General features: G+C 70.8%; 55 protein-coding genes (1 of these 55 cut by a window edge). 13 read left to right on the top strand and 42 right to left on the bottom strand.

All coding sequences use genetic code 11. The features are described from left to right. Positions 1 to 585: the 5' end (the start) of a sensor histidine kinase gene (locus ACIBZJ_RS34080; protein ID WP_395937511.1), read on the bottom strand. It extends 648 nt beyond the left edge of the window; 585 of the gene's 1,233 nt are visible here — the first part of the coding sequence; its start codon is at positions 583 to 585; its stop codon lies beyond the left edge, outside the window. Positions 586 to 753: 168 nt separating this feature from the next. Between ACIBZJ_RS34080 and ACIBZJ_RS34075 the strand changes: the two genes are divergently transcribed. Next, positions 754 to 948, top strand: coding sequence for a hypothetical protein (locus ACIBZJ_RS34075; protein ID WP_395937095.1), 195 nt, complete (start codon positions 754 to 756; stop codon positions 946 to 948). Here ACIBZJ_RS34075 and ACIBZJ_RS34070 read toward each other — a convergent pair. Beyond that, positions 905 to 1,762, bottom strand: a complete 858-nt coding sequence (locus ACIBZJ_RS34070; protein ID WP_395937093.1) for a nucleotidyltransferase domain-containing protein — start codon at positions 1,760 to 1,762, stop codon at positions 905 to 907. The genes ACIBZJ_RS34075 and ACIBZJ_RS34070 overlap by 44 nt on opposite strands. Positions 1,763 to 1,771: 9 nt before the next feature. Next, complete coding sequence (locus ACIBZJ_RS34065) at positions 1,772 to 3,310, bottom strand: C40 family peptidase (RefSeq protein ID WP_395937091.1); 1,539 nt, start codon at positions 3,308 to 3,310, stop codon at positions 1,772 to 1,774. Positions 3,311 to 3,488: 178 nt separating this feature from the next. On the opposite strand from ACIBZJ_RS34065, the gene ACIBZJ_RS34060 reads away from it, so the two are divergent. The 3 genes from ACIBZJ_RS34060 (at position 3,489) to ACIBZJ_RS34050 (ending at position 6,288) form a co-directional block, all read left to right on the top strand. After that, positions 3,489 to 3,953, top strand: coding sequence for a MarR family winged helix-turn-helix transcriptional regulator (locus ACIBZJ_RS34060; RefSeq protein ID WP_395937089.1), 465 nt, complete (start codon positions 3,489 to 3,491; stop codon positions 3,951 to 3,953). Beyond that, positions 3,950 to 4,690, top strand: coding sequence for a CPBP family intramembrane glutamic endopeptidase (locus ACIBZJ_RS34055; RefSeq protein WP_395937087.1), 741 nt, complete (start codon positions 3,950 to 3,952; stop codon positions 4,688 to 4,690). Before ACIBZJ_RS34060 ends, ACIBZJ_RS34055 begins: the two co-directional genes overlap by 4 nt. Positions 4,691 to 4,848: 158 nt before the next feature. Further along, complete coding sequence (locus tag ACIBZJ_RS34050) at positions 4,849 to 6,288, top strand: DedA family protein (RefSeq protein ID WP_395937085.1); 1,440 nt, start codon at positions 4,849 to 4,851, stop codon at positions 6,286 to 6,288. Positions 6,289 to 6,351: 63 nt separating this feature from the next. On the opposite strand, the gene ACIBZJ_RS34045 is transcribed toward ACIBZJ_RS34050, so the two are convergent. The 7 genes from ACIBZJ_RS34045 to ACIBZJ_RS34015 form a co-directional block, all read right to left on the bottom strand. Further along, positions 6,352 to 7,035, bottom strand: coding sequence for a response regulator (locus ACIBZJ_RS34045; protein WP_395937083.1), 684 nt, complete (start codon positions 7,033 to 7,035; stop codon positions 6,352 to 6,354). A gap of 5 nt (positions 7,036 to 7,040) precedes the next feature. Beyond that, positions 7,041 to 10,031: a M12 family metallopeptidase gene (locus ACIBZJ_RS34040; RefSeq protein WP_395937081.1), complete on the bottom strand. Its 2,991-nt coding sequence runs from the start codon at positions 10,029 to 10,031 to the stop codon at positions 7,041 to 7,043. Between the two features lie 62 nt (positions 10,032 to 10,093). Further along, the gene (locus tag ACIBZJ_RS34035; RefSeq protein ID WP_395937079.1) at positions 10,094 to 10,588 is read right to left on the bottom strand and encodes a hypothetical protein; all 495 of its coding nucleotides are present in this window, start codon (positions 10,586 to 10,588) and stop codon (positions 10,094 to 10,096) included. A 186-nt stretch (positions 10,589 to 10,774) separates the two neighbouring features. Beyond that, positions 10,775 to 11,779: a serine protease gene (locus tag ACIBZJ_RS34030; RefSeq protein WP_395937077.1), complete on the bottom strand. Its 1,005-nt coding sequence runs from the start codon at positions 11,777 to 11,779 to the stop codon at positions 10,775 to 10,777. A 156-nt stretch (positions 11,780 to 11,935) separates the two neighbouring features. Further along, positions 11,936 to 12,793: an SMP-30/gluconolactonase/LRE family protein gene (locus ACIBZJ_RS34025; RefSeq protein WP_395937075.1), complete on the bottom strand. Its 858-nt coding sequence runs from the start codon at positions 12,791 to 12,793 to the stop codon at positions 11,936 to 11,938. 65 nt (positions 12,794 to 12,858) lie between these two features. Then, positions 12,859 to 14,091 (bottom strand): MFS transporter, encoded by a 1,233-nt coding sequence (locus ACIBZJ_RS34020; protein WP_395937073.1) that lies wholly within the window; start codon positions 14,089 to 14,091, stop codon positions 12,859 to 12,861. Then, positions 14,088 to 15,299, bottom strand: coding sequence for an MFS transporter (locus tag ACIBZJ_RS34015; protein WP_395937071.1), 1,212 nt, complete (start codon positions 15,297 to 15,299; stop codon positions 14,088 to 14,090). Before ACIBZJ_RS34015 ends, ACIBZJ_RS34020 begins: the two co-directional genes overlap by 4 nt. Positions 15,300 to 15,402: 103 nt before the next feature. Between ACIBZJ_RS34015 and ACIBZJ_RS34010 the strand changes: the two genes are divergently transcribed. Next, positions 15,403 to 15,987: a CGNR zinc finger domain-containing protein gene (locus tag ACIBZJ_RS34010; RefSeq protein ID WP_395937069.1), complete on the top strand. Its 585-nt coding sequence runs from the start codon at positions 15,403 to 15,405 to the stop codon at positions 15,985 to 15,987. Here the strand turns inward: ACIBZJ_RS34010 and ACIBZJ_RS34005 are convergent. Continuing rightward, positions 15,972 to 16,616: a LuxR C-terminal-related transcriptional regulator gene (locus tag ACIBZJ_RS34005; protein WP_395937067.1), complete on the bottom strand. Its 645-nt coding sequence runs from the start codon at positions 16,614 to 16,616 to the stop codon at positions 15,972 to 15,974. The genes ACIBZJ_RS34010 and ACIBZJ_RS34005 overlap by 16 nt on opposite strands. Further along, complete coding sequence (locus ACIBZJ_RS34000) at positions 16,601 to 17,851, bottom strand: sensor histidine kinase (RefSeq protein ID WP_395937065.1); 1,251 nt, start codon at positions 17,849 to 17,851, stop codon at positions 16,601 to 16,603. The genes ACIBZJ_RS34005 and ACIBZJ_RS34000 overlap by 16 nt, the downstream gene beginning before the upstream one ends. 143 nt (positions 17,852 to 17,994) lie before the next feature. Between ACIBZJ_RS34000 and ACIBZJ_RS33995 the strand changes: the two genes are divergently transcribed. Continuing rightward, complete coding sequence (locus ACIBZJ_RS33995) at positions 17,995 to 19,197, top strand: serine hydrolase domain-containing protein (RefSeq protein WP_395937063.1); 1,203 nt, start codon at positions 17,995 to 17,997, stop codon at positions 19,195 to 19,197. A 129-nt stretch (positions 19,198 to 19,326) separates the two neighbouring features. Here ACIBZJ_RS33995 and htpX read toward each other — a convergent pair whose 3' ends face one another. From htpX to ACIBZJ_RS33915, 16 genes are all read right to left on the bottom strand, one after another. Beyond that, positions 19,327 to 20,211 (bottom strand): zinc metalloprotease HtpX, encoded by an 885-nt coding sequence (gene htpX / locus ACIBZJ_RS33990; RefSeq protein ID WP_395937061.1) that lies wholly within the window; start codon positions 20,209 to 20,211, stop codon positions 19,327 to 19,329. A gap of 99 nt (positions 20,212 to 20,310) precedes the next feature. Further along, entirely contained in the window at positions 20,311 to 21,825 is a 1,515-nt protein-coding gene (locus tag ACIBZJ_RS33985) for an NADH-quinone oxidoreductase subunit N (RefSeq protein ID WP_395937059.1), read from the bottom strand. Continuing rightward, on the bottom strand, positions 21,822 to 23,282 hold the full coding sequence (locus ACIBZJ_RS33980) for a NuoM family protein (protein WP_395937509.1): 1,461 nt from the start codon (positions 23,280 to 23,282) through the stop codon (positions 21,822 to 21,824). The genes ACIBZJ_RS33985 and ACIBZJ_RS33980 overlap by 4 nt, the downstream gene beginning before the upstream one ends. An 8-nt stretch (positions 23,283 to 23,290) precedes the next feature. Continuing rightward, entirely contained in the window at positions 23,291 to 25,186 is a 1,896-nt protein-coding gene (locus ACIBZJ_RS33975; protein WP_395937057.1) for an NADH-quinone oxidoreductase subunit L, read from the bottom strand. Continuing rightward, a complete protein-coding gene (gene nuoK / locus ACIBZJ_RS33970) occupies positions 25,183 to 25,494 on the bottom strand; it encodes an NADH-quinone oxidoreductase subunit NuoK (protein WP_395937055.1) in 312 nt (103 codons plus the stop codon). Before nuoK ends, ACIBZJ_RS33975 begins: the two co-directional genes overlap by 4 nt. Then, positions 25,494 to 25,997 (bottom strand): NADH-quinone oxidoreductase subunit J, encoded by a 504-nt coding sequence (locus ACIBZJ_RS33965; protein ID WP_395937053.1) that lies wholly within the window; start codon positions 25,995 to 25,997, stop codon positions 25,494 to 25,496. The genes nuoK and ACIBZJ_RS33965 overlap by 1 nt, the downstream gene beginning before the upstream one ends. Further along, positions 25,984 to 26,544, bottom strand: coding sequence for a NuoI/complex I 23 kDa subunit family protein (locus ACIBZJ_RS33960; RefSeq protein WP_395937051.1), 561 nt, complete (start codon positions 26,542 to 26,544; stop codon positions 25,984 to 25,986). The genes ACIBZJ_RS33965 and ACIBZJ_RS33960 overlap by 14 nt, the downstream gene beginning before the upstream one ends. A gap of 40 nt (positions 26,545 to 26,584) precedes the next feature. Continuing rightward, positions 26,585 to 27,538: an NADH-quinone oxidoreductase subunit H gene (locus tag ACIBZJ_RS33955; protein WP_395937049.1), complete on the bottom strand. Its 954-nt coding sequence runs from the start codon at positions 27,536 to 27,538 to the stop codon at positions 26,585 to 26,587. Next, positions 27,538 to 28,134 (bottom strand): NADH-quinone oxidoreductase subunit C, encoded by a 597-nt coding sequence (locus ACIBZJ_RS33950; RefSeq protein WP_395937047.1) that lies wholly within the window; start codon positions 28,132 to 28,134, stop codon positions 27,538 to 27,540. Before ACIBZJ_RS33950 ends, ACIBZJ_RS33955 begins: the two co-directional genes overlap by 1 nt. A 17-nt stretch (positions 28,135 to 28,151) precedes the next feature. Continuing rightward, positions 28,152 to 29,090 (bottom strand): SCO2521 family protein, encoded by a 939-nt coding sequence (locus tag ACIBZJ_RS33945; protein WP_395937045.1) that lies wholly within the window; start codon positions 29,088 to 29,090, stop codon positions 28,152 to 28,154. Beyond that, positions 29,087 to 30,073 (bottom strand): SCO2522 family protein, encoded by a 987-nt coding sequence (locus ACIBZJ_RS33940; protein ID WP_395937043.1) that lies wholly within the window; start codon positions 30,071 to 30,073, stop codon positions 29,087 to 29,089. Before ACIBZJ_RS33940 ends, ACIBZJ_RS33945 begins: the two co-directional genes overlap by 4 nt. Then, positions 30,070 to 30,984 carry an SCO2523 family variant P-loop protein gene (locus ACIBZJ_RS33935; RefSeq protein WP_395937041.1) on the bottom strand — a complete coding sequence of 305 codons (915 nt, stop codon included), beginning with the start codon at positions 30,982 to 30,984 and terminating at the stop codon, positions 30,070 to 30,072. The genes ACIBZJ_RS33940 and ACIBZJ_RS33935 overlap by 4 nt, the downstream gene beginning before the upstream one ends. Further along, positions 30,981 to 32,816, bottom strand: coding sequence for an SCO2524 family protein (locus ACIBZJ_RS33930; RefSeq protein WP_395937039.1), 1,836 nt, complete (start codon positions 32,814 to 32,816; stop codon positions 30,981 to 30,983). The genes ACIBZJ_RS33935 and ACIBZJ_RS33930 overlap by 4 nt, the downstream gene beginning before the upstream one ends. Before the next feature lie 180 nt (positions 32,817 to 32,996). Next, the gene (locus ACIBZJ_RS33925; RefSeq protein WP_395937037.1) at positions 32,997 to 33,962 is read right to left on the bottom strand and encodes an FAD-dependent oxidoreductase; all 966 of its coding nucleotides are present in this window, start codon (positions 33,960 to 33,962) and stop codon (positions 32,997 to 32,999) included. 49 nt (positions 33,963 to 34,011) lie between these two features. Continuing rightward, on the bottom strand, positions 34,012 to 34,605 hold the full coding sequence (locus tag ACIBZJ_RS33920) for an NADH-quinone oxidoreductase subunit B (RefSeq protein ID WP_395937507.1): 594 nt from the start codon (positions 34,603 to 34,605) through the stop codon (positions 34,012 to 34,014). Positions 34,606 to 34,703: 98 nt separating this feature from the next. After that, entirely contained in the window at positions 34,704 to 35,693 is a 990-nt protein-coding gene (locus tag ACIBZJ_RS33915; RefSeq protein ID WP_395937035.1) for an aldo/keto reductase, read from the bottom strand. An 88-nt stretch (positions 35,694 to 35,781) separates the two neighbouring features. Between ACIBZJ_RS33915 and ACIBZJ_RS33910 the strand changes: the two genes are divergently transcribed. From ACIBZJ_RS33910 to ACIBZJ_RS33900, 3 genes are all read left to right on the top strand, one after another. Continuing rightward, complete coding sequence (locus tag ACIBZJ_RS33910) at positions 35,782 to 36,558, top strand: ABC transporter permease (protein ID WP_395937033.1); 777 nt, start codon at positions 35,782 to 35,784, stop codon at positions 36,556 to 36,558. A 67-nt stretch (positions 36,559 to 36,625) separates the two neighbouring features. Beyond that, the gene (locus ACIBZJ_RS33905; protein WP_395937031.1) at positions 36,626 to 37,648 is read left to right on the top strand and encodes an ABC transporter substrate-binding protein; all 1,023 of its coding nucleotides are present in this window, start codon (positions 36,626 to 36,628) and stop codon (positions 37,646 to 37,648) included. Beyond that, entirely contained in the window at positions 37,645 to 38,355 is a 711-nt protein-coding gene (locus ACIBZJ_RS33900) for an ABC transporter ATP-binding protein (protein ID WP_395937029.1), read from the top strand. The genes ACIBZJ_RS33905 and ACIBZJ_RS33900 overlap by 4 nt, the downstream gene beginning before the upstream one ends. On the opposite strand, the gene ACIBZJ_RS33895 is transcribed toward ACIBZJ_RS33900, so the two are convergent. From ACIBZJ_RS33895 to ACIBZJ_RS33880, 4 genes are read right to left on the bottom strand one after another with little or no spacing between them, the layout of a single operon-like run. Then, a complete protein-coding gene (locus ACIBZJ_RS33895) occupies positions 38,342 to 38,713 on the bottom strand; it encodes an NADH-quinone oxidoreductase subunit A (RefSeq protein WP_395937027.1) in 372 nt (123 codons plus the stop codon). The two genes, ACIBZJ_RS33900 and ACIBZJ_RS33895, sit on opposite strands and share 14 nt — an antisense overlap. A gap of 4 nt (positions 38,714 to 38,717) precedes the next feature. Continuing rightward, positions 38,718 to 39,179: a DUF350 domain-containing protein gene (locus tag ACIBZJ_RS33890; protein WP_395937025.1), complete on the bottom strand. Its 462-nt coding sequence runs from the start codon at positions 39,177 to 39,179 to the stop codon at positions 38,718 to 38,720. Between the two features lie 8 nt (positions 39,180 to 39,187). Beyond that, the gene (locus tag ACIBZJ_RS33885) at positions 39,188 to 40,348 is read right to left on the bottom strand and encodes a glutathionylspermidine synthase family protein (RefSeq protein WP_395937023.1); all 1,161 of its coding nucleotides are present in this window, start codon (positions 40,346 to 40,348) and stop codon (positions 39,188 to 39,190) included. A 4-nt stretch (positions 40,349 to 40,352) separates the two neighbouring features. Continuing rightward, positions 40,353 to 40,688 carry a hypothetical protein gene (locus ACIBZJ_RS33880; RefSeq protein WP_395937021.1) on the bottom strand — a complete coding sequence of 112 codons (336 nt, stop codon included), beginning with the start codon at positions 40,686 to 40,688 and terminating at the stop codon, positions 40,353 to 40,355. Positions 40,689 to 40,884: 196 nt separating this feature from the next. Here ACIBZJ_RS33880 and ACIBZJ_RS33875 point away from each other — a divergent pair, with 196 nt between their 5' ends. From ACIBZJ_RS33875 to ACIBZJ_RS33860, 4 genes are all read left to right on the top strand, one after another. Next, positions 40,885 to 43,224 (top strand): TIR domain-containing protein, encoded by a 2,340-nt coding sequence (locus ACIBZJ_RS33875; protein ID WP_395937019.1) that lies wholly within the window; start codon positions 40,885 to 40,887, stop codon positions 43,222 to 43,224. A gap of 111 nt (positions 43,225 to 43,335) precedes the next feature. Next, entirely contained in the window at positions 43,336 to 44,205 is an 870-nt protein-coding gene (locus ACIBZJ_RS33870) for an ABC transporter substrate-binding protein (protein ID WP_395937017.1), read from the top strand. Continuing rightward, positions 44,202 to 45,053 (top strand): amino acid ABC transporter permease, encoded by an 852-nt coding sequence (locus ACIBZJ_RS33865; RefSeq protein ID WP_395937015.1) that lies wholly within the window; start codon positions 44,202 to 44,204, stop codon positions 45,051 to 45,053. Before ACIBZJ_RS33870 ends, ACIBZJ_RS33865 begins: the two co-directional genes overlap by 4 nt. Continuing rightward, positions 45,050 to 45,796 (top strand): amino acid ABC transporter ATP-binding protein, encoded by a 747-nt coding sequence (locus tag ACIBZJ_RS33860; protein ID WP_395937013.1) that lies wholly within the window; start codon positions 45,050 to 45,052, stop codon positions 45,794 to 45,796. Before ACIBZJ_RS33865 ends, ACIBZJ_RS33860 begins: the two co-directional genes overlap by 4 nt. On the opposite strand, the gene ACIBZJ_RS33855 is transcribed toward ACIBZJ_RS33860, so the two are convergent. The 10 genes from ACIBZJ_RS33855 to ACIBZJ_RS33810 form a co-directional block, all read right to left on the bottom strand. Further along, entirely contained in the window at positions 45,793 to 47,061 is a 1,269-nt protein-coding gene (locus ACIBZJ_RS33855) for an MFS transporter (RefSeq protein ID WP_395937011.1), read from the bottom strand. The genes ACIBZJ_RS33860 and ACIBZJ_RS33855 overlap by 4 nt on opposite strands. A gap of 74 nt (positions 47,062 to 47,135) precedes the next feature. Next, entirely contained in the window at positions 47,136 to 47,975 is an 840-nt protein-coding gene (locus ACIBZJ_RS33850) for a hypothetical protein (protein ID WP_395937009.1), read from the bottom strand. 60 nt (positions 47,976 to 48,035) lie between these two features. Beyond that, positions 48,036 to 49,511 (bottom strand): FGGY-family carbohydrate kinase, encoded by a 1,476-nt coding sequence (locus ACIBZJ_RS33845; protein WP_395937007.1) that lies wholly within the window; start codon positions 49,509 to 49,511, stop codon positions 48,036 to 48,038. Continuing rightward, positions 49,508 to 50,497, bottom strand: coding sequence for a zinc-dependent alcohol dehydrogenase family protein (locus ACIBZJ_RS33840; RefSeq protein WP_395937005.1), 990 nt, complete (start codon positions 50,495 to 50,497; stop codon positions 49,508 to 49,510). The genes ACIBZJ_RS33845 and ACIBZJ_RS33840 overlap by 4 nt, the downstream gene beginning before the upstream one ends. 10 nt (positions 50,498 to 50,507) lie before the next feature. Then, entirely contained in the window at positions 50,508 to 51,374 is an 867-nt protein-coding gene (locus ACIBZJ_RS33835) for a carbohydrate ABC transporter permease (RefSeq protein WP_395937003.1), read from the bottom strand. Further along, entirely contained in the window at positions 51,371 to 52,324 is a 954-nt protein-coding gene (locus tag ACIBZJ_RS33830) for a carbohydrate ABC transporter permease (protein WP_395937001.1), read from the bottom strand. Before ACIBZJ_RS33830 ends, ACIBZJ_RS33835 begins: the two co-directional genes overlap by 4 nt. A gap of 76 nt (positions 52,325 to 52,400) precedes the next feature. Then, positions 52,401 to 53,699, bottom strand: coding sequence for an ABC transporter substrate-binding protein (locus tag ACIBZJ_RS33825; RefSeq protein ID WP_395936999.1), 1,299 nt, complete (start codon positions 53,697 to 53,699; stop codon positions 52,401 to 52,403). Positions 53,700 to 53,827: 128 nt separating this feature from the next. After that, on the bottom strand, positions 53,828 to 54,772 hold the full coding sequence (locus tag ACIBZJ_RS33820) for a 1-phosphofructokinase family hexose kinase (RefSeq protein WP_395936997.1): 945 nt from the start codon (positions 54,770 to 54,772) through the stop codon (positions 53,828 to 53,830). Further along, a complete protein-coding gene (locus ACIBZJ_RS33815; protein WP_395936995.1) occupies positions 54,769 to 55,530 on the bottom strand; it encodes a DeoR/GlpR family DNA-binding transcription regulator in 762 nt (253 codons plus the stop codon). Before ACIBZJ_RS33815 ends, ACIBZJ_RS33820 begins: the two co-directional genes overlap by 4 nt. A gap of 338 nt (positions 55,531 to 55,868) precedes the next feature. Beyond that, on the bottom strand, positions 55,869 to 56,021 hold the full coding sequence (locus ACIBZJ_RS33810; RefSeq protein ID WP_395936993.1) for a hypothetical protein: 153 nt from the start codon (positions 56,019 to 56,021) through the stop codon (positions 55,869 to 55,871). Positions 56,022 to 56,389: the final 368 nt, after the last annotated feature.

Here is a 56,389-nt window from a genome sequence, read left to right as displayed (position 1 = left end):
CGGATCCGGAACGAGCAGTCGGCGCCCGGGCCAGGACTGGACGCGCGCCAGCGTCGGCACCACCCCGCCCAGAATCGCGATCCACCCCACCAGCCCGAAGGCCGAGATCGCCGAAGCCTGCCACCAGGTGTGCGCGGTCCCGACTCCGAACGACGTCGCGCTCGGATCGGACGGCGGCAGCTTCCACCAGGCGACGAACGTCAGGTCGCGCACGATGATGAGCGGCAGCAGCACGCCGAACAATCCGAGAACGAACCCGAGCGTGGCGTGGCACGCCAGCCACCCGACCTCACGTGGCAGCGACCGGTCGGTGAGAACTCCGCGCAGCGTACGCGGCATCGGGCCCGGCGACGGCAGGTCGGAACCCAGCCGGGCCAGCCGGGAACGCTCCCGGTCGGCGACCGCACGGACCGCCCGCGCCATCGGCGCCACCGCGAGCAGGCCCACCCCGGCCAGGCACGCGACCACGGTCGGCACGACCGCGACCAGCGTCAGCAGGGCGAGCAGAGCGGTGCCGAGCCCCCGGATCAGTTGCTTCAGCCCGTCGAGACCCCGCCCGACGGCGAGGACGATCGCGGGCCACAGGCCTCTCTGCTGCTCGGACACGGCCCGACCCTAGGCCGTCGGCGGCGCCGGGCGCCCGTCCATCCACCAGAAGTACAGCCTGCTGTACCTCAGCTGGGCAGTTGCCGGGCTCGGCCCGTCCGCGCCGGATTCCTAACGTCGAGGGCAACACCGACGAAGGAGCCCGAGATGACCAACACCACCCCCGACCGTTCCGGCCCGCAGATCCTCCGCCCGCTGCTCTGGATCCTGCTGACGATCGGCATGCTCGGCAACGCGGCCGCCAGCTCGTTCGGCGACGACCTCCCGGCGCACCTCGCCTTCGGTGCGCTCACGCTGTTCAGCGGAGCCGCGCTGGTCGTCGACCACCTCCGCCGCCGCTGACCGCCAGTGCCGTGGTCTCGATCAGGAGGTCCGCGGTGTGCAGGGCCGCGCGCAGGTCGATGCTCGCGCGGCCCAGCCCCGCCAGCACACCGTGGGCCACCTCGGCGAAGTCCAGGGGCGCGCCCGGCAGCGCGGCCGCGGCGTCCACAGCGCCTTTCTCGTTGATCAGCCACGCACCCGCGTACGCGTGCAACGCGTGCGTGCACAGCCCCACCGCGCGGAAGAGGCAGCCGGCAACGTACGCGGTGTCGCCGCGGCCGGCGGCTTTGCCCGCGGTCACGACCGAGAAGTCCGCTTCCCAGAGTGCCCGGGACAACACCCGCAGCCGCAGCGCCTCCGGATAGGTCTGCGCTGCGTCCCGCAGCGCGGTCAGCTCGCCGGTCGGATCCGCGAGCACCCGGCCGAGGGCCACCTCCCCCACGTACGAGAAGTCGGGGACGCCCAGCGGGTGGCCGACCTGGAAATGGAACTGGTATCGCCCGGCCCGGGCATCGGTCCAGGCGGTCCGGACACGATCGAGGTCGCGGTAGAGCCAGTCGACCGGGACGTCGTCGATCCGGAGCCAGCCGCCGCCGTTCACCCACGGGCCCCAGTCGCCCGGCTGGGTGACCTGCGCGTCCGGCCCGGCCAGCTCACGGGCGAGCGCGCCCAGCGCCTCGACGTCGAGCGGCGATCGGTAGTAGAGACCGAGGTCGACGTCGGACTCGTCGGTATGGGTGCCCCGTGCGCGGCTCCCGCCGAGCATGACCCCGGCGACGCCGGGCACCCCGACCAGCCGGTCGGCGATCTCCCGCAGCTTCGGTTCGGTCAGCACCCCTGCATTTCAGCAGGGGTCGGGGGTGGGGCTTCCCGACGGGGTCGGGCTCGGCGTCGGGGTCGGGGTCGGTGAAGCCGACGGCGATGTGGACGCACCGGGAGCCGGCGATTTCGGCCCGCACGAGCCGCCCGGGCTCTTCGGGGGGCCGGCGGCCGGCGATCGGGAGCCGGACGGGCCGGCCGTGGGCGACGGCGACCGACCCGGCGACGCCGAGCCGCTCGGGGTGGCCCCGGGCGAACCACCGGGACTCGAGCTCCCGCCGGGGCTCGAACTCACCGAACCGCTCGGACTCGGCGAAGGCGAAGGCGAAGGCGATGCCGACGGTGAAGGCGAAGAGGAAGGCGACGGCGACGGCGACGGCGGGGCGGACGGGCTGGGCACGGCGGACGGGCTGGGCTCCGGGCCCGGCAGAGGCAGCGGCGCCGGCATCTTCCCGTTCCCGCCCGGCACCACCCGGGTCGCCGCGTAGAACTCGGCCCACCACACCGGCGCCACCCGGACCACGTCCCCCTCGGTCGGAGCGTGCAGCATCTTCCCGTGCCCGAGGTAGATCGCGACGTGGTGGATCGTGTCCCAATTCGACTTGTCGGTCGCGAAGAACAGCAGGTCACCCGGTAACAGCGCGGTCGTGTCCACGATCGTCGTCGCCCGGAACTGCGGCCGGGCCGTCCGCGGCAGCGAGATCCCGGCCGCGGCGTACGCGGTCTGCACGAGCCCGGAGCAGTCGTACCGGCCCGGACCTTCCGCACCCCACTCGTACGGCTTCCCCCGCTGCGCCAGCGCGAACTCGATCGCGGTCAGCGCGGCCTTCCCGGCGACGCCCTGTGCGTCCCGGATGTACTCCGACGCCCGGGCCGCGTCGACCGCCTCCTGGTCGGCCTCGGCCGCCGCGAGCACGTGCTCCTTGCCCGCGCGCAGCGACTTGATCTCGGCCGCCCGCCGGGTCAGATCGGCGCCGAGCGTCGTGACCTGGGCCTGTGCGGTGTCGGCCAGCGCGGCCGCGGCCACCTCGTTGCTGGTCGCCTCCCGCTCCTCGGCTTCGGCGGCGTCGAGTTCGGCCTGTGCGGCGCTCGCGTCGGCGTCGGCGTGACCGAACATCCGCTGACGCGGATCCGCGGGTAACCGCTCCGAGCCTTCGGCGGACGCGATGTAGGAGTCGCGGGCCCACGCGGCGACCGCCTCACGAGCCGCGAGCACGCGCGAAGTCGCCGTGGCCAGGCGCTCGGCCGCGGCGGCGCCGGTCGCTTGCGCCGAGGTGAGCCGGCCTTTCGCCTCTTCCAGTCGTTCCGCCACCGACTCGGCGGCGATCTGCCGCTGCTTCACGAGTTCCGCGAGGCTGCGCGCGGGCTGGGCGGGCGCGGACGTCCTGGTCGTGGGCGGTTCGGGGTTGCGCGGCGCCGCCGAAGCCCCGCTCGTGGGGCCGAGCAGCAGTCCGGCCGTGAGCAGTCCGGCGGCCGCGGCCGCACCGCAGCGTCCGATCCGAGGCTCACTGACGATCCGGGACAGCGACCTCCCGGCTAACGGCGAAACCCCAGATCGCGACAAACGCACGTCCTTCCCGAAGGGCCCGTACGCGACCTACCGTTTCATCGTTGCCCCAATTGACGGCGAACGCACCTTTAATTGGCGGAATTCTGTGCACTCCCGCGTCGCCGCAGTCGGTTCAAAAGGTTGGCATTGCCAGTAAATGGCATCACCAACCGGAGCGGGATAGGGTCGTCCCGTGGAGAAGCTGCTGCCCCGGGCACTGCGGACGCGTCCGTCGTTCGCCGTGATCCGGCTGGCCGCGCTCGTGCGGAGCGACCGCGCCGAGAAGCTGGCCGCCGTAGGTCTCAGCCAGCACCAGCACGGGGTCCTCTGCTGCCTCGACGAGTTCGGCCCGGCGGCCCAGAAGCACGTGGCCGCGCGGCTCGGCCTCGACAGCGGCGACCTCGTCGCTTTCCTCGACGGCCTGCAAGCCGCCGGGCTGATCCACCGCGCGCGGGACGAACACGACCGCCGCCGTCAGATCCTCCACATCACCCCCGCGGGGCGCCAGGCCCTCGAACGGGCCGAAGCGCTGCTCAGCGACGTCGCCGACGGCCCGCTCGGCGCACTCGACGCCGCCGAACTCGCCCACCTGCAGGAGCTCGCGACGCGGGTGCTGACCCACCGGGCCCCGCACGCCTGGGCACCCGCCGCCGAATGAACACCGATTGGCTCGATCCGGCGTTCAACCCGGCCGCGACCGCGATCGCCGGCCTTCTCGCGCTCTACCTCCTGCTCGGCGAACCGTTCCTCGGCCGCGGGATGTACCGGCGCCTGGCCGAGCGCCGCGACACCGATCCGCGGGCGCTGGTCGGGTTCTACCGGCTCACGCTCGGCGTCCAGCTGGTCTCGGCGGCGCTCGCACTGATCGCGGTCGCGCCCGGGCTCACCGGCGCGCACGTCGGCCTGGCCCGGCCCCGCGGTCAGTACCTCGGCTGGGCCGTCGGGTTCACCGTCTACCTGGTCGTGGTGATCGTCGGCACCGGTGTATTGCTGCGGAAACGCGCGCTGAGCGGCAAACCGGTCTCCGGGCAGGCCGCGGTCGCCGCGATGCTGCCGCGCACCCGGCGGGAACGCGCCTACGCCACGGCGATCTCGGTGGGCGCCGGGGTGAGCGAAGAACTGGTCTACCGCGGGCTGCTCATCGCGGCCGGCGTCGGCCTCTTCGGACTCACCCCGCTCCGGGCGGCGACCGTGGCCGTGGTGGTGTTCGCGTTCGCGCACCTCTACCAGGGCCCGCTCGCGATGCTCGGCGTCGGGCTGCTCGGCGCGCTGTTCGCGGGGCTGTACCTCACGACCGGCAGCATCCTGCTCGCGGTTCTCGCCCACACCGTCTTCGATGTGCGCGGCCTCGTTTTCGTTCCGGGCCCCCAGCAGGAAAAATCTCTCCCGCAGTGAGAACCGTTCCCCTCCGGTAGCCGTGTGGATACCAGCAGTGACCACTACGGAAACCGGAAGGCGGGCCTCCGACATGATGAACGGCTGAGTGGACCTCAGGGTCAACGCCAGGGGCCTCCCGGATGTGACACGTACCCGGCCGACGCCAGCCTGGCGTGGTGCAATCCCTTCTGGACGCGATACTCGGCCTGCCCGCACCGCTCGTCGTGGTGCTGGCTGCGCTGATACTGGCCGGTGAGCCCGCCCTCCTGGCCGGAATCGTCCTCCCCAGCGTCTCGACCGCACTCGGCCTCGGCTTTCTCGCCTCGGCCGGCACGCTGAACCTTCCGGTGTCGATCGCCACCGCCACCGTCGCGGTGATCCTCGGCGACGCCTCCGCGTACTTTCTCGGCCGCCGCCGCGCGGCCTCTCCGTCAACCCCTCTCGGGGGACGCCGATCCGCGCGCCTCCAGCGGGCCACCGACCGTGCCGCCGCGCTTCTCGGGCGGCACGGCGGGCGGGCCGTGTTCGCGGCCCGGTGGGTCGTCGGCGCACGCACGCTCGTGCCGCGTCTCGCCGGTTCCGGCGGTCTCGCGCCGACCGGTTTCCTGCGCTACAGCGTCCCGAGCGGCGTGCTCTGGGCGGGGTTCTTCGTCAGCGCCGGTTACCTGGCCGGCAGCTCGTACCTGCAGGTGTCGGCGGTCGCCGGGCAGGCGTCGATGGGGGTGCTGCTGCTGGGTGCGGCGCTGGGCGCCGGGGTGTTCGCGGGCCGCCGGCTGGGCCGGCAACCCGACCTGCCCGCGCGAGTGGTCACCCGGCTGATCGGCGAGCGGCCGAACCGGTGGCTCCCGGCCGTCGCGCTCACGGTCACGCTGACGTTCGTCGGCGCGCTGCTCACGGTGCTGGTCGCGTCCGGGGTGCACGCCGCCGGGCTACCCCGGCTCGACGAACCGGTGGCCGCCCTGCTGGACGCGCACTGGGTGAGCTGGCCGGCGCCGGTCGTCGGCGCGATCCTGACCGCGACGCCGTCGTACGCGGTGGTCGTGGCCGCCGCCGCGCTGGTGCTGATCCGGCCGGTGCGGTCCAACCGGCACCAGGGCCCGCTCGGCCTCCTGGCCGCCGGGGGCGCGGTGGTGCCGCTGGTGATCCTGGCCTCGGTGATCAACGTCGCGGAGCACGTCGTCCGCAGCGACAACCTGTTCGCCACGCAGCACGCGGTGTCGACGACCGCGATCGGACTCGCGACCTGGGCGGTGGCCCGCAAGCGGATGCCGGCCCCGGCGCGGGCCACGGTCGTGGTGATCGGCGCCGCCCTCGTGACGATGCTCGCGGCGGGCCGGATCTACCTCGGCTGGGGAACGATCAGCAGCACGGCCGCCGCGCTGCTGATCGGGCTGATCTGGGCCGGAGTGTTCGTGGCGGCCTGGACGACCACCTCAAGCGGCCAGGTCGCGCGGACGACCGAACCGCCGTCGCCGCAGGACGGCAACCGGATTGCCCCGGTGAACGAGGTTGTTGTGGATCTCCGTCAACGCCTCGACCTCGGCACGGTTGGTGCTGGACGCACCCGGTTGGGCGCATTCCCCGCAATGCAGCTCGAACATGTCGTAACCTCCTGACCTTTCGTGCTGCGCCGGTGGACACCGGCTGTTCAGGGGTCCCCGAAGGTTGAGCGCGGAAACCTAACGCAGAATTCCGGCATCCCGGGCCAGCAATGCGGCCTGGACCCGATCGCTGACGTTCAGCTTGTTGAACACCGCCGACATCTGGTTGCGAATCGTCTTCTCGCTCACGTTGAGATGACGGGCGATCTGCGCGTTCGTGTCTCCCAGCGCCAGCCGGTTGACGATCTCCAGCTCACGCGTCGTGAGCTGGTCGAACGGCGGGGGCAGCACGGCCGGGGCACGGCGTAACGCGGTCAGCACGGTCGGGCCTACCCGGGGCCCGAGCACGACACCGCCGCTGGCCACCGTGCGCAGCGCGTCGATCACCATGTCGGGATCGGTGTCCTTGAGCAGGAACCCGCGGGCGCCCGCGTTGAGCGCCTTCGCCACGATGTCGTCGTCGTCGGCCATCGTGAGCATCAGCACAGCGGCCTCCGGGCAGGCTTCCAGGATCCGCCGGGTCGCGTCGACGCCGTTGCCGTCGGGCAGGACGACGTCCATCGCGATCACGTCGGGCTGGCAGGTGATCGCCTCCCGGACGGCCTCTTCGACGCTGGCCGCCTCCGAGACCTCGCTGACCCACGGCTCGTCCTCGAGCATCACCTTCAGGCCGCGCCGCACGACGGGGTGGTCGTCGACGATCAGAACCCGCTTCGGCTCGTCCACCGGTGTGCCTCCGCCCTGGAACGCCCATGCGCTCATCGGAATCACACCACGCTCGTCATCGGGACGGCGACATCGGCCGCCGGGGCTCCGTTGGTCAGTACCGCGCAGGCACGGGCGGTGAGGAGGTCGCCGCTCGCCACGGCGCCGTCCCCGGTGACGTCCACATGGGCCTCGAGCGTGTAGACGGCGGCGGGGTCGACGCCCTCGACCGGTACCCGGAACGGGACCTCCCCACAGGCGGCGAGCGGAACGTCGGTGAGCACGGTCTCGCCGACCTGCCGCAACGTGTTGACGGTCGTCGTCGTGTCGCGGACCGTGATCCGGATCGCCGCCGCGGTCGCGGCGGGGACCCGCAGTGGCAGCCGCAGTACACCCGACACGGCGTCGGCCTCCGCGAGCGGCGGCACCGTGGCAGGCACGCCGGCCGCAGCACCGGCGGTCGCGGTCACGCCGGTCGCGGTGGCGTACATGCGCTCGATCACCCGGCAGTCGCCGTCGCTGAGCCGCCGCCGCTGGCCGACCGGCAGGCCCGGCGGGGACGGGGGTACCGGCTGGAGGGTCTCCAGCGTCCGGTCACCGTTGGTCGAGAACGCGACCCGCGGGTAATGCATGATCGACTCGAAGTCGTACGGCCCCTCCTCCGGCCCGGTGGCCTGGATCAGGAAGTTCGGCCGGGACTCCGGCGAGATGTGCTGCCACTGGATCGAGACGTACTGGTCTCGGTCGGTGCGGCAGTGCTCGTGCCAGCGTCCGAGCGTGTGCACCATCTCGTGCAGTACCCGCCCCATCTCCCCCTCGGCCTGGACCTCGATGCGCTGCTCCCCACCGACCCGGCCGACCTGCGACGCGTACTCCTCGCCCACGACGAACCGTACGTAGTCGGCGTGCTCACCGGTGCGGGGCACGAACCGGATCGAGGTGTTGGTCTCCAGGTGGGCGATCGCCTCGCTGATCCGGCCGTTCGGCCCGACGTCGGGAGCGACCACGTACGGCACCACTCCCCCCGGCCACAGCCGCACGGGGGCACCGCGCACGACCACCGGCGCCGGCCCGGCGTCGACGACCGACGCCAGAGCCGGGGCGTCGGCCGCGGTGGGCGGAAGCGGGATCGCCGACTCCACCAGGACGAGCGACGCCGCCGGGAAGTGGGCGCGGATCGTGGTGCCCCTCGGCTGAGCGGCCCGGATCTCCCACTCGCCGCCGAGCTCACCGGCCCGGTCGCGCATCGACGCGAGCCCGACCCCGGGCCGGACCGGCCCGGTGATGCCCTTGCCGTCGTCGGTGATCTCGATCGTCAAATCGCGCCCGCGCCGCACGCTCACCACGCAGTTGCGGGCGTCGGCGTGCCGGGCCACGTTGTTCAGCGCCTCGGCGACGACCCGGTACGCGGCCACCTCGACGGCGGCCGGCAGCCGATCGAGCTCGTCGTGCAGGTCGAGCTGCACGGACAGCACGTTGCTGTCGAACCGGCGGCACTCGTCCCGCAGCGCGACGGCCAGACCGCGGTCGAGCGCGGGCGGACGCAGTTCGTCGACCAGCTGCCGCACCTCCGCGGTACAGGCGGCCAGGTCACCGGCGAGCGCATCGAGGATGTCACGCACCCGGCCCGGCCCCGACACCTTGCGGGCGGCCCGGACCTGCATCGACATCCCGGTGAGGCTCGGCCCCAGCCCGTCGTGCAGATCCCGCCGCAGCCGGCGCCGCTCCTCCTCCTGGGCCCGCACCAGCCGCTCGCGCGACTCCTGCAGGTCTCGGGTGAGGCGGCCGGCCTCGACCGCCACCCCGGCGTGCAGCGCGATGTCGGTCAGCAGTTGCGTTTCGCGCGGGGTGAAGTGACCGCCGACGGTGCGCGGGGAGACCAGCAGCCGTCCGATGTGCTCGCCCCGGGAGATCATGTCGAACGCCTGCACGTTCGGCCCGACCTTGCCGTACCAGGCCAGCAGCCGGGCGCCGTGCGCCTCCTCGACCTCGACCGCGACGTACGGGACCTGCAGCGAGTTCGCGATCGTGCCGGTCAGCAGCGGAAGCACCGCGTTCGGCTCAGCGGTCTGCCCCAGTACGTCGCCGAGCTCGGTGATGACCTTGTACGGATCGTGCCGGTCGCCGTAGAGCAGCTGGTTGACGCCCTGCTGGACCCGCCGGTGCAGCGGCGCGTAAGTGATCGCGATGACGCCGGTGGTGACCAGCGAGATCGAGTCGGCCGAGGTGTTGCGCATGATCACCTCGCGGAGCACGGTGACGATCGAGACGAACCCGACCACGACCAGCGCGGTCATCACCAGCCACACCAGCGTCCGGTTCAGGACGCGGTCGAGGTCGTAGAGCCCGTAGCGCATGATCGCGACGGTCATCCCGAGCGGCACCGCGACCGCGGCCAGGATGTAGCCACCGTCGAGATTGAAGAACGAGAGACCCCAGCCGAGCAGCAGCAGGACGACGGCCGGGAGCAGGCAGGCGAGTTGCTGGCGGGTATCGGTGTCGGCCCGGCGCCAGCGCGCCCAGAGCGTGCCCAGGACGCCGAACCCGGCCACCACGGTCAGGAACACCGCCGCGGCGAAGATCCGCACCAAGAGCTTCGTGTGCGGATCGAGCTCGACGCCGGCGTCGCTCAGCAGCGTCCGGGGCGCGTCCAGGGCGGCCACGGCCAGCACGATCGAGCTCAGTGCGGTCAGCGCGACCAGCGCGACCGCGAGTGCGCGCGAGCCGCGACCCGGTAAGCGGCCGTCCGGGAAGAACAGCAGCGCCAGGAACAGCAGCCCGTAGGCCGGCCACCACGTCCACTGGCTCAGCCAGGCGACCGGCTCCCACCGCGTCCAGCTGACCGCGACGGTGCCGACGGCGGCGCTGGCGCCGGCTGCCAGGAGCAGCCGGCCGACCAGGTGCCGCGGCACGGCGACGAGGACGAGCACCCCCAGCGCCGTGCACGAGATGGCGACCGCGATGCTGATCCCCACCGGGCCGGCGCTCTGGTCGGTACCACCGTCGAACTGCCCGAGCAGCACGGCGGCGACGACCAGTACGACTAGGAGCAACCCCGCCACACTGCGGGGAGAAAGCCGGGAAAGGGCAGGAATGCGCATCCGGTTACCGTTCGTTAGCTGATCTTGTGCATCAGGTTGTGGAACCAGTTACCCGGGTCCTTCTGCTCGGTGTCGGCCACCGCCGGGTAGTGCGTGACGCCACCGAGAACCGCGATGCTGTCGGACAGGGACTTGCCGGCGAGCTGCGGTAATTCGCAGAGCGCCTCGTCGACGCTCAGGCCGTAGTCGTCGGCGATCTCGGTCGGGTGACCCGACGTGTACTCGGCCAGGAACGCGAACACCGACGCGAGTCGGCTCTGGATCGCCTCCGGGTCGGGCTTCTCGTTCGTCTTGGCCAGGCCGATCAGCTGCCAGCTCTCGTCGAACACCGGCGCCAGACGACGACCGTCCTGATCGAAGAAGTCGAGGCCGCGCGGCGGCTCGACGTGGCCCTTCTCGTGGGTACCGAGCAGGTCGGGCACGCTGGTGAACAGGTGCGCGAACCGGTCGTTGACATCGATGACGAACACGGTTTCCGTGGTCGTCGGCGTCGAAGTCTCAGTGGTCACTGTCATTCCTCTGCACTGTGGAGGGAAACGGATGCTGTCGCGCTGGTTGTACCGCAGCAGTGAAAGGGTTCCAAGGGCACGGAAGGGAGCCGAGATCCCCCTCGGATCCCGGCTCGCTCCCGGAGGACAACAGCCGTACCGGCGTCCTCACCAGCCCCCCAGCTCCTCTCGGCCCGCCCCGGTCGCCTAGCCCTCGGTGACGCGGACCCCCAGCAGCGATTGCACGGCAACGATGTTGTTCAGAACGCTGACCCGCACCGAACCGGCGAACAGCAGGCCGACCGCACCCTCGTCGGGGTCGGTCACCAGGCTGCCCGAGTCGCCACCGGCGGACATGTTCGTGGTGACGATCTGCTGGCCGAAGCGGGCGATGCGGCCCCCGTCGTAATGCACGTCGACGGTGGCGTTCACGGCCAGGACGTGGCCGGTCGTGAAGTTGGTGGTGCGCCCCCACTTCTGCACGGCATCGTTGATGTTCGGCGCCGCGTTGAGAGCGCTGACCTCGCCCGCCCAGTAGACCCGGCGGTCGGCGTCTTGCAGGCCCTCGGCGATCGCCGCGTCGACGAAGTTGAGCGGCTTGGACGCCCCGTCGTGGAACTGGATGGGCACGTAGCGGACGAGCTTGCCGATCACGTCGGCCGGGTAGCGTCCGCCGTCGACCAGGGCGGGCTGCAGGATCGGGTCGCCCGCGACGCCGCCGTTGCAGTCGGCCAGCACGTAATTCGTGCTCAGGATGTAGTAGCGGCTCGGTTCACCCGGCTTCGGGAACGCGTCGAAGCACCCGGCGCCGAACGTGCCGGCGTTGCCGCGGTAGTGCCCGATGCTGACTCCCGCGAACGCCGGGCGGACCCGCTGGCCCAGCTGGAACGGCCCGACACCCATGGCGGCGGCGGCACCCCGGTCGGCCCAGGGCTGGGGGCCGCCGCCGGCCCGGATCATCCCGACCTCTTGCACGTCGGTCGGGACGCCGTCGAGCTCCTGCGGAATGATCGCCTTCGGAGCGAGATAGCGGGCATCAACCTTGCGGTGCACGAGCACCGTGATCGCCCGCTCGCCGGTGTTGATACCCCGGCTGTACTTGTGGCCGAGACCGACCCCGACGACGTTGGGCCGGCTCAGCAGCGAGTCCTGGAACGCGAGCTGGGTCTCCACCAGCGGTAAGAACTCACTGCGAACGACCTGCGGGAGCATCTGCGGGATCCCTTCGGGGGAGAACCGAGCCCCGGCGACTTGGTTGTCTCCACCCTGGTGGGCCCACTGACCCGCGCGACAGAGCCGATTGCCCCGCCGTTCCGGGCACACTGCCCGAACGGCCGGGACACCAGCGGTAATCAGTACCCGAAGACGTTAACCCGCAAACGCCAGCGGGGGAACACCCCGGACTCCGGGGCGCAAATGGAACAGCGCACCGGCGGCCGGTTCGGCGCCTTCGGGCAGATTCTCACGCGTGGTAGTGATGTACAGGTCGCGGTCGACGAACGCACAGGACGTCGGCTGGCTCACCGGGACCTCGACGACCAGGTCGAGCGTCCCGTTCCGGTCGTACCGGTGCACGGCGCCGGCCCCGTAGAGCGCGACCCAGACGCCGCCGTCCGCGTCGACCGTGAGCCCGTCCGGCAGCCCGTCGTCGATCGTCACGAACGGGCGCCGGTCTTGCAGGTCGCCGGTCTTCGGATCGAACGCGCAGACGTCGACCCGCCGGGTCGGCGAGTCGACGAAGTACGCGCTGGCGCCGTCCGGCGTCCAGCACAGGCCGTTGGAGATCGTGAGGCCGGTGATGACCTCGTGCACGCCGTGGTCGGCGTCGAGCCGGTAGAGCGTGCCGAGCCCGGATTCCTGGGAGTACGCCATCGAGCCGCAGTAGAAGCGGCCTTGCGGGTCACACCCACCGTCGTTCATCCGGATGGCCCGGTCGGTGAAGGCCTCGATCCAGACCGGTGTGGCGTCGTCCGGCGCCTCCAGGTCTCCGGGATCGAGCAGGGCGAAGCCCCGCTCGGTCGCCAGCACCCAGCCACCTGACCGGCGCGGACGCAGCGCGGCGGCAACGTCGGCCACCGCGCTCCTCCGCACGCCGCCGGTCACCGGATCGAACGTGAGAACCGCGCCGGCCAGCATGTCGACGAAGCGCAGCACACCACCCGCGGTGTCCCAGACCGGGCCTTCGCCATGCTCCGTGCACGCGTCCGTGACCTGCTCGGCTCGCACATCCACCTCCATCGACGACAGTCCGCGGTCAGGCAGTAACCCGATGATCCTTCATCAAGTCCTGCTTACACCGTTCGGGTAATGACCCGGCGCAACGCGCTGCGCGGAACCGCCGCGGCGATCGCACCGGCCGCCGTAGTCAGTGCCGCCAGCGTGAACGCCAGCGCCACCCCCGATTCCTGCTCGACCAGCACTCCGGCCACTGCCGCGCCGGCCGCCGACGCCGCGAACACGACGGTCGCGACCCAGGTGTAAGCCTCGTTGACCATGCCGGCCGGGGCGATCCGGGAGACCAGCGCGTTCTCCACGGTCAGCGCCGGGGCCAGGCACAGACCGCCGACCAGCAGCGCCACCGCCATCAGCCCGGCCGAGGGCACCAGCGCCAGCGTCGCCAGCCCGGCCGCGACGGCGCCGAGGGCGAGCGCCCACTGCGTCGGCAGCGAGCGCCGGAACTGCCGGGTGCCGTACCAGAGTCCACCGGTCACACTGCCCACACCCCACAGGCCCAGCAGCAGGCCGGCCAGCCCGTCGGCGTCCCCACCGGTGCGATCGGCGGCGAACGCCGGAATCGCGACCCCGACGATGCCGAACGCGAACGCGAGGCCGGAAGAGACGGCGAGCAGCAGCGGCATACCCAGCGCCACCGCGGGACCGAGCCCCCGGGCCGCCGTGCGCCCGGGCGCCGGGCGCCAGCTCCGGGTAGCCCGCCCGGACGCCACCGCGAGCGTTCCGCCGAACGCGAGGACCGCGGACACGACCATCGACACCACCGGAGCAGTGAACACCGCCAGCGCACCGACGACCATCGGCCCGAGCACGAACACCAGCTCGAACGCGGTCGTCTCCAGCGCCAGCGCCGGTTCGCGCAGCCGGCTGGTGGCCGCATCCGACGTCAGCTCGGCCCAGACGCTACGAACCGTCGCGGTCAGCGGCGGCAGACAGGCGCCGAGCAGCGCCGAGACCGCCCACAGCACCGGCGCCGCGGCCCCGGCAGCCACCGCCACCAGCACCGCGGCCGCGGCGAGCGGCCAGGCGATCGCGGTACCGACCAGGACGGGCGCCGGCCGGAAGCGGTCGGCGATCCGGCCGAGCACCGGCCCGACGATCGCGTTCGCGACCGCGTAGGCGGCGCTGGCGATGCCCGCCGACGCGTAGGACCCGGTCGCGCCCTCGACCAGCAGGACGAGCAGCAACGGCGCCATCCCGACCGGCAGGCGGCCCAGAATGCTGCCGACCAGCAACGACTTGGCTCCGGGCAGCCGCCACACCTCGGCGTAACGGCTCAGACCCGCACTCACGACGAAACCTCTTTCGCATACAGACCGGTACCGGGCCACGCGGCGGTCGCCCAGGCGAGAACCGCGGCGAGCGCGGCGAGAAGAAGAGCGGCGAACACACCACCGGGCCGGTCGACGAGCACGCCGCCGATCGCGGTGCCCGCGGCGACCGCCGCATAGGTGACGGTGGACAGCCAGGTGAACGACTCGGTGACGGTTCCGCTCGGCGCCAGCACCGCGACCAGCGAGTTCTGCAGCGTGATGGCCGGGGCGAACGCGGTGCCGCCGAGGAACAGCACGAGCCCGATCAGCCACGCGTTGCCGAGGAAGGCCAGCGGCGCGAACCCGGCCGCACAGAGCGCCAGCGTCCAGCGGTACTGCCGGACGATCGGCGCGGCGAACCGCTGCGCACCGAACCACAGACCGCCGAGCGCACTACCGACGCTCCAGATCGCCAGCAGCACGCCGGCCAGCGCCGGGCGTCCCTCGCTGTCGGTCAGACCGGCCACCGCGGCCTCGATCGCACCGGTGGCGAACAGCAGCGCGAACGCCGCGACCAGCGCCGGAATCATGCCGGCCGCCCGCAGCGGGCTACGGCGGACGGCGTCGGCCGACGCCGGACGCGGACGCCAGCGGCGACTGGCCCGCGACGAGGCCACCGCCAGCGCACCGACCATCCCGGCGACGCCGGCGCCGAGCAGTGCGAACACCGGTCCCCAGGCCGGCGAACCGAACGCGACAGCGGTCGCGACCAGCACCGGCCCGATCATCCAGACGACCTCGAGCGCGATCGCGTCGAGCGCGAACGCGGTCTGCCGGACGGGTGCGGCACCGGGCAGGTCGGTCCAGATCGCGCGGAGCGCCGCCGAGAGCTGCGGGAAGATCGCGCCGGCGAGCCCGGCGGCCAGATAGATCAGTACCGGCGGAGCGTCCGCCAGTGCGGTGAAGACCAGGACCCCGATCGCGGCCGGAAAGCCGAGACCGGTTCCCACCAGGACCGCGGTGAACCCGCGGCGATCGGCGAATCGCCCCAGCACGGGGGCGACGGCCGCCGTGGCCAGCCCATAGATGCCGACCGCGACCCCACCTACTCCGTACGAGCCGGTGCGGTCGGCCAGGAACAGCAGCAACGCCAACGGGGCGATGCCTGCTGGTAACCGGCCGACGATGCCGGCGACGATCAGCAGCGGGGCCGACGGAAGGCGCCAGAGTTCTGCATAGCGGCGCACGAGCGTCGAACCTGCTTTCTCAACGAGAAGTTGTTATGGGCATTAAGCCTTTAGCCCCCTACACTTGTTCCCGACAGTACCTCGGGCCGACGTAGGTGGCCAAATGGATTACGACACTTACAACACCGAAGCCGTGCAGCTCGCGGTCGACCTCGCCAATCTCGTCTCGGCAGACGGCGTGGCGGTGGCCGAACTCACTCCGGACAGCGACGCGCTGCGGGCTGCCTGCGAAACGTTCGTCGCGGCCCATCGGGAGTGGTTCGGGGAACTCACCGACGTTCCCCTCAGCGGCGTCGACGTCGTCCAGGTCGCCGAACTCTCGCACTGCCTGCGGGACGTCGCCTCGGCGCAGACCGACCAGCAGTCGGTCGACCGGCTCAACGCGCTGCTGCACCAGTGCCGGCCGACGCCGCGGGCGACGAACCACGACGGGCACCTGCACCTGCACTACACCGACGACGACGCGCCGCTCACCGAGCAGCTCGGCGCGACCGTGTCGATGGCGTTCGCGAACGTCATCGTGCGACAGGGGCGGAACCGGATCGGCCTCTGCGCGGCCGCCGACTGCGCCGACGTGTTCGTCGACACGTCCCGCAACCGCTCCCGCCGCTACTGCAGCGAAACCTGCGCCAGCCGCACGACGGTCAGCGCGTACCGCGCCCGCAAGAAGGCTCAGCCTTCCAAGTAGGCGAGTACCGCCAGGATCCGGCGGTTGTCGTCCTCGGAGGGCTCGAGCCGGAGTTTGGCGAAGATGTTGGCGCTGTGTTTGCTCACCGTCTTCTCGCTCACGAACATCCGGCCGGCGATCGCGGCGTTGGAGCGGCCCTCGGCCATCAGCGAGAGCACCTCGTGCTCCCGCGGGGTCAGCGCCAGCAGCAGGGGGTCGGCCGAGCGATGCGTGAGAAGCGCGTCGACCACCTCGGGATCCATCACCGTGCTCCCGGCCGCCACCTGCCGGACGTTCGTGACGAACTGGCCGACGTCCAGCACCCGGTCCTTCAGCAGGTACCCCATCGCTCCGGCGCGGTCCGACAACAGCTCCCTCGCGTAGAGCTGTTCGACGTACTGCGAGAGCACCATCACGGGGAGACCGGGGATCTGCTTGCGGGCCTCGATCACCGCGCGCAGGCCTTCGTCGGTGAAGGTCGGCGGCAGCCGCACGTCGACGACCGCGACGTCGGGCCGGTGGGTCGTCAGTGCCCTGATCAGCGACGGGCCGTTATCGACGGCCTCGACGACAGTGCAGCCGTTGGCGCGGAAGATCCCGATCAGGCCCTCCCGGAGCAGCGCGAGGTCTTCGGCTAGGACGATGCGCATCGCAGCGACATCCTCATCTCGGTCGGGCCGCCGGGCGGGCTGTCGGCGACCACGGTGCCGTCGAACGCGGCGAGGCGGCGCGCCACGCCACGCAGGCCGGTGCCGCCGTCGAGACGGGCACCGCCACGCCCGTCGTCCCGTACCCGCAGCGTCAGCGATCCGGCCGCGAACTCGACGGTGATCCGGATGTGCCGGGCCCCGGAGTGCTTGATCGCGTTCGTCAGTGCCTCCGCGACCGCGAAGTAGGCCGCCGACTCGACCGGGGCGGGCAAGCGCCCGGGCAGGTCCGTGACGACCGTCGTCGGTATCGGGTTGGCCAGGGCCAGCGCACGCAGGGCGCCGTCGAGGCCGCGGTCCGCGAGCACCGGCGGATGGATGCCCCGGACGAGGTCGCGCAGTTCGGCCAGGGCACCGGCGGTCGACGCGCGGGCCTCGGCCAGCAACTGCCGGGCCGCCAGGGGGTCGTCGAGCACGAGTTGCTCGGCCAGGCCCAGCCGCATGCCCAGTGACACCAGCCGGGCCTGGGCGCCGTCGTGCAGATCCCGCTCGATCCGGCGGAGCTCGTCGGCCTGGGTGTCGAGGGCGTCGGCCCGAGAGGCGGCCAGGTGGGCGATCCGCGCCCGCAACGCGGTGGGCCCGAGCAGCAGGCGGATCACCAGCGCGTCGAGCTTCGCCAGCTGTACCGCGGTGGCGTACCAGACCAGCAGGAACACCGGCCCGAGCGGCACCAGCACGAACGACTCCTGGACGCTGTGCAGGCGGAACGCGGGGCCCAGCGGCGTGCGGAACACCACACCCGGGGTGAGCGCGAACAGCAGCGGATAGCTCGAATAGAAGATCCCGAGCAGGAAGAACAGCAACGACAGCCCCGAGGTGAAGAACCCGGTGAACGAGTTGGTCACCAGCCAGGCCCAGTCACGCCAGGTCGCCGGGTCACGCAGGACCGCCCACAGCCGCACCCCCCAGCCGCCTTCGGGCGTCGGCGCGTAGGGACGGGCCACCGGCTCACCGAGCCGATCGGCGGCCCACTGGCGATGCAGGTCCGCGAACCAACGCACCAGGGCGGCCGAGAGCAGGGTCAGCGGAATTCCTACCCCGACCGCGATGACCGCCACCGCGGTGAGCCAGAGCCAGAGCAGCCCAAAACTCAGCGCCGCGCCGAGCAGCAACACCACCGACCAGCCCAGCAGGTTCACCCGCAGGGCGGGACCGGAGGGCGGGCGGGTGTGGGGCACCGGGCCATCATCGTGCACTACCGGCCGGGCCCGACAGTGGAGTTTCCTCCACCCCGGCGGGGGCCCAGCACCCGTGCCCTTCGCCCTCGGGGCCGCGAGGTTGGAGTGGTCGGCTCCACGCCACCACACCCCGGAGGAACTTCATGTCACGCAGGTACCAGGCGCTCGCGCTGGTCGCAGCGCTCACGGTGTCGCTCACCGGCTGCGGGGCGTCCGCCGCCGCCCGGACCCCCACCCCCGGGACCCGGCTGGCGGCGCTCGCTCAGCAGACCGTGGACGCCGGCGCTCCCGGCGTCGTCGTCCGGGTCGACCAGGGTGACGGGCAGGTGATCGAGATCGCCAGGCAGGCACCCTGGAGCAGGGCCGACCACGTGCTCGCGGCCGGCGACGAGTTCCGGATGGGGTCCAACACCAAGACGATGGTCGCCACCGTCGTGCTCCAACTGGTCGCCGAACGCCGGCTCCGGCTGACCGACCCGGTCGGAAACTGGCTACCCGAGATCCCGAACTCGTCGGCGATCACCGTGCGGATGTTGCTCAACCACACCAGCGGCCTGTTCAACTACGCCTTCGACCCCGACGTCCTGAAGTCCTTCACCGGCCAGGACACCCGACCCTGGTCCCCGGACGAGCTGATCGCCGCCGCCGTACGGCACGATCCGCTGTTCGCGCCGGGCACGGCCTACTCCTACAGCAACACCAATTACGTGGCGCTCGGCCTGATCGCCGAGAAGGCATCCGGGAGCACGATCAGCGACCTGATCCGGGAGCGGATCACCCGGCCGCTGCACCTGACGCACACCTACCTGGTCGCCGGCTCCGACCGGGGCCCCCTCCTCACCCACGGCTACGAACCGGAGGCGTCCCGGCTGGCTCCCGTGCTTCCCGCCGGCGCGCCGGCCGGGACCGCGTTCGCCGGTCCGGCCCGGCCCGGCGGCTACGTCGACACCACCGGAATCCGCCCCGGCACGGAGTGGGCCGCCGGGGGCATGGTCTCCACCGCACGGGACTGGGCCCGGTTCGACACCGCGCTGATGTCGGGCCGGCTCCTGCCGGCCGCTCAGCTCGCGGAGATGAAGACCACCGTGGCGGAGGAGAGCGGCAACCCGAACCGCTACGGCCTCGGCGTGGAGAAGAAGGTGACCCCCTGCGGCCCGGTCTGGGGGCACGACGGCCAGGTCCCCGGGTACTCCAGCTGGGAGTACACCGACGAGACCGGCCGCCGTACCGTCTCGGTCCTGATCACCACGATCTTCGGCGTCGCGAGCCCCCGGCCCGCGGCCGCCACCCAGGCCCTGCTGAACACCGCGATCTGCACGATGCGAGCTGCCCCTCTGAAGCACTGACGGCACCGTCGGCACTGACCCGGAGCCCGCTGAGAGCGTCGCTGCCGAGCGGGCGCGATCACGCCGCGTATACACCAATACTCAAGTGGTCGCGCCCGCTCGGCAGCGTCGCTCTCAGCGGGCCGCCCACTACCTAGAAGGCATGTATTTGGCCATGTCTTCTAGGCGTTGGACGCGCTGCTCCATCGGGGGGTGGGTGCTGAACAGGTTCGCCACGCCGCTCTTGCGGAACGGGTTGTCGATCATCAGGTGGCTCGACGACAGCAGCTGCGACTCCTGCGGGAGCGGCAACGACTGCGTCCCCATGTGAATCTTCCGCAGCGCACTGGCCAGCGCGAGCGGGTCACCCGACAGCTTGGCGCCGTCGGCGTCGGCCTGGAACTCGCGGCTCCGGCTGATCGCCAGCTGGATGAACGTCGCCGCGATCGGGCCGACGATCAGCGTCAGCAGCACGACGAGCGGGTTCGGACCGTCGTCGTCGTCGCCTCCGCCGATCGGGATGAACAGCGCCAGGTTGGCGATGATCATGATCATCGTCGAGAGCGCGCCCGCCACCGACGAGATCAGGATGTCGCGGTTGTAGACGTGGGACAGCTCGTGACCGATCACCGCGCGCAGCTCGCGCGGCGTGAGGATCTGCGTGATCCCGTCGGTGACGGCGACCGCGGCGTTGCGCGGGTTACGTCCGGTCGCGAACGCGTTGGGTTGGTTGGTCGGGCTGACGTAGAGCCTCGGCATCGGCTGCCCCGCGAGGGTCGCGAGTTCGCGGACCATCGCGTACAGCGCGGGCTGATCGACCTCGCTCACCGGGTAGGCGCGCATCGACCGGAGGGCCAGCTTGTCGGAGTAGAAGTAGCTGAACCCGTTCATGCCGAACGCGATCACGGCGGCGATTATCAGGCCGGTCGACCCGCCGAACACATACCCGAGGGCCAGGATGAAGCCGCTGAGCACGCCGAGCAGTAGCGCAGTCTTCAGCCCGTTGAAGTGGTGGTGCACCCTTCCTCCAGGCATAGATACAGACTCCAGGCGGGGTCTACACGGAGCCAGAACAAGCTCCGGCACCTCATAGAACGCGGGCTATACCCCGGACGTTCCCGCCGTTAACCCAGCTCACACTCCCCTGAGTGCATCCGCCACGGCTCCGGCCGCGTCGAGGATCCACTGCGGCCAGGCACCGAGCACCACGCCCGCCGTCGCCGTCAGCGCCACCGCTCCGGTCACCACCCACGTGGGGGACGTCCGGGCCGCGGCGGGTTCCGCGGGAGCGTCGGCGAACGCGGCGGCGCCCGCCCGGGCGTAGTACGCGAGTCCGATCACCGCGTTGAGCCCGATCACCACCGCCAGCCACCCGGCCGAGGAATCGAGCGCGGCCCGGATCACCACGACTTTCGCGAAGAGCCCGGCCAGCCCGGGCGGGAGGCCGGCCAGCCCGGCGAGCCCGAGCACGAAGGCGGCGGTGGCCCAGGGAGCGCGGCGCGCCGCTCCGGCCAGGTCGTCGAGCCGGGCCGGCGTCCCGAGTGCGACGACCGCCGCGAACGTCGCCACGCCGGCGACGAGATAGAGCGCCGTGAAGCCGGCGACCCCGGCGACGTCACCGTCCGCGGTGGCCAGCGGCGCCAGCAGGTAACCCGTCTGGGCCACCGATGACCAGGCCAGCAGGCGCAGCAACCGGCGCTGCCGGAGCGCGACCAGGTTGCCGACCGTCATCGTCACGACCGAGACCACCGCCAGCACCGGCCCGACGACGTCCGCGACCGGCCGGAACGCGATCACGACCGTGACCAGCACCGCGATGGCGCCGCCCAGCTTGGACGCGGTCCCGAGCCAGGCCGCGATCGGCACCGGGGCGCCGTCGTAAGCGGCCGGCGCCCAGGCGTGGAACGGCACCGCCGCCAGCTTGAACAGCAGCCCGGCCAGTATCAGCACGACTGCGGCACTGACCAGCGGCAACTCACGGGCGTCCCCGCGCTGGCCGAGTGCGGCGGCGATCCGATCCAGGTGCACGGCCCCGACGACGCCGTAGAGCAGACCGATGCCGAGCAGGGTCAGCGCGGTCGCGACGACCGACGTCACGAAGAACGTCACCGCGGCCTCCGCCGACTCCGGGCGGCGGGGCAGGCCGACCAGCACGTACACCGGCAGCGTGAGCGTCTCGATCGCGACGAGCAGCGTGAGCAGGTCCCGCGCGGAGCCGAGCACGACCAGCCCGGCAAGTGAACAGAGCAGCAGGAACACGTACTCGCCCGGCGGCACGCCGAGGTCGCTTTTCGGGTGATCCCGCACGACCGGCACCGACAGCGCCAGCACCACCAGCGCCAGCGCCGCCCCGGACACGGTCACCGCCACCGACGCCGAGTCCACGACGAACGAGCAGGACGGCCCGACCCGGACGTCCCCGGGCAGCACGCCGCCGCCGGTACAGAACGTTCCCCGCCGACCGGTCCCGACGACGAGTGCGGCCACGATCGCCCCGGCCGGACCCAGCGCACCGGCCGCCAGCAGGAGGCCACCCGCCCCGCGTTTGCCCGGTCCGACGATCAGGTCGACGACCAGCGCCAGCACGGCCGCCGCGACGACCGCGTAGACCGGCGCCAACGCCGCGTGATCGACACTTTGGACACTCATCGGCCCACCACCGCGACCAGCGCCTCGACCGGGCCCGCGGTCAGCGACAGCAGGAGGTCGGGCGCCAGCCCGAGCACCAAGGCGAGCGCCACCAGCGGGCCCCACGCGGCCAGCTCGGCGGCGTCCGGACGGGGTGCGCCGGACATCACGGCGGACCCGAGCGGGCCCACCGTCGTGCGCCGCAGCAGACGGAGGAAGTACGCGGCGGCCAGCGCCGCACCCACCGCGGCCACGACGCCGAGGACCTCGAACCAGGGCGACACCCCGAACGCACCCACGACCGCGAACGCCTCTCCCCAGAACCCGGCCAGGCCGGGCAGCCCGAGGCTGCCGACGGCGGCGAACCCCAGCAGACCGCCGAGCCAGGGAGAGACGGTGGCGATGCCACCGAGGCGGTCGAGGTCACCGGTGCCGTACCGGTCCTTGACCGCCCCGACGAGAAAGAACAACAGCCCGGTCAGGACGCCGTGCGCGACGTTGCCGAACAGCGCGGCCTGCAACCCGGGAGTGGACAGCGTCGCGACCCCGAGCAGCACGAACCCCATGTGACCGACCGAGGAGTACGCGATCAGGCGCTTGAGCTCGCCCATCGCCAGGCACACCAGCCCGGCCACGACGATCGCGGCGACCGCGAGCACGCCCAGGGCCGGCGCGACCGCCCGCGCGCCCTCCGGCGCCGCGGTGAGACCCACCCGGATCAGCCCGTACGTACCCATCTTCAGCAGCACGGCCGCGAGCACCACCGAGCCGACGGTCGGCGCCTCGGTGTGGGCGTCCGGGAGCCAGCTGTGCAGCGGCCAGAGCGGGCTTTTCACCGCGAACGCGATCAGCAGGAGGACGAACACCGCGATCTGTCCGCGCTCGGACATCGGGCTGGCCGACGCGGTCCAGGCGACCAGGTCGGAGCTGCCCCGGCCGACGGTCGCGGCGATCACACCGACCAGCAACAGGACCGAGCCGAACAGCGTGTACAGCAGGAATTGCCGCGCGGCGGCCCGGCGGCCCGGCCCACCCCAGATCGCGATGACCGCGAACATCGGCAGCAGCGTGACCTCGAAGAATACGAAGAATACGACCGCATCCAGCGCCATGAATACGCCGAATACACCGCATTCCAGTGCACTGAGCAGCGCGAAAAGTTTGCGCGGATTCCCCGGGTTCGGTGTGTGCCGGAGTGAATACAAGGCGCACAGCAGGAAGATCAGCCCGGTCAGCGCGATCAGCGGCCAGGAGATGCCGTCGACGCCCAGGTGCAGGCGTACGTCCAGGCTCGGTATCCAGGCGACGTCGAACTGGTGCCAGATGCCCCGGGTACGCCCGTTCAGCAGCGTGAGCGTCAGCAGGAACAGCACGCCGGTGAGGCCAACCGCGAACCACTGCGCCGCCCGATCGGCGCGCGCCGGCCAGAGCGCGAGCGCCACCGCTCCCAGCGCGGGCAACACCAGGACCGCCAGCATCAGCGTGGTCACCAGCGGCTCCCCAGCACCGCGAGCAGGGCCAGCACGAAGCCGCCGGCCAGCGCGGTCGTCACGTAGCCGCCGAGGCCGCGGGCGTGCGCCCCGGCGAGCAACCGGCCGAGGGCGATCGCGCCACGGCCGGTGCCGGTCACCGCACCCCCGATCGCGCGGGCGTCTAGTGCCCGCGCCCACCGGGCCGCGATGACCACCGGGCGGACGACCAGCGCGTTCTGCGCCGCGTCGAGCCAGAAGGCGTTGGCGAACGCCGGGCCGAGCCCGGTCGTGGGGTCGGCGGCGGTGTCCCGGCGCCAGCGCCACCACACGACGACGGCGCCGAGGGCGGTGAGCACGGTCGCGATGATCGCCAGCGGCGGGTGCGGGGTGAACTCGCCGGGCCGGTCGAGCAGCTCGATCTGGTCGGCGCGCACGTACCGGAACCAGGTCGCGCCCCCGCCGCCGACCGGCCAGAGGACGATCAGCCCGCCGACCGCGGCCGGGACCGCGAGCAGCAGGATCGGCCAGCGCATCAGCCCGGGCGGGTCGTGCGGGGTGGCGCTCCCCCGGTAGTCGCCGAAGAACGTGCGCAGCCAGAGGCGGGCGGCGTACGCGCCGGTCAGTGCGGTGGTGAGCAGGCCGGCCATCAGCACCAGCCAGCCGGTCCAGGTGTGCTGCTGCTCCCGGGCCGCGCCCAGCACGCCCTCCTTGGTCCAGAACCCGGAGAACGGTGGGACGCCGGCCAAGGCGGCCAGACCGATCGTGGTGGCCCAGAACGTCAGCGGCATCGTGCGGCGCAGGCCGCCCATCCGGGTCATCGAGTTCGACGCCACCGCGTGGATCACGGCCCCGGCCGCCAGGAACAGCAGCGCCTTGAACGCGGCGTGGGCCAGCAGGTGGTGCAGAGCGGCCCCGCTGCCGCCGACGGCCAGGCCACCGGTCATGTAGGCCAGCTGCGACACCGTCGACCAGGCCAGCACCCGCTTGAGGTCGTCCTGGGCCAGCGCGGCACACGCACCCAGCAGCATCGTCACCGCCGCCAGGACGCCGAGCACGGCCAACGCGCCCGGCGTCGCCGTATACAGCGGGTACAGCCGGAACACGACGTACACGCCGGCCGCGACCATCGTCGCCGCGTGGATCAGCGCGCTGATCGGCGTCGGGCCGGCCATCGCGTCCGGCAGCCAGGTGTGCAGCGGGAACTGCGCCGACTTCCCGGCCACCCCGGCCAGCAGGAGCAGGCAGGCGGCCAGGCGGGTGCCGTCGCTGAGGTCGGCGCTCAAGACGTCGGCGATCCGGAACGACCCGGCCCCCACACCGAGCACCACGACGCCGAGCAGGAAACCGACGTCACCGACCCGGGTGACCAGGAACGCCTTGACCGCGGCGGCGGGGGCTTCCGGGAGGCTCCGGTCGTGCCCGATCAGCAAGTACGAGCAGAGGCCCATCACCTCCCAGCCGATCAGCAGCAGGAACAGGTCACCGCTGACGACGACCAGCAGCATCGCTGCGGTGAAGAGCGAGACCTGGGCCGCGTACGGGGCGTACCGGTCGTCGTCGGAGAGGTAGGCGATCGAGTAGACCTGCACGGCCAGCGCGATCGCGCAGACCATCACCGCGACGACCGCCGCCGCGGTGTCCAGGCGCAGGCTGAGGGTGACCTGCAGCGGCCCGAAGTCGGCCAGGCGGGTGCCCGCGTCGGTGACGTCGATGTAGTCGGCGTAGCGCCGAGGCATCGGATCGGCGAGACCCAGCCGGGCCCAGAGCGCGAGCGCCGCGAGCAGGGCCGCACCGGCGGTCGTCACTCCGAGAGCGGCGGCCGACCGGCGCCCCGGGACGAGCAGGCCACCGAGCCCGGCCGCGCCGGTGATCCCCGGTAGCGCCGCCGCCAGCACGACCTCGGCGCTCACTCGGTGCCCTCTGCGCTGTCGATGCGGTCCACCGCCACGGTCTGGCGCAGGCGGTAGAGCTGGAGGATCAGAGCCAGGCCGACGCCCACCTCGGCGGCGGCCAGCACGATGACGAACAGCGCGAACACGCTTCCGCTCCTCGGCACGCCGACCGTCGACACGTCGGCGGTCACCAGCACCAGGTTGACGGCGTTCAGCAGCAGCTCGACGGCCATCAGCACCAGCAGCAGGTTCCGCCGGACGAGCACCCCGTACAACCCGATCCCGAACAACACCGCCGACAGCACGTACGGCACCACCGGATGCATCAGCGGCTCTCCCTGCGCGTGGAGACCACGATCGCCCCGACCAGGGCCGCCAGCAGCAGCACCGAGAGCACCTCGAACGGCAACACCCACTGCCGGAAGATCTCCGCGCCCACCTGCTCCGCGGTGCCCGGCGCAACGTCGTCCACCTCGATCGACGACCAGCGGTAGGCGTCGACCAGCAGGACGATCAACGCGGCGGCGGAGCCGGCGCCGACCAGGAACGCGGGCCAGCGGGCCCGGTCGAGGTCCGGGCTGGCGCCGATCGGCGCGCGGGTCAGCATGACCGCGAACAGCAGCAACACGACGACCGCCCCGACGTAGACCAGCATCTGGACCCAGGCCACGAGTTCGGCGGTCAACACCAGGAAGACGCCGGCGAGTCCGCCGAGCGCCACCACCAGCCAGAGCCCGGCCCGCACGACGTGCGCGGTCGTCACCACTGCCAGCGCGGCGCCCACGACGATCAGCCCGAGCGCGGCCACCAGCCAGTCAGTCAGCGTCACGAGCCTCGGCCGCCTCGTCGCGGGCGGCGTCGGCGGCCCGTTGCGAAGCCAGCGCCCGATCGGCGGCGACGACTTCCTTGGCCGGTTCTCCGAGCGGGTCGTGGGCGGGCGGCGGCGGCACCGTCCACATCCACTCGCGCAGCCGGTCGGACTCGTGCAGCAGATCCCGGATGTCGTACTCGGCGAACTCGAACTCCGGCGACCAGTACAGCGCGTCGAACGGGCAGACCTCGATGCAGATCCCGCACCACATGCAGAGCGAGAAGTCGATCGCGAACCGGTCGAGCATGTTGCGCTGCCGCGCGCGGGCGGCGCCCGGCGTCTCGACGGTCTCCTTGTGGCTGTCGATGTAGATGCACCAGTCGGGGCACTCACGGGCGCACAGCATGCAGACCGTGCAGTTCTCCTCGAGCAGCGCGATCACTCCGCGGCTGCGCGGCGGGAGGTCGGGCTTCACGTCCGGGTACTGATGGGTGTGCGCTCGGCGCGACAGCGTCCGCAGCGTCACCGCCAGACCCTTGGCCAACCCCGCGCCCGGAAAACCCATGCGTGCATCCTGCCGGGTCGGACGCCGATCGCGAAGCGCTTCAGAACGCGACCTTCACCACCGCGGTGAGGACGAGCTGGGCGAGCACCAGCGGGACGAGGAACAGCCAGCAGAAGCGTTGCAACTGGTCCTCGCGCAGGCGGGGGAACGACACCCGCACCCAGATCACGACGAACGCGACCGCGAACACCTTCAACAGGGTCCAGAGCCAGCCGAGGTGCGTGTCGTCGAACGGTCCGCGCCAGCCGCCGAGGAACAACACGGTGGTCAGCCCCGACACCACAACGATGCCGGCGTACTCGGCCAGCAGGAAGAACGCGAAACGCAGGCCGGTGTACTCGGTGAAATAGCCCGCGACCAGCTCGGATTCGGCGATCGGCATGTCGAACGGCGGACGCCGGATCTCGGCCAGTCCGGCGGCGAAGAACACGAACGCGGCCGGGGCCTGCCAGAGCAGCCACCACGGGTGCCAGGCCTCGACGATGCCGGGCAGGCTCAGCGTACCCGCGGCCATCGCGACGCTGGCCGCCGACAGCACGAACGGCAGCTCGTAACCCAGTAGCTGCGCGGCCCCGCGGACGCCGCCGAGCAGCGCGTACTTGTTCGCCGACGCCCAGGCCGCCATCAGGACGCCGACCACGCCGACGCCCACGATCGCCAGGACGAGGAACAGCCCGATCTCCAGCGGCTGCGCCACCAAGCCGTCCGGGCCGAGTGGCAGCACGAGAAACACGAACAGGTACGGCAGCAGGCTGACCGCCGGTGCCAGCCGGAAGACCGGACGGTCGGCGTCGGCGGGGACGATCTCTTCTTTCTGGACGAACTTGATCCCGTCGGCGATCAGCTGGGCCCAGCCGTGGAACGCACCCGCGTACATCGGACCGAGCCGGCCCTGCATGTGGGCCATGGCTTTGTGCTCGAGCTGCCCGACGAGCAGGGGCAGTGTCAGGAACGCGACGAGCGCCACGACGACCCGCAGAAGCACCTCGAGCATCAGCCCTCTTTCCGAGGCCGCCGGGCCGGCCGTTCCGGCGGCAGGGTGCCCGCCTCCGGCCCCCAGTCGTTCGGGTCGGGGACGCCCGGCGCCCGGTTGCGGCGGCGGCCGGGTTCACTCTCCCCAGGTTCTTTGGCACCCGGCCACGCCTTCGCGACCCGGGCCGCCAGCACGAAGTCCTTCCGCAGCGGATGGCCCTCGAATTCGTCCGGTAGCAACAGCTTGATCGGGTTCGGATGGCCGGTGAACGCGAGCCCGAACATCTCCGCGGTCTCCCGCTCCGGCCACTCCGCCCCGGGAAACACCCCGGTCAGCGTCGGCAGCACCGGCGTCTCGCGCGCCACGACCGTCCGCAGCAACAGGCCGTACCGCCCGGCGGGCGACCACAGGTGCGTCACCACCGCGAACCCGGCGTCGCCCTCGTCGACGCCGCCGAGCCAGTCGAAGAACCCGAGGCCGAGCTCGTCCCGCGCGACGGTCGCCGCGTCGACCCACCGGTCTGCCGGCACGTCGACGCAGGCCCGTGCGAACGTCCCGCCCGCCGACACCGAGACCTCACCGAAGCCCAGCGCCGCACCGATCTCCTCCGGCGTCATAACGCCCGATCGTAGGGTCAGTCGGAGGCGGTGGACTCCAGCAACGCCAACGTCGCGACCGCGATCTGGTCACGTACCCGGTTGACGGAGGCGTCCCACTGCCGCGAGAACCCGGGGTCCCGCTCGAAGCCGGCCCACACCGGCGCCAGCGCCGGAGTGAGGTGCGCCCCGGGCATCCAGAGGTGCAGCAACTGCTCGACGGCCGGTCGCAAGCGGCCGGCCAGCGGCGACCCGGTCTCCCGCGCGCGGTTGAGGAGCCGCTGCAGCGTCGTCAGGAGAAAGTCGTGCAGGGCCAGGTCGGTGCACAGGTCGACGACATCGTCGAGGTCCACTCCGTCCACCGCGAGCCGGACGGTTCGCTCGAAGTCACCGGTCATCCGGAACCGGACCGAACCCGCGCGCCCGTCGTCGCGGCGACCGGACCACGTCCAGCGGAACCGGTTCCGCTGGATCCGGAACGGCGGTCGCCGGTCGAGCTCGGCCGACCCGGTCACCCGACCCATCGCGCGTGTGCTGATCGCACCGAGGTCGAGGCCGCGGTCGTCCTCCGGCTCACCCGCGGCGAACCCGTCGACGACGGCGGCGTCCGACGCACGGCCCTGCACGTCGACGGTGGCCGGACGAGACAGGTAGTAGGACCAGGGCAAGCGCCGCGACGACTCGACCCGCACCAGCCGGACGAACGACGACGACTGGAGGACACGGCCGTCGACGATGGCGACCGAGGACCCCACGGTTCCGATGCCCCGGGCCGATTTCTTGCTGGTGAGCAGAGCGCAGTCCACTCCGGTGAGCACGACCGGCGAGACGGCCCGGGTGAGCGGCCGCTCGGACACCCGCACCGGATCGTCGCTGGACCACGCCAGGAGCCTCCGGACGGTCTCGTTCGGGAGCGCCACCGAGTGCTGCAACAGCGCGGTGTGGATCTCGCCGATCGCCATGGCCTCGTCGCTCACGGACGGCGGGCCGTTCCACCGGCGAACACGTACTCGATCCGGTCGACGGTCTCGTCGAGGAACTGGATCCCGTCCTTGCTTCCTCGGCCGGACAGGTCGCTCAGCACGTCGGGCCGGATCGATACCTGGCTGAGGATCGTGCGGACCGCGAGTTCGATCGGCAGGAACCGCGGTGCGAGCACGGAGGTGGTGCGGTACGCGGCGAACGGTGCCGCCCGCGCGTTCAGGCGCACGACGCCCGGCAACGCGTCCCACGAGGCGGGCATCGGATCCGGCGTCGGCCGAGGCTCCAGCACCGGCCCTCCGTCGGCGCGCAACAGGCCGAGCCGGAGCAGCTGCCAGACCGAGGCCAGGAACGGACACGACCAGGTCCGGACGCCACCCGGATCGTCCTCCCAGATCTGGACGTCGACGAAGATCGAGTGCCGCCGGGCCGAGGTCTCGTGCGGTGGCTTCCAGCCGGCCGATTCCTCCATCGCCTCGCGCGGGCCGGACGACGGCGACCGCTCGCCGTTCGTGAGCCAGCCGGATTCGGTCGGATGCGGTCGTGACCCGTTGGCATTCCGGGTCGGTTCGGCCACCAGCCGCTCCGCGGTGAGCCGGGCCGGCGCGACCCCGCCCACCTCGGCGCACGCCGACTCGCGGGCGAGGTAGTCGATCGTCAGACCACTGTTCTGCGCGGCCGCCGTCAGCTCGGGGACCACGTCGGCGGGCGTACCGAACGGGGCGAAGTAGTCGTCGATGAGGTAGCAGGTGCTGATCCGGGGCTGCACGCCGTCGGGCAGCGACGCCGACAGTGCGCGCCGGGCGGCGTCGGCCCACGGCGCCACCTCGGCGAAGTGCCGTCGCAGCGCCTTCGGACCGGCCTTGAAGTCTTCCATGTAGAGGTGGCCGAGCTCGAGCGAGAGGTGCGCCAGCGGCAGACGGGTGAGCCGTCTCTCGGCGCTCGCCTCGCTGAACTCGGTGACGATCTGCTCGCTCACCACGGCTCCCAGTTGTCGGTCACGGCTCGGGCGAGGTCGGTGAACGCGTCCATCGTCGGCTTGTTGGCGATCCGGAGCGTGGACACGTCTTCGTCGGTGATCAGGTTCTCGCGCCACTGGAGCAGCGGATCGGCCGGAATACTCCCGATGCGGGCCTCGTGGCCGAGATGGCGCTGGTTGGCCATCCGATGGAGATGGACGTCGTACTCCTGGAGCCAGGCGGCCTGCTCCGGCGCGAGCGTGGCGAGCGTCGGGTCGGGCACCGCGGTGCGGACGAATCGGATCGCGTTCTCCAGCTGCTCGCGCTCGTGCCGTTGTGCCGCACCGATCGCGAGCAGGCCGCGCTCGCCGTAGACCAGCCCGTTGGTGGCCAGGATGTGCTGTTCGGTCCAGCGGTGGAAGACCAGCCAGCGGCACGAGACGTTGGTGAGTGCGGGCTTCGCGGTGGCTTCGAGCACCATCTGGGTGGCCCAGGAGCGGCCGGCGCTCAGGTCGACGAGGCACAGATCGAACTGTTCCTCGGCGCGGAGGAACAGATCGACGCACCGGTCGACCATCCGGGGTGCGATCTCGAACTCGCCGCCGGCCGCGTCCCCGGGCACGAACACCAGCCGCCCGGCCCGGGTGGGGCGGTCGCGGACGGACTCGCGGGCGCTGCGCCTCCAGACGTCGAGCTGGGCCGGCTCCGCGCCGCCGTCGGTCTTGAAGTAGCTGTGCAGCCCGTGCCCGGCCCGGGACTCGATTCCCCGCGCGGCCTCGTCGAGGCTGTAGATCACGCCCGCGGTCGGTGATCCGAAGTCGAAGTCGAAATAGCACACGTCGGCGCCGCTGAGCGCGCTGCGGTAGGCGAGGTTGCCGCCGGTGACGGATCGGCCGGTGCCGCCCTTGTCGGAGCTGAGGAACACGATCACGACTGCGACACTCCCGAGACGTTCCCGCGCGCCGTCGCGAGGGAGTCGAGTTCGAGCAGGGCCCGTCCGACCAGCGCGTCTGCCGTCGCCGGGTAGTCGACGATGACCTCGCGCGCGCGGGCGATCGACGCCTGCACCTGGTTGAGCCTCTCCCACACCGCGGAGCTGGAGTCGGAGCCGAGCATCCGCTCCTGGTCGAGCCGGTGCTCGGCCTCGGCGATGCCGGCCTGCGCCTGCTCGGCCCGCGCGTCGCTCCTCGGCGGCGGGCCGAGTGCGATCTCGGCCGCGTGCACCAGGCACTCGACCACCCGCCGGGTGTACGACCAGGACGGGACGGCCGAGGTGTGCTTGAGCTCCTCGAACACCGACTCCGGGCGGTCCCACAAACCGCTGTGGCGGCCGTCCGAGATCTGCCGGTCGACCAGGTGTTCCCAGATCGCGTCCACCAGGCTGAGCAGCTCTTCGCGCAGGTCGGGCCGATGCGCCTTGGTCGAGAGCAGCAGGGTCCGCTCCAGCAGCATCGCGGAGTAGTCCGAGGTGCGCCGGCTCAGCAGCGGACCGAGCCGCGCGCTGCCGACCAGCGGAATCTCCACGCCTCCGGCGTGGATCGCCAGTACCGACGCGTCTTCGGCACCGGCCCGCTGGGTCACCCGGCCGCGGTCGGCCAGGTCGTCGAGTACCTGGCTGAGCCGGTCGACGGTCTGCTGGTCGAGGTCGTCGCCCAGCATCGACATCACGAGCAGGCTGTTGTACTCCGAGACCGCACCGTCGTTCGTCTGCCAGGGGATGTCTTCGATCCGGCGCAACCGGCCGGTCTGGAACTTGGCCAGCGTCGCCCAGTACCGCTGGGTCAACTCGGCCCGGACCAGCAGGGCGGCGGCCAACTGCTGCTGGACGTCGTTCAGCAGCCGGCGCATGCGGATGCGTTCGGGTTTCAGCTCGGCGATCGCATGCAGCGCGGCCGCGGTGAAGTAGAGGTTGGGCCGGTTCTCGGCGATGCCCTCGCGCTGCAGGCGGGCGTCCGCGCCGCCTTCGGTGAACAGTGGCGGGTTGCCGATGACGCCCCACGACCACCCGCATTCGAACAGGCGGCCCACGTCGTCGAGGTCGCCCTCCTGGATCACCTGGCCGGAGCCGATCGTGAGATCCATCAGGCCGGCCTTGATGTCTCCGAGCTTCTGCTGCAGTTCGCGGATCGCCCGATTGGGACCTGTCCGGACCCGGCCGACCGCGCGCTGCATGGCTTCCCCGGCCTCGGACTCGGAGTCGAACACCAGCACGCTGAAACTGCGGAGCAGACCCAGCATCGCCCCGGTCAGTCGCTCGCTGCTGAGCGACTCCAGGCGTTCGACCGCCTCGGTCTGCGCGCGACGCCTGCCCTCTCGATATCCCTTCAGAAACTTGAGGGTCGCGAGTGACAGTTTGAGTGAGATGGCATATCCGTCCACCACCTGCTGGCTCAGTTGCTCGGGCGTCGGACCGGCACCGGGAGCGGTGTGGAAGTAACTTCCGCCGGAGAAGTCAGGCACCCCGTCGGCAGTCCGGTAGGTCTCCATATAGTCGGTGAGCGCTCTCATCAACACCCGAGGCGCTTCGGTGACCCCGCCTATTCCCTTGAACGCCGCACGGACGTCGTCGGGGACCTGATCCGGTTGATCGATGCGAAAACACGCAATCTCCGTCGCCGGATGCAGGAGACACAGCAGTTGCTCGGCGTCCTGAATTGAGTTGCGCGGCAGATCGCCCCCGAACACCCACCCCTTATCGTGGACCGACACCTCTGCCACTGCGCGCCATATCTCCAGCAACCGACGGCGTGGCTGCACCCTCATAAGGCCGTAGTTCCTTCCCCGGTTGAAATCCGGCTACCTGCTACCCACCCCATGCGGCGGCAAAAGCCGCGTTCGCCGGCTAACAACAGAGTAGCCGTTTCCCCCACCACGCATACGGCCGTTCGCGTCGAGGAAACCGCATTACAAATCGAGGCCGAACATCGCGATCCGAATCGCGCGTCAGGAAAGAAACTGCTGGACGAGGCCCCGAGCGTCCTCGGCACAGCCCCACGACATCGTGATTCCCGACCCGCCGTGACCGTAGTTGTGAATCACCACGGCCTCCCCCAGGTCGACGGCCTCCAGCCGTACCCGGGGCCGCGCGGGCCGCAGGCCGACCCGGATCGCTCGCAGCGGCGCATCCGCGACCGCGGGCTCGACACGTGCGCAGCGCGCCCGGATCTCGGCCGCCACGTGCAGATCGGGGTCAACGAGTTCGGCGTGTTCGACGAACGTTCCGCCCAGCACCACGAGATCGCCTTGCGGGACGATATAGGTCGGCGTCGACGACTCCGGGTAATCGGAAAAGAATTCCCGCAGTCCTGGATTCTCGACCACGAGCAGTTGCCCGCGAATTCCGTGCAGCGACGTGTCCGGAACGAGTTCGCGGGCACCGAGACCGGTACAGTTGACGATCATCGACGACATCGGCAGAAGGTCGTCCAGCCTATTCACCCGGCCGACCATTTCGACCACTACGCCGCGGTCCGCCAGGCACTTCGTCAAAAAGCCGAGATAGGTGACCATGTCGACCGCGGGAGCACGATAACGCCAGCCGGAGACGTATCCCGACGGAAGACCACGCGGGCCGACCTGCAGGAACCCATCCACCTGATGAGCCCAGTCGGGCGGCGTCACCTCTTCTGTCGCAGCTTCCACCCCCGACAACAACCGCACTCCGGAATCACTGCGACCCGACAATTGCCGCAGCCGCTCCCAGGTGCGCATGCTCCAGTCGATCACCCGATCGTCGTTGACCGCGTACGGGCCCCAAATCGCGCCGGCCACCGCCGAAGTCGTGTCGTGGGGCGGGCGATCGGAAACCAGGCGGACCGCGATACCGGCATCGACGAGACACAATGCCGTGGTGAGTCCGGAGACACCGGCCCCCAGTACGACAACGCCCGGTCTGGAATTGTCCGCCACCAGCCAACGATAACTGCAACCCCGCAATTCCAGGGGCGCTACGGCCGATCTAGGGACGAACCGGCGGGGCGGTGAGAGCGGCCGCACCGGGCCGGGCCCCGCCCCGCAGGGAGACCGTCTCGTCGGCGATCTTGGCCTGCAGTCGCAGGATGCCCTGCAGCAGCGCCTCCGGCCGCGGCGGACAGCCGGGCACGTACACATCGACCGGAATGATCTGGTCGACGCCCTTCGTCACGCAGTACGAGTCCCAGTACGGGCCGCCGCAGTTCGCGCACGACCCGAACGAGATGACGTACTTCGGCTCCGGCATCTGGTCGTACAACCGCCGGACCGCCGGCGCCATCTTGTCGGTCACCGTGCCCGACACGACCATCAGATCGGCCTGCCGCGGCCCGTTCGCAAACGGGATCACTCCGAAGCGGATGAAGTCGTGCCGCGCCATCGACGTCGCGATGAACTCGATCGCGCAGCAGGCCAGCCCGAAGTTGAACACCCAGAGCGAGTACTTCCGGCCCCAGTTCAGCACGAACTTGATCGGGTCGGGAAGCGTCGGCCCGGCGCCCCGCGGGGCCGAGGGAACGGTCGGCCCGGCGCCCCGCGGGGCCGAGGGAACGGTCGGCCCGGCGCCCCGCGGGGCCGGCATCGGCAGGTCGGTCGCCACCCGGCGAGCCTACGGCCTCGGACGCCGGCCCGCCCGCGCGAGCAGCGGTCGATCGTGGCTCGGCCGGGTGGGTCAGGACGTCACCAGCGATCGTGGACGTGCGGCCGGATCAGCCGGTCGTAGACCTCCGCCACCGCCGCGTGCGCTTCCTCCGGCAGCGGTGACAGCTCTCCGACAGCCGCGTTGTCGCGCGCCTGGGCCGCACTGCGCGCGCCCGGGATCACGCTGCTGACCTGCGGCTGGTCGATGATCCAGCGCAGCGCGAGCTGTGCGGTGGTCCACGACTCCGGCGCGACGCCGCGCAGCGCGCCGACCGCCTCCAGACCCACTTCGTAGGGGACGCCGGAGAACGTCTCGCCGACGTCGAACGACTCGCCGTGCCGGTTGAAGTTCCGGTGGTCGTTCGCCGCGAACGTCGTGCGCTCGTCGTACTTGCCGGACAGCAGGCCGCTGGCGAGCGGCACCCGCGCGATGATGCCGACGCCCGCTTCGGCGGCCGCCGGGAGCACGCGCTCGAGCGGCTTGAGCCGGAACGCGTTCAGGATGATCTGGACGGTGGCCACACCCGGCCGCGCGATGGCGGTGAGCGCCTCGTCGACGGTCTCGACGCTGACGCCGTACGCGGCGATCGTCTTCTCGCTGATCAAACTGTCCAGGATGTCGAACACCCGGTCGTCGGAGTAGACCGGCGTCGGCGGGCAGTGCAGCTGCACCAGGTCGAGTGTGTCGACGCCGAGGTTGGCGCGCGAACGGTCGATCCAGGCCCGCAGGTTCGCCTCGGTGTACGTCTCGGCCACGAACGGATCGGCGCGCCGGCCGGCCTTGGTCGCGACCGTGATGCCGGGGACCGCCGACCCGCTCGCCAGATAGGAGCGGATCAGCCGCTCGCTGCGCCCGTCTCCGTAGACGTCGGCGGTGTCGAAGAACGTGACGCCCGCGTCGGCCGCCGCGGCCAGGATGCCGATCGCGTCCTGCTCGTCGACGTCGCCCCAGTCGGCGCCGAGCTGCCAGCAGCCCAGCCCGACCACGCTCACGGAACGTCCGGTACGTCCTAGCTTCCGACTCTCCATGTGTTGAAGCCTAGTCACCCCTCTGGCGCCCGGGCGTCCAGGTAATGCACTATGCCTATCGGTTAGATCGACATCATCAGGGGGTTCGGTGCGGCGATCGCTGTCGGTGGTGCTCTCGATCGTGGTCCTGCTGGCGGTGTGGTGGGCGCTGGCCGCCGCGGAGATCTGGGACCCGATCTTCCTGCCGTCACCCGGCCGGGTCGCCGACGCATTCGTGTATTCGGTGACCTCACACAACGGCAGTCCCGGCTACCAGGGCTACTACCTCTGGGAACACCTCGGCGCGAGCCTCTGGCGGATCCTGCGCGGGCTGTTCTGGGCGATCCTGTTCGGAGTCCCCCTCGGCGTGGTGCTGGCGACCGTCGCACCGATCCGCGCCGTGGTCGAGCCGTACGTGGACTTCCTCCGTGCGCTGCCGCCGCTGGCGTACTTCAGCCTGCTGATCATCTGGTTCGGGATCGAAGACAGCTCGAAGGTGTGGCTGCTGTTCCTCGCGTCGTTCCCGCCGATCACGCTGGCGACGCTGGCCGGCGTGCGGCGCATCCCGATCGAGTACCTGGAGTCGGCCCGCTCGCTCGGCGCCGGGCGCTGGCAGGTCGTCGTCCATACCGTGTTGCCCTCAACGGCCCCGGACGTGCTGACCGGCATCCGGATCGCGCTCGGCTTCGCCTGGACGACGATCGTCGCGGCCGAGACGTCGAACGGAATTCCCGGCATCGGTGGCCTGGCCTGGGCCACGAAGAAGGAACTGCTCACCGACGTCGCGATCCTCTGCGTCATCACGATCGGCCTCACCGCCCTGGCGCTCGACGCCGTCCTCCGCCTGATCCAACGAGCCCTGGTCCCCTGGGCCGGGCGCATCTGACCGGCCTCACCCCCCACCTCTGAGCCCCCCACCTCTGAGCCCGCCACACCTCTGACAAGGAGCCCTGATGCGACTCCCACTCCGCCGTTTGACCGCGGCCGCGGCGGCCACCGCCCTGCTGCTGACGGCCGCCGCGTGCGGCGGTGACGACAAGGACACCGCCGACGGCGGCAAGCCGGGCAAGATCGTCATCGGCTACCAGCAGATCCCCAACGGCGACCTGGTCGTGAAGCACAGCAAGTGGCTCGAGCAGGCCTTCGGCAGCGGGACGTCGATCGAGTGGAAGCTCTTCGACTCGGGCGGCTCGGTCAACGAGGCGATCCAAGCCGGCTCGGTCGACATCGGCCTGGTCGGCTCCAGCCCGGCGTCCCGGGGGATCTCGTCCGGAATCAAGTACCGGGTGCCGTGGATCTTCGACGTGATCGGCAAAGCCGAGGCGCTCGCCGTCAAGGGCGGGGTCACCGACATCCAGGCCCTGAAGGGCGAGACGATCGCGACGCCGTTCGCGTCGACCTCGCACTACAGCCTGCTGGCCGCCCTCCAGGAAGCCGGTCTCGACGCCAAGTCGGTCAAGGTCATCGACTCCGAGCCGGACGCGATCCTGGCCGCGTGGAAGCGCGGCGACATCGACGGCGCCTACGTCTGGAACCCGGTCCTCGCGAAGCTGCTCGCCGACGGCGGCAAGACGCTCGTCACCAGCGCCGACCTCGCGCAGAAGGGCAAGACCACCTACGACCTCGCGGTCGTCACCGACAAGTTCGCCGACAAATACCCGGACGCGGTCAAGACCTGGGTCGCCCAGCAGGACAAGGCCGTGAAGCTCATCAAGAGCGACCCCGACGCCGCGGCGGCCGCGATCGCCGCCGAGCTCTCGATCAGCCCGGCCGACGCGAAGGCGCAGATGGGCGACCTCATCTTCGTCGACGCGGCGACCCAGGCGGGCGACGAATACCTCTCCAAGGGGTTGCCGGACAACCTCTACGCGACCGCGAAGTTCAACAAGGACCTGGGCCAGATCACGACCGTCCGCGAGGAGAAGTCGTACCAGGGGGCGGTGGACGCCTCGTTCGCGAAGTCAGTACCGCAATGATCCGGCTGACGGGCGTCGAGCACACCTACGACGGACGCGGCGGGCAGGTGAAGGCGCTCCACCGCACCGACCTCACGATCGAGCCGGGTGAGTTCGTCTCGGTGGTCGGCGCGTCCGGCTGCGGCAAGACGACGCTGCTCCGGATCGTCGCCGGGCTGGTGCGGGCCTCGGCCGGCACGGTCGAGGCCGACGGCGAGTGCGGCGTCGTGTTCCAGCGGCCGAGCCTCTACCCGTGGCTCTCGGTCGCCGGGAACGTCGAGTTCGGGCTCAAGATGCGCCGGGTGCCCCGCGCGCAACGAAAAGCTACGGCCCGGCAGTACCTCGACCTCGTCGGACTCGCCGACTTCGCGGACGCGGCGCCGTACGAGCTGTCCGGCGGTATGCAGCAGCGCTGTCAGATCGCCCGGGTGCTCGCCACCGAGCCGTCGACGGTGCTGATGGACGAACCGTTCGGCGCGCTCGACGCGCTGACTCGCGAGCGCCTGCAGGGAGAGCTGCGCCGGATCGCGACGGGCCGCACGGTGCTGTTCGTGACCCACAGTGTGGAGGAGGCCGTGCTGCTGTCCAGCCGCGTGCTGGTGATGAGCCCGCGCCCCGGGCGGATAGTGCTCGACCTCCCGGTCGGGAACGACGCCGCCCAGGACCGCTCCTCGCCGGCGATCCTGGCCGCCATCGACGAGGTTCGCGCGGTCGTCACGTCCACCTGAGAACGCCCTTGCGCCAGGCGTAGAGCAGGCCGAGCGCGAGCAGCCCGACGAAGATCCCCATCTCGACGAGCGTGGCGACACCGAACCCTGGGCGGTCGAAGACGACCGCCCAGGGGAAGAGGAACACGCTCTCCACCGCGAACAGCACGTAGAGGTACGCGTAGACGTAGTACCGGATCTGGGCCTGGGCCCAGTCACCACCGACCGGGTCGACGCCGCACTCGTACGTCGACAACTTCGCCGCGGACGGCTGGTGCGGCGCGAGCACCCGGTTGACGCCGAACGACACCGCGACGAACCCGACGCCGACGATCAGCAGCGCACCGAGCGAGGCGTACTGACCGAGGTAGGAGTCCACGGGCTCAGATTACGGCGATCGCGGTCACCAAGCCGATCGCGATGTTCGTGACGCCGAGCAGCACGGCGGCCGGCGAGACCTCCGGCTCGTGCACCAGGCGGCGCACGTCGATCCGGGCCAGGACGTTGAACACGAACGCCGCGACCACCTGGGCCACGATCCCGATCAGCCCGAAGATCGCGGTCGAGATCAGCCCCTCGACGAGCCGGCCGCCCGACGACCAGATCGCCGCGACGATGATCAGCGCGACCCCGAACACCGCGCAGGACGCCAGCACGGTCGCGTTGACGTTCTTCTCGTCGCGGATGATCACCGAGAGCCGCCCCGGCGTCGCCAGGTCGATCGCGTAATACCCGATCAGGAGCAGAACGAGGCCGAGCGCCGCGTAGGCCACGATCGAGCCCGCCCCCCGGCCGACCGCGTTCCAGTACGTGCTGTCCAGCGCGATTACTACCTCGGTGCTCATGCTGCCTCTCACTTGTGGATTCGGTGTGGCACGAACGAGGACGTGTCGTCGGTGATCAGCCCGGTGGTCTCGCGGATGCCCAGGCCCGCCGCCTCGTCCTCGACGACCCAGGCGCCCAGCACCGGACGCTGGCCGTCGAACTCCGGCAGCTCCCAGAACTCCTGGTAAACGAAGCCCTCGGCACCGTACTGCCCGTACGTCGCCTGAGTGCCGGAAGGCGTGACGATCTGCATGCTCGCGCCCTCGCGTCCGAGCAGGGGCTTCTGGATGTAGCTCAGCAACGGACCCGGGGTCCGCAGATACGCGGGCAGCAGGTTGGGGTGGTTGGGGTGCAGCTCCCAGAGCACCGCGAGCAGCGCCTTGTTCGAGAGCAGCATCTTCCAGATCGGCTCGACCCAGGTCATCGTCGGCAGCGCGTCGATGACGTTCTTGCCGAACAGGTCGTTGACCGCCCATTCCCAGGGGTAGAGCTTGCAGACCGTGCTCATCACGCGTTCGTCGAGGTCCACGAAACGCTTGAGCCCGTAGTGCCAGCCGATGTCCTCCACCGCGATCGACAGGCCGTTCAGACCGGCCTGCTCAGCGGTCTCCTGCAGGTAGGCGATCGTCATGACTTCTTCGCCGGACTCGTCCTCGTGGGTCCAGGTGAAGTGCACCGGGCCGGAGGGCGCGCGGGCGGCCACGTTCCGCCACCCCGCGACCAGCCGCTCGTGCAGTGAGTTCCACTGGTCGTCGTCGGGGTAGACGTCCTGCTTCCAGTACCACTGGATGATCGACGTCTCGACCAGGCTGGTCGGGGTGTCGGCGTTGTACTCGAGCATCTTGGCCGGGCCGGAGCCGTCGTAGCGCAAGTCGAAGCGGCCGAACAGATGCGGGTCGCGGCGCCGCCAGGACTCCTCGATCGAGGGAGCCACCCAGCCCGGGATGCCGAAGTCGGTGTACCGCTTGGTCGTGATGACGTGTTCGACCGCGTCCAGGCACATCTGGTGCAGCGTCTCGACGTCGGCCTCGATCGACAGGACCTCGTCCATCGTGAACGTGTAGTGCACCGATTCGTCCCAGTAGGGGCGAGTGAGGTGCTCGGGGTGGGACGTCCGGTGGAACGCCAGACCCTGGGATTCGATCAGGCTCTCCCACCCCGGCCGCGGGGTGGATTTCTCGCGCCGCACGGCGTCAGCTGCCGCTGGACGAGCGGTGGCCGAACCCGCCCCGCTGGATGGTCTTGCCCTTCGGCGTGGTGATCGTGGCGTCCTTGGGCTTGACTGTGGTGCCCTTGTAGATCCGGGAGCCCCGGCTGGTGCCGCCGTAGTACCAGTAGTAGCCGCCGTGGCTGCCGTAGTAGCGGTTGTTGTCGTCGCAGCGGTCGTCGTCCACGACGCGGTACGAGCCGTCGGACTGGTACGAGTTCCGGTCGACGCACCGGGCGGTGACGTTGTCACCGCCGCCGCAGGCGGCCACCGTCAGCGAGAGCGCACCGACCATCCCGATCTTCACCGTCGACGAGCTCATCCGGCGACGTTCGGGCCGTTTTTCCGGCGCCGGACGGCTGACGGGGATCTCTCGCTCGGTCGGGCCCACAGCTGTCACTCCCGTTCCCGGTCCTACGGTTCGATCGGCGACCGAGTGTAGAGCCATTTCGCGAGTTCACGCCTCTGCTGCTCGGTGTCACTACCCTGTCGCAGAACGCACTCGCCAGAAGGATCCGATGACGGTCGATTTCAGCATCAACGTCGCCGAGGGCGACGACGCCTGGGCCGACGCGCTGATCGGCGCACTTTCCGATCTCGGCGTGGGTCGGATCACCCGGGAGCCCCTCGCACCGGCCGAGGGGCCGGGGTGGCCGGTGGCCGTCATCGTGCTCAGCCCGCGGTTCTTCGCGGATCCGGTCTGCGCACGATCGTGGCCGCTGCTGGATTCCGCGGCCGCGCGCGGCGAGATCCGGCTGCTGCCGCTTCTGGTCGAGCGCACCCCGTTACCCCCGCCGCTCCGCGACTACCAGTACCTCGACCTCACTGGCACGGCGCCGGACGCCGCTGCCGCCTGGCTGCGCGACTACGTCCGCCCGATGCTCTCCGACGAGCACCCGCTTGCGCTGCGGGGCGAGGCACCGGTGCGGATCGCGGCGGTTCTCGCTCCCCACGACACGCACCTGGCCGCGCCGCTCGCGGCCGCGATCGGCGGGCTCCCGACGTCGCGGGGAGAGGCGGTCGGGGTCTGGTGCGCGTTCCGCCCCACCGCGGCCGACGACTGGGCCCGCGCGATCACCGTCTCGATGATCGCGTCCGAGCCGCCGGGAGTGCGACCGCCGCATCCGGACGACGCCGACCTCGTGCTCGTCTGCCTGAGCCGCGACCTGATCAACCAGGGCTATCTCGGCAGCGAGCCGTTCCGGCAGATCCTGCGGCGCCAAAGCGCCGGTCGGACGCTCGTCGTGCCGGTACTCGTCAGCGACGTGAGCTGGGATTCGTTGCCGCCCGGCCATGCCCCGGCGCTGCCACGGGGCCGGCCGCTGCTGCGGTGGGAGAGCCTCGACCAGGGCCTGCGCAGCATCGCCGACGGGATCCGGCAGATCATCACCCCGCGTCTCCCGCAGCCCGCGGTGCGCAACGCCCTCGCGCACACGCTCGACGAGGTGTTCAAGCGCAGCGGCGCTCCCACGCTGACGTTCGTCGAGCCGCCGGACTTCGACCGGTTCCTGTCGGCGCTGCGGGCGCCCGGGCGAGGCATCGTGCTCGAGGGTCCGTCCGGGATCGGCAAGACCACGCTGCTGCTCCGCGCGATCGAGCGCCTCGATCCGGCCCGGCACCCGGTGGTGCTCTCCGGCCGCCGCCGTGCCGACCGGGCCGCGATCGAGGAACTCCCCGACGGCCACGAAGGCACGGTCGCCGTCGACGACGTCCACCGCCTGCCTGCCGACGTCCGGCGCGACCTCGTCGACTACCTGAAGGTGCTGGCCGACGAGGAGTCCGGGAGCAAGCTGATCCTCATCGGCATTCCCGGCACCGGAGACAGCCTCGTCGAGCTCGCGCACGACGTCGCCACCCGGATCGACGTGTTCCGGCTCCCGGCCGTCAGCGACGCGACGATCGAGGAGATGGTGCGGAAGGGCGAAGACGCACTCAACGTCGAGTTCGTGCACCGGGCCCGGGTCGTGCTGGCCGCCGCGGGCAGCCTGCTGACCGCGCAGATGCTGTGCTGGGAGCTGGCGGCCGGCTACCGGATCGAGGGGACCCGGACCGAGCGCACCTCGATCGGCGCCGACGTCGGGCTCGTCCTCGACCGGGTGACCGAGGCCTGCGCCCGGAAGTACGGCCCGGCGCTACGCCGGCTCGCCGCACTCGACGGGTGCGTCCCGCTGCTGGCCGCACTCCGCGACAGCGGCTCGGTCGGGACGGACGGAGTCGTCCGGATTTCGGAGGCCGAACCGGGTCTGCGGCCCGGCTTCGACGCGATCAGGGCCGCCGGCGGGCTGCCCGCCGACGTCGCCGCGCACCTGCACTACGAGCCCGGCCATCTCCTGGCCGAGGATCCGCAGCTGCTGTTCTACCTGCGCCGGCTCTCCGTCGATCGGCTGTACGAGGTCGTCGGCAAGCGGCGTCCCCGCTCGCGCGACCAGGTCTTCGTCAGCTACAGCCACCGCGACCAGGCCTGGCTGGAGCGTCTGGAACTGCACCTGCGACCGCTCGTGCACAACGGCTCGATCGACGTCTGGTCCGACCGGCGGGTGCTCACCGGCGACCGCTGGCGTGACGAGATCGCCGACGCGCTCGACCGGGCCCGGATCGCGATCCTGCTGGTCAGCAGCGACTTCCTGGCGTCGGAGTTCATCGCGTCGATCGAGCTGCCGTCGCTGCTGCGGGCGGCCGCGTCCGGTGGCTGCCGCATCGTGCCGGTGGTCGTGAACCCGTGCCTGTTCAGCGACCTGCCGGTCCTCCGGGAGTTCCAGGCCGCCAACCCGGACGGTCGCCCGCTCTCCGGTCTCTCCGAGCACGAGCAGGACGAGACACTCCTGCGGGTGGCGCGGGTGGTGAAGGACCACGCGTGACCTGGCTCATTACGGTTTCGCGGCAACCCGGCGCCGGGATGCGGCCGGGCGAAAAGAACCACGTACGCTGACGCGGCGTTCAATTACCTACCGTTCGAGTCGGAGATCCGCATGATCCGTGCTTTGCCCGCCGCGGCCCTCGCTCTGTTCGTCGCGCTGGGGGCAGCCGCCTGTGCGCCGGCCGACGAGGACACCTCGTCGTCCGCGAGTGCCTCCGCCTCGTCGGACGCGTGCGCGGCCGGTTCGCTGGCCACGCTGAAGTCCGGCACGCTGACGATCGGTACCGACAAGCCCGCTTACGAGCCCTGGTTCTCGGGCGACGACCCGACGAACGGGAAGGGTTACGAGTCCGCGGTCGCGTACGCGGTCGCCGACCAGCTCGGTTACCCGAAGGACAAGGTCGCCTGGGTCACGGTGCCGTTCAACAGCGCGATCGCGCCCGGCAAGAAGTCGTTCGACTTCGACGTCAACCAGGTGAGCATCAGCGACGAGCGCAAGAACGCCGTCGACTTCTCGTCCGGGTACTACGACGTCCGGCAGTCGATCATCGCGCTGAAGAGTTCGCCGGCGGCGAAAGCGAAGTCGATCGCCGACCTCAAGGGTTTCAAGATCGGCGCGCAGGTCGGCACGACCTCGCTCGACCTGGTCGAGAACGTCATCAAGCCGTCCGCGAAGCCCTCGATCTACCAGAAGAACGACCTGGCCAAGGCTGCGCTGAAGAACGGCCAGGTGGACGCGATCGTCGTCGACCTGCCGACCGCGTTCTACATCACCGGTGCCGAGATCACCGACGCGACGGTCGTCGGCCAGTTCGAGAACACCGTCGGCACGCCGGAGCAGTTCGGGCTGGTGCTCGACAAGGGATCGAAGCTGACCGCGTGCGTGTCGAAGGCGACGTCGGCGCTGTCCGAAGACGGCACGTTCGCCAAGCTCGAGCAGCAGTGGCTTTCGGAAGCCACTAACGCGCCCGTCTTGAAGTGACCTCCCACGTAAAAAGCGAGCGGCAACTCGCCCGGGAGCGCTACCGCCGTTCCCGGGCGATCCGTTCGGCCGGGATCGCCGGTGCGAGCTCGCTGGTCGTGGTCGTCGCGCTGATCGTCGCGATCGTCAGCTCACCGGGCTGGTCCCGCGTCCGGGAGACGTTCTTCAGCTGGCACCACGCCAAGGACGCGTTCCCCTCGATTCTCGAGGGTCTCTGGCTCAACGTCCGGCTGCTGGTGGTGTGCGGGGCCGTCATCCTCGCGTTCGGCCTGGTCCTCGCCCTTCTGCGGACGCTACGCGGGCCGGTGTTCTTTCCGTTGCGCGCGCTGGCCACGGTTTATACCGACCTGTTCCGTGGCCTGCCGCTGATCATCACGCTGCTGCTGTGCATCTTCGGAATACCGGCGCTCCGGCTGACCGGCGTGACCAACGACCCGATCTACCTGGGCGGGTTCGCGCTGGTGCTCACGTACTCGGCGTACGTCGCCGAGGTGTTCCGGGCCGGCATCGAGTCGGTGCACCCGTCGCAGCGGGCCGCGGCCCGGTCGCTGGGGCTGAACTGGCGGCAGACGACCCGGTTCGTGGTGCTGCCGCAGGCCGTGCGCCGGGTGGTGCCGCCGCTGCTGAACGACCTGGTGTCGCTGAGCAAGGACACCGGCCTGGTCTCGATCGGCGGTGCGGTGGACGCGGTGTACGCGGCACAGATCTACAGCGGCAAGACGTTCAACTTCACGTCGTACGTGGTCGCCGGATTGCTGTTCATCGTGCTGACGATCCCGCTGACACGGCTCACCGACTGGGTGGCCGCGCGGATGAATCGGCGGCAATCGCAAGGAGGGACGGTATGACCTCGGTACTACGGGCCGAGAACGTCCGGAAGGTGTTCGGAACGCACGTCGTCCTGGACGACGTCGACCTGGACGTGCCCGCGCACACCGTCACCGTGCTGATCGGAGCGTCCGGCTCGGGGAAGTCGACGCTCCTGCGGTGCGTGAACCTGCTGGAGACGATCGACGACGGGGCCATCTTCCTGTCCGATCGCGAGATCACGGATCCGCGGGTGAACGTGGACGAGGTGCGGCAGCGGATCGGCGTGGTCTTCCAGGCCTACAACCTGTTCCCCCACCTGTCGGTGCTGGACAACATCACGCTGGCGCCGCGCCGGGTGCACCGGGTTCCGCGGCGCGAGGCCGAAGATCGCGCCCGGGCGCTGCTGGACCGCCTCGGCCTGGCCGCGAAGGCGTCCGACTACCCCGACCGGCTCTCCGGTGGGCAGCAGCAGCGCGTCGCGATCGTGCGGGCGCTGGCGACCGATCCCACGCTGCTGCTGCTGGACGAGATCACCGCGGCACTCGACCCGGAGCTGGTCGGCGAGGTGCTGAACGTCGTTTCGTCCCTGAAGGACGACGGGATGACGATGGTGATCGCGACGCACGAGATGGGGTTCGCCCGCGAGGTGGCCGACCAGGTCTGCTTCTTGGCGGACGGACGGATCCACGAGCGCGGCACCCCGCCCGAGATCTTCGGCGCGCCGAAGCAGGAACGCACCCAACAGTTCCTCCGCCGAATCACCGAGGCCCACCGCCTCTAGCGGACCGACTTGATGGGCTGGACGGTCAGGGCCGCGAGCACCGCCGTCACCAGCGACAGCGTGTAGAGGACCGGGTAGCCGAGGTCGTCCCGGCCGAAGAGGGAGAGCGTCGCACCCCCCAAGGCCCCCGCGAAAACGTACGGCAGGTTGTTCGCGACGTTGATGACGCCCAGATCCTTGCCGCGGTCCTCGGCCCGCGGCAGCACCTGCGTGATCAGCGCCTGATCCACCGCGGCGTAGCACCCGAACCCGATGCCGAGCAGTAGCGACCCGATCATCGCGGCCCAGAGGTCGGGCCAGAAGATGTAGAACACCGCCGCAACACCCTGCAGCACCGACGACACGACCACGAGGGCTTTGCGGCGACCGGTGCGGTCGGAGATCCGCCCGGCCGGAATCGCCGCCCCGACCGCGCCACCGGTGTAGAGCAGCGCCAGGTAGAGCGTCCACAGGTCCGGGTCGACGCCGACCCGGTCGCGCAGGAAGAACCACAGATACACCTGCGCCAGCGCGTTCGAGAGCTGGATGAAGAACCGCCCGGTCCACGCCCAGGCGAAGTCCGGGAACCGCAGCGGCGCCAGCGTCCCGGCCACGATCGCCCGGAACGACGTCACCGGCCGCTGTTCGGGCCGCAGCGGCACCCCCCGCGTCCACAGCGCGAACGGGAACGCCATGAACACGGTCAGCACCGCGAGCGCCAGGTACGCCGAGACCACTCCGGCGAAGAGCGTGCTGACCAGCGCGATCCCGATCAGCGGCCCGGCCGCCGACGCGATGCCCCACAGCGAGGACGCCCTGGCCCGCTCGGTCACGGGCACCTCGTCCGGCAGCGCGGCGGTCAGCGCGGCGCTGATCGACGAGAGCCCGACCTGCACCAGCGCCCAGATCACGACCATCCCGACGACCGTGTGCTGGTACCCCTGGAACACCAGGCCGACGATCGTGACGACGGCACCGAGGAAAACCCAGATCTGCCGCCGCCCACGCCCCGCCAGCGTCCGGTCGGAGTACGCCCCGACCAGCACGTTCACCACGATCGTCACCAGCGCCGCGACCAACGTGACGACGCTGACCACGGTTTCCTTGTGGTCCGGCGAAATCGACTCGGCCTGCCGCGGCAGCACGACCTGGGCCGCCCCGAACATCACCATGAAGAACGCGAAATGCCCCAGGGTCCAGGACGTGAGCCAGCGCCCGCCGGGTGACCGGGTCGGTTCGTCCAGCGCAGACCGGCTACCGACCTGGTCGGCCGGGTCAACAACCATCGGCGGGCCCCTCCAAACGTGAGCGCGACTCATATTCGGAGCAGGCCACTCCCGTGTCAGCCGAATCCCGAAATTCAGGCCCTGAAACGCAGTCGCGGCACGTTCTCCAAGGGTAGGTCCGGCGCGAGCGCGTCACTGCCGAACCGGAACGACCGGTCGGCGGGGCCGGACGTCGAGCTGTTCCGCACCAGCCAGATGTCGTACCCCCCATTGCCCTGCGACGGCGGATCGTTTCGGACGACACCCGGCGTGTCGACGCCGTCACCGTTCCAGTCGCCGGGCACCGGGAGGTCTCCGGCCGGGGAGCCGAACGTGAAGGCCCGGGACGCCGAGCCACCGCGGGCGTCCGACAGCAGCCAGCGGTTTCCGTCCCGGACCACGCCCGGGGTGTCGGCCCCGTCACCGTCCCAGTCACCCCAGATCGGCCGGTCGGTCGCGCGTCCGAACGAGAAGCGTCGTTCTCCGCGGATCGCCCAGGTCAGCGACCCGTTCGGCTCCACGTAGACGATCCCGACCTCGGCGGCGGCATCCGACGGGTCGAAGTTGCCTGCCACCGGGATGGAGCCCAGCCGGTCACCGGTCACGATCCGCTGGGCCCCGTAGTCGAAGCTGACCTCGGCCGGACCGGCGCTGTTGCTGTTGCGCAGCAGCCAGCGGTACCCGCCGCCGGGGAGCGTCCGGACGACGCCGACGGTCTCCCGGCCGTCGCCGTCCCAGTCGCCCATCACCGGCAGGTCACCGCCGGTGCCGTACCGGAACGCCGACTGGGCCGGGCCACCCGACGGCGACGTCCGCAGATACCAGTCGCCGCGGTGAACGAGGGCCGGCCCGTCCGGTCCCGCCGCGGAGGCCGGCGCCCCCCACCCGCAGAGAAGTAGAACAACAGCGACCACGCACGCCACGCTGCGCACCATCGTGGGCTCCTTCCGGCAGCAGCCGCACGCCGCCGCCGGAAGTAACGATTCTCGCCTCTGTCAAGTACGCAAAGTAGCCAACGCCTCCGCAGTGGCCAGGTACCGCCCGTATCGCGCGTCGAGGCTCCGCGTGGGCTCGTGCCGCCGCACCACGCGGACGCACGCGTCCACGGCGGCGCCGAGGTCGGCGAACGCCCCCACGCCCGCCCCGGCGAGCATCGCCGCACCCCGGGCACCGGCCTCGGCCGCGTCCGTCACTTCGACCGGCAGGCCGAGCGCGTCCGCGAGCAGTTGCGACCAGGCCGCGCTGCGCGCGCCTCCCCCGCAGAGGCGCGCGGCTCCCACCAGCGGGAACGACGAGCCGAGCGCCTCGACGTGCCACCGGTGGTTGAACACGATCCCCTCCAGGACCGCCCGGTAGACGTCCGCGGCCGTGTGCCACCCGCGTAGCCCGACCAACCCACCCCCCGACGACGGCACCGGACCGCCGTAGAGGAACGGCAGGTAGAGCGGATCGTCCACCACCGGCGCCAACGCGCCGTCACGCAGCGCCGCCGAGATCACGGACTCGTAGGACGCTCCCCCGAACTGCCGCACCGCCCACTCCAGGTTCGACGCTCCGCTGGGCGACGTCGACATGTGCAGCCAGCGCGGCGAGGCGCCGTCCGGGAAGAACGTGCGGGCCTGCCAGCGCGGGTCGACGACCGGCGCGTTGCCGACGACCTGATTGATGCTGAACGTTCCGAGCACCAGGCTGAGGGCGCCGGTACCGATCGCGCCGATGCCCAGCGCGTTGGCGTCCACATCGTGGCAACCGGTGACGACCGGGGTACCGGGACGCAGGCCGGTCCGTTCCGCGGCGGTCGCCGTCACCGTTCCGGACACCACCGACGAGCGGCGCATCGGCGGCAGCAGCCGGGCCACGTCCTCCAAGCCGTACAGCTCGAGAACGGCGGTGGACCACTCCTGGGTCCACAGGTCGGTGGCGAACGCACTGGCGTCGGTCGGGTCGGTCGCCACCTCGCCGGTGAGGTTGAGCGACAGCCAGTCCTTGCAGTACAGCAGCGCCGCGGCCCGCTCCAGGGCCGAGGGCTCGTGTGCGCGCAGCCAGGCCAGGATCGAGACCGGGCTGTAGGGCAGCGGGACCGAACCGGTCATCGCCAGCGCCGACTCACCGGTCAGCTCGCACAGCCGGGCGGCCTCGGCCACCGCCCGGGAGTCGGTCGCGAGGACGGCCGGCCGCACCGGCCGGCCGGCCCCGTCGACCAGGTGCAGACCGTCGTTGTGGCCGGCCAGCCCGACCGCGAGCACCGCGGTCGGATCGACCTCCGAGACGTCCAGCACCTGGCGCACCGCATCGGCCGCCGCACCCCAGGCGGCGTCCATGTCCCGCTCCTGCCAGTGCGGGTGCGGCGAGCTGACCGCGGTGGTGGCCCGGGCGACCGCCACCTCGTGACCGGAGGGGTCGAACAGCGCCGCCTTGATGACGGTCTGCCCGGCATCGATACCCAGCAGGTACCCCTCCGGGTAGGTCACGGGATGACCTCGATCTTCCGTCCCTTCCCGGCTGCGAACTGGTCGAGAGCCGCGGCGTACGAGTCCAGCGGCAGACGGTCGGAGATGAACACGTCCGGGTCGAGGACGCCGCTCGCGAACAGCTCGGCGGCCCGTTCGAAGCTGTGCAGCACAGCCATCGAACCGGTGATCGTGATCTCCTGGTTGTAGATCTTGTACGGCTCGATCGTCGCCCGCGCCGCGTAGTCCGAGACACCGAACTGCAGGAACGTGCCGCCCTTGCCGACCCGGCTGAGCCCGTCCTGGATCGCCTTGGCGTTGCCGGTCGCGTCGATCACGAGCTCCCAGCCCCGCGGCCGCTCGAACTCGTCCGGCGTCGCCCCGGTCGCGCTGACCCCCAGTTGAACCGCGGTCTTCAAGCGCTCCGGGTTCAGGTCGACGATCTCGACGCTGGCCGCGCCGACGCGTTTGGCCAGCTGGAGCATCATCAGGCCCATCGTGCCCGAGCCGTAGATCAGCACGTGCGCGCCCAGCTGCGACTTCAGGACGTCGTACCCGCGCACGGCGCAGGAGAGCGGCTCGATCAGCGCCGCGTCCTCCGTCCGGACGTTGTCCGGCAGCTTGACGCAGTTCGCGACCGGTGCGACCGCGTACTCGGCGGCGCCACCGGCCGTCGTGACGCCGATCGCGGCCCACCGCTCGCACAGGTTGTTCTTGCCGAGCCGGCAGTAGTGGCACTCGTGACAGTAGAGCGACGGGTCCACCGCCACCCGATCGCCCACCGCCAGTTCGTTGACCTCCGAGCCGATCTCGACGACGACGCCCGCGAACTCGTGCCCGGGGATGACCGGCAGCGTCGGCGCGAACTCCCCCTGCAGGATGTGCAGGTCGGTGCCGCACAGGCCGCAGGCGGCGACGTCGACCACGACCTCACGCGGACCGGGCGTCGGGTCGTCGACGGTCGTCACTTCGACCGCGCCGACTCCGGTGATGACGGCAGCTTTCATGGAGCAACTCCTATTTGACGGCGCCGAGGGAGAGACCTTGGACGAGCTTGTCCTGAGCCGCGAACCCGGCGGCGAGAACCGGGAGCGAGATTGCCGTCGCCGCCGCGCACACCTTGGCCAGGAACAAGCCTTGGCTGGTGACGAAGCTGGTCAGGAACACCGGTGCGGTCTGCGCGACCACGCCGGTGAGTACCCGGGCGAACAGCATCTCGTTCCAGCTGAAGATGAAACAGATCAGTGAGGTCGCGGCGATGCCGGGCATCGCGACCGGGACGATGACCCGGCGCAGCACGGTGATCAGGCCGGCGCCGTCGATCGCGGCGGCCTCGAGGATCTCGACCGGTACCTCGGCCAGGAACGACCGCATCATCCACACCGCGATCGGCAGGTTCATCGAGGTGTACAGGATGACCAGCGTCCAGACGTTGTCGAGCATCCCGGCCTTCTGCGCGATCAGATAGATCGGCAGCAGACCGGCGACGGCCGGCAGCATCTTCGTCGACAGGAAGAAGAACATCACGTCGGTCCACTTCCGGACCGGCCTGATCGACAGCGCGTACGCCGCCGGGATCGACAGCGCGAGCACGATCAGCGTCGACACGATCGACGCCATCGCCGAGTTGATCAGCGGCGGCCACGGCGACGCACCGCTGGTCGCGCCGAAGAACTCGCGGAACCCGTCGAGCGTGAGCCCGGCGGCGATCGACGGCGGGTTGGTGGCCGCGTCCGACTCGCTGTGGAACGCGGTGAGCACCATCCACGCGACCGGCAGGAAGAACACGATCCCGACGATCCAGGCGACGAGGCCCAGGAGCGGGGCCGCTCTCCCGCGGGACGGACCCGCCTTCGTGGGTTTCGCAGCAACGGCGGCGGTCATGCCCGACCCTCCTCTTCCTGGAACAGCGACGAGACGACACGCAGTGCGAACGTCGCGATCGCGATCGTCCCGATCACCACGACCACCCCGGCCGCGGACGCCCGTCCGTAGTCGTGGGCCTGGTAGAAGGTCTGGTAGATCGTGTACGGCAGGTTCGCCGTGCCCAGACCGCCGGACGTCAGCGTGAACACCGCGTCGAAGTTCTGGACGATGTAGATCGAGCCGAGCAGCGCACCCAGCTCCAGGTACCGCCGCATGTGCGGCAGCGTCAGGAACCGGAACATCTGCATCGGGGTCGCGCCGTCGACCCGGGCCGCTTCCAGCGCGTCCAGCGGCTGGCTCTGCAGGCCGGCCAGCAGGATCAGCATCATGAACGGCGTCCACTGCCAGACCAGCGACGCGACGACGGCCGCGAGCGGCGCCTCGGTGATCCAGTCCGGCTGCGGCGCGTCCGGCCCGAACAGCCAGGTCAGGATGCCGTTGAACAGGCCGTACTCCGGGTTGAACAGCGCGTGCTTCCAGAGCAGCGCGGCCGCCACCGGAACGACCAGGAACGGCGCGATCATCAGCGTGCGCACGAAGCCCCGGCCGCGGAACGTCCGGTTGAGCAGTAACGCGATCCCGAGGCCGAAGATCACGCTGATCAGCACGACCGAGACCGTCAGGATGATCGTCGTGACGACCGACGAGCGCAGGCTCGCGTCGGTGAACACGTCGGCGTAATTGCCGACGCCGGCGAAGCCGCGCTGGTCGGGGTAGAGCGAGTTCCAGTCCATGAACGAGATCACCAGCGTGGCCACGAACGGCAGCTGGGTGACGATGATCAGGAACACCAGGGCCGGCAGGAGCGGTGCCCGTCGGGCCCAGTCTCCGGCGCGGCGCATGGCTGCGGGCGGGCGGCGGTTGGTGCCGGGAGTTGCGGTCTCGGCAGTCGGTGCGATGGCGGTCATGGGTACCCCCTTCGGGCGCCATCTCGGTGCGGTGCCGGCCGGGCCGCCGTGGCGGCGGCCCGGCCGGTGGGGGCGACTACTTGTACTTGTCAGCGACCTTCTGAGCGAGGTCCTGACCCTTGTCAAGGGCCTGCTGGACGGTCTGACGCCCGGCGATTGCCGCGCTCACTTCCTGCGAGACCTGGGTACCGAGGTCGGTGAACTCCGGGATACCGACGAACTGGATGCCCGGTGCCGGCCGCGCCTGCACACCCGGGTTCTCCGGGTCGGCGTTGCTGATCGCCTCGTCCGTCACCTTGTAGAACGAGGCGGCGGCCTTCTGGTACTCGGGGTTGTCGTACAGCGACTGACGCTTACCGGCCGGCACGTTCGCCCAGCCGATCTTGCTGCCGACGAGGTCCTCGTACTTCGCGCTGGACGCCCAGGACATGAACTTCCAGGCGTTGTCCTGCCGCTTGCTGGCCTTCTGGATCGCCCAGGCCCAGGTGTACAGCCAGCCCGAGCTCTTGGTCTTGACGACCGGCGCCTCGACGTAGCCCAGCTTGCCGGCGACCGGCGAGTCCTTGGCCTCCAGCGAACCGGCGGCCGACGTGGCGTCGTACCACATGGCGGTCTTGCTCTGCTGCATGTTGTTCAGGCACTCGGTGAAGCCGGCCTGCGGAGCACCGGACTCGCCGTGCTTGCGGACCAGGTCCACGTAGAACTGCGTGGCCTGCTGGAACTCCGGCGCGTTGACCTTCGGGGTCCAGTCCTTCTCGAACCAGGTGCCGCCGAACGTGTTGACGACGGTGGTCAGCGGAGCGAAGACCTCGCCCCAGCCGGGGAGGCCACGGAGGCAGATGCCCCGCATGCCGGGCTGCGCGTTGTCGACCCTCGCCGCCAGATCGGCGACCTGCTGCCAGGTCGGCTTCTCCGGCATCTTCAGGCCCTTGGCCGCGAAGACGTCCTTGCGGTACATGAGGAACGACGACTCACCGTAGAACGGCTCGGCGTAGAGCTTGCCGTCCTCCGCGGTCAGCGACTTCGTCATCGAGCCCAGGACGTCGTCCTGGTTGAACTCTTTGTCCTTGCTGACGAAGTCGTCGAGCGGCGCGAGCCAGTTGTTCTTCGCGTACGACGGCACCTCGAAGTTCGAAATCGTGGCGACGTCGTACTGACCGGCCTGGCTGGAGAACTCCTGGCTGATCTTGTCGCGGACGTCGTTCTCCGGCAGCACCGTGTAGTTGACCTTGATGCCGGTCTGTTTGGTGAAGTTGTCCGCGGTCAGCTTCTGGATGTCCAGCATCTGCGGGTTGTTGACCATCAGGACGTTGACTGTCTTGCTGTCGCTCGAGCTGCCGCCGCCGCCGGCGCCACTACAGGCGCTGAGCGCCATGGACGCAATGACGACAGCAGAGAGCGAAGCAACTACTCTGCGTATTGGCCTAACACCAGCGAGAGCCACGAGCGCCTCCGACGGAGTGATTCGAGTGGGGGTTGGTTACTTCGGGTTACTGCTCACGATCAGGGTCCCGCGGCGGGAACCCCGAGATCGTCGATCCGGACACGAGCGGGGCGGGCCGTCGTGGCGACGTCTCCCGCCGTGGACGGCAGCAGGCAGGCCGCCGTCCCCCAGGCCACCGCGTTCCGGAGCCTTCCGTCCGGCTCCGGTGGCCCGGCGAGCCACCCGGCCAGCAGAGCGTCGCCGGCACCGGCCGTGTTGACCGGGGTCACCGGAGTCACGGACCCGTGCAGTGCGGACTCCGGGTCCACCCAGACCGCCCCGTCCGGACCGAGGCTGACGAGCACGCCGCCACCGGTGTCTCCGGCGAGCGTGTGTGCGGCGTCGAGTGCGGCCCGGACTAGCGGTCGTCCACCGGGCGGGAACACCCGGCCGGTGAGTTCGGAGAGTTCGTCGGCGTTCGGCGCCAGGACATCCGGCCCGGCCTCGGCGGCGGCCAGCAGCGCCGGGCCGGAGGCGTCCACCGCGGTCTGAGCACCGGCGCGACGGCCGGCTTCGACGATCCGCGCGATCAGCTCCGCCGGGGTGTCCGGAGGGAGCGAACCGCAGCAGACCACCCAGTCGGCGCCGTGCGCGAGGTCCTCGACGGCCGCGACGAGCGCGTCGGCGTCCGCCGGGGTGAGCGCGGCGCCCGGGGCGTTGACCTTGGTCGTCCGCCCGGGCTCCAGCAGCGTCACGTTGGTCCGGACCGGCGCATCGGTCGCCACGACCCGGTAGGTGAGGCCTTCGGCCTCCAGGAGCGTCGCGAGCTGCGCGCCTTCCGGGCCGCCGGCCGGCAGCACGATCCCGGTCCGGACGCCTGCGGCGTGCAGGACGCGCGCCACGTTGACGCCTTTGCCACTGCCTTCGACGGTGTCGGTGGACGCTCGGTTGAGCTCGCCGAGCCGGAGGCCGTTGAGGACGAACGTGCGGTCCAGGCTCGGGTTCGGGGTGACCGTGAGAATCATGCGCGGATCACCTGAGGCCCGAGTACGGAGTAGCGCTGGGCCTCGACCGCCGACAGACCGGTGTCGGTGACGATCGCCTCGAAGTCGGCCACCGACGCGAACCGGCAGAAGCTGTTGACGCCGAACTTCGTGTGCACGCCGGCGAACACCCGGCGCCGCGAGGCCCGGACGACCTGCGCCTTGACGTTGGCGACCGCGGGGTCGGGCGTGGTGAGGCCGTACCGGCGCGAGATGCCGTTCGCGCCCAGGAACGCCAGGTCGATGACGAAGCCGGCCAGCATCTGGGTGGCCCAGTGGTCGACGGTGGCCAGCGTGCGCCCACGGACCCGGCCACCCAGCAGGTAGACCGTGGTGTCGGGCTTGGTCGCCAGATGGCTCGCGACCGGGATGCTCGCGGTGATCACGGTCAGCGGCCGGCCGGGCGGCAGCGCCTCGGCGACCAGCTGCGGGCCGAAGCCCTCGTCGATGAAGACGGTTTCGGCGTCACCGAGCAGCTCGACCGCGGCGGCGGCGATCCGGCGCTTCTCCGGCACCCGGAGCGTCGCGCGGTTGGCCAGGTTGGTCTCGAAACCGGCACTCTCCACCGGGTAGGCGCCGCCGTGCGTCCGTCGGACGAGGCCGTGCTGCTCGAGGAGGCGCAGATCCCGGCGGACGGTTTCGGGCGCGACCGCGAGGTCGGCCGCGACGCTGCTGACGTCGACCCGGCCGTCGCTGCGGGCCCGGGCAAGGATGCGGTGTTGGCGTTCCTCAGCGCGCATCCCGGCCTCCTTTGGCAACCGCCCGGATCGACGCCGATCTCGGGCTGTTCTCGGTTGTGTGACCTGTTTAACACCTGCCCTTAACGGGTCCAACAGGTTCCTTCGCCGGAATGCTGCCCGGTTGTGCCCGACTCGGGCATCGGCTTCCACCCTGGTGATGCAGGTAACTCCACGATTCCGACGCGCGGCGTTCGCCCGGATCCAGGCAGGAGGCTGTCCGTATGACGCCCGTCCGGCAACATCGGCCGCTCGGCGCGGCCGGGCACTCCGGCGTCCGGCCGAACGTTCCCGCCGGTCGCGTGACCGAATCGTGACCGATCGGCGCCACCCGGGCGGAGTCAGCCGGCGGGCTCGTCGGTCGGGGCGGGCGACTCGACCGGGTCAGCGCCGGATTCCAGGTCGCCGTCGATCCAGCGGCTGTCGCCATCACGCCACTCGGACCGGGATTCCTCTCCATCGGTCCAGGGCGCGCTCTCGGTGGGTTCGCTCATGACTTCCTCCTCGGGATCGTGGTCTCTCACCTTCGGAATACCCCGCGCACCGCGAGCCCGCGCAATGCACGGGGAGTAGCCTTCGTCCGCGCCGCTCAGGCGATCCTCTGTGACGGCGGTAACAAGGGCCTCGGCCCCGGACGCAAAGCCGAGAACACTGACATACCGACGTAGCATCGGGACCAAAGTCCGGCAACAGGCCGCACCGGCGCCCGAGGTGCGCCAGAGGAGGACAGCCGAGTGAGCAAGCAGGTCCGGCGCTTGGACCGGGTGGTGATCCGGTTTGCCGGTGACTCCGGTGATGGGATGCAGTTGACCGGGGACCGGTTCACGTCCGAGACCGCGTCGTTCGGTAACGACCTGTCCAC

The organism is Cryptosporangium sp. NPDC051539, assembly GCF_044454545.1.
GTDB lineage: Bacteria > Actinomycetota > Actinomycetes > Mycobacteriales > Cryptosporangiaceae > Cryptosporangium.
This window is presented reverse-complemented; position numbering and strand designations above follow the sequence as displayed.

What these genes read in the sequence shown, in the direction of transcription:
- ACIBZJ_RS33955 (WP_395937049.1), bottom strand. Translation starts at nt 27,538, where the DNA reads ATGCTCGAGGTGCTTCTGCGGGTCGTCGTGGCGCTCGTCGCGTTCCTG.
- ACIBZJ_RS33995 (WP_395937063.1), top strand. Translation starts at nt 17,995, where the DNA reads ATGTCACGCAGGTACCAGGCGCTCGCGCTGGTCGCAGCGCTCACGGTG.
- ACIBZJ_RS33850 (WP_395937009.1), bottom strand. Translation starts at nt 47,975, where the DNA reads ATGGTGCGCAGCGTGGCGTGCGTGGTCGCTGTTGTTCTACTTCTCTGC.
- ACIBZJ_RS33810 (WP_395936993.1), bottom strand. Translation starts at nt 56,021, where the DNA reads ATGAGCGAACCCACCGAGAGCGCGCCCTGGACCGATGGAGAGGAATCC.
- ACIBZJ_RS33985 (WP_395937059.1), bottom strand. Translation starts at nt 21,825, where the DNA reads ATGAGTGTCCAAAGTGTCGATCACGCGGCGTTGGCGCCGGTCTACGCG.
- ACIBZJ_RS33980 (WP_395937509.1), bottom strand. Translation starts at nt 23,282, where the DNA reads ATGCTGGCGGTCCTGGTGTTGCCCGCGCTGGGAGCGGTGGCGCTCGCG.
- ACIBZJ_RS33825 (WP_395936999.1), bottom strand. Translation starts at nt 53,699, where the DNA reads ATGGCGCTCAGCGCCTGTAGTGGCGCCGGCGGCGGCGGCAGCTCGAGC.
- ACIBZJ_RS33960 (WP_395937051.1), bottom strand. Translation starts at nt 26,544, where the DNA reads ATGGGTTTTCCGGGCGCGGGGTTGGCCAAGGGTCTGGCGGTGACGCTG.
- nuoK (WP_395937055.1), bottom strand. Translation starts at nt 25,494, where the DNA reads ATGCATCCGGTGGTGCCGTACGTGCTGTCGGCGGTGTTGTTCGGGATC.
- ACIBZJ_RS33830 (WP_395937001.1), bottom strand. Translation starts at nt 52,324, where the DNA reads ATGACCGCCATCGCACCGACTGCCGAGACCGCAACTCCCGGCACCAAC.
- ACIBZJ_RS33915 (WP_395937035.1), bottom strand. Translation starts at nt 35,693, where the DNA reads ATGGAGAGTCGGAAGCTAGGACGTACCGGACGTTCCGTGAGCGTGGTC.
- ACIBZJ_RS33920 (WP_395937507.1), bottom strand. Translation starts at nt 34,605, where the DNA reads ATGCCGGCCCCGCGGGGCGCCGGGCCGACCGTTCCCTCGGCCCCGCGG.
- ACIBZJ_RS33855 (WP_395937011.1), bottom strand. Translation starts at nt 47,061, where the DNA reads ATGGTTGTTGACCCGGCCGACCAGGTCGGTAGCCGGTCTGCGCTGGAC.
- ACIBZJ_RS34030 (WP_395937077.1), bottom strand. Translation starts at nt 11,779, where the DNA reads ATGCTCCCGCAGGTCGTTCGCAGTGAGTTCTTACCGCTGGTGGAGACC.
- ACIBZJ_RS33835 (WP_395937003.1), bottom strand. Translation starts at nt 51,374, where the DNA reads ATGACCGCCGCCGTTGCTGCGAAACCCACGAAGGCGGGTCCGTCCCGC.
- ACIBZJ_RS34055 (WP_395937087.1), top strand. Translation starts at nt 3,950, where the DNA reads ATGAACACCGATTGGCTCGATCCGGCGTTCAACCCGGCCGCGACCGCG.
- htpX (WP_395937061.1), bottom strand. Translation starts at nt 20,211, where the DNA reads ATGCCTGGAGGAAGGGTGCACCACCACTTCAACGGGCTGAAGACTGCG.
- ACIBZJ_RS34045 (WP_395937083.1), bottom strand. Translation starts at nt 7,035, where the DNA reads ATGAGCGCATGGGCGTTCCAGGGCGGAGGCACACCGGTGGACGAGCCG.
- ACIBZJ_RS33930 (WP_395937039.1), bottom strand. Translation starts at nt 32,816, where the DNA reads ATGAGGGTGCAGCCACGCCGTCGGTTGCTGGAGATATGGCGCGCAGTG.
- ACIBZJ_RS33875 (WP_395937019.1), top strand. Translation starts at nt 40,885, where the DNA reads ATGACGGTCGATTTCAGCATCAACGTCGCCGAGGGCGACGACGCCTGG.
- ACIBZJ_RS33900 (WP_395937029.1), top strand. Translation starts at nt 37,645, where the DNA reads ATGATCCGGCTGACGGGCGTCGAGCACACCTACGACGGACGCGGCGGG.
- ACIBZJ_RS34010 (WP_395937069.1), top strand. Translation starts at nt 15,403, where the DNA reads ATGGATTACGACACTTACAACACCGAAGCCGTGCAGCTCGCGGTCGAC.
- ACIBZJ_RS33890 (WP_395937025.1), bottom strand. Translation starts at nt 39,179, where the DNA reads ATGAGCACCGAGGTAGTAATCGCGCTGGACAGCACGTACTGGAACGCG.
- ACIBZJ_RS33870 (WP_395937017.1), top strand. Translation starts at nt 43,336, where the DNA reads ATGATCCGTGCTTTGCCCGCCGCGGCCCTCGCTCTGTTCGTCGCGCTG.
- ACIBZJ_RS34005 (WP_395937067.1), bottom strand. Translation starts at nt 16,616, where the DNA reads ATGCGCATCGTCCTAGCCGAAGACCTCGCGCTGCTCCGGGAGGGCCTG.
- ACIBZJ_RS33820 (WP_395936997.1), bottom strand. Translation starts at nt 54,772, where the DNA reads ATGATTCTCACGGTCACCCCGAACCCGAGCCTGGACCGCACGTTCGTC.
- ACIBZJ_RS33880 (WP_395937021.1), bottom strand. Translation starts at nt 40,688, where the DNA reads ATGAGCTCGTCGACGGTGAAGATCGGGATGGTCGGTGCGCTCTCGCTG.
- ACIBZJ_RS33905 (WP_395937031.1), top strand. Translation starts at nt 36,626, where the DNA reads ATGCGACTCCCACTCCGCCGTTTGACCGCGGCCGCGGCGGCCACCGCC.
- ACIBZJ_RS33860 (WP_395937013.1), top strand. Translation starts at nt 45,050, where the DNA reads ATGACCTCGGTACTACGGGCCGAGAACGTCCGGAAGGTGTTCGGAACG.
- ACIBZJ_RS33840 (WP_395937005.1), bottom strand. Translation starts at nt 50,497, where the DNA reads ATGAAAGCTGCCGTCATCACCGGAGTCGGCGCGGTCGAAGTGACGACC.
- ACIBZJ_RS33950 (WP_395937047.1), bottom strand. Translation starts at nt 28,134, where the DNA reads ATGACGCCGGAGGAGATCGGTGCGGCGCTGGGCTTCGGTGAGGTCTCG.
- ACIBZJ_RS34075 (WP_395937095.1), top strand. Translation starts at nt 754, where the DNA reads ATGACCAACACCACCCCCGACCGTTCCGGCCCGCAGATCCTCCGCCCG.
- ACIBZJ_RS33815 (WP_395936995.1), bottom strand. Translation starts at nt 55,530, where the DNA reads ATGCGCGCTGAGGAACGCCAACACCGCATCCTTGCCCGGGCCCGCAGC.